This window comes from Arcicella sp. GW821-FHT09D11, from assembly GCF_059416265.1.
Genome location: NZ_JBWKOV010000014.1, coordinates 1 through 57671 on the forward strand (window position 1 = coordinate 1; position 57671 = coordinate 57671).

Genomic DNA, 57671 nt, shown 5'->3' on the forward strand with positions numbered 1-57671 from the left:
TTGGACAATGTGAAAATTCCCATCATAGGCGAAGAAGGAAAAGAAGCAAACGATACTTTTATCGAGCAGATTACGGCAAGTGCCAAGGCTGCCATTAACGAAGGAGTACGTTTAGGAGTAGTAGACTCCAGTAAAGTTGCTATTGGTGGGCATTCATATGGAGCTTTTATGACAGCTAATCTATTAACGCATACCAACTTATTCAAAGCAGGTTTTGCTTGTAGTGGTGCTTATAACAGAACGCTTACTCCCTTTGGTTTTCAGACAGAGGAACGCAATTATTGGCAAAGCCCAGCGATGTATAATACTATCTCGCCCTTCCAAAATGCCAATAAAATGAAGCACGCACTATTGCTTTTTCATGGTGATGCTGATAATAATCCAGGGACATTCACCCTACAAAGTGAACGATATTTTTTAGCCTTGAAAGGGCTAGGAGCGACCACAAGATATGTTAATCTACCCCATGAGTCACATGGTTATCGTGGTAAAGAGAACCTTCTTCAAGTGTATGCAGAAATCAATAACTGGTTTCAAAAATATGTAGTAAAAAACGAATTTTCAATTAATAAATAACCGTTTAAACAGGAAATATTATGAGACAAACAGTTGGAAACCTAATAGAGAAGATTCTTAACAGACCGAAAAATGCAGAACCGATTGAGTTCTTGACCGATGAGATGTCGCTACAAGTGCGTGGTGGAGACCGAGAATATACTCCGATGTACGATGATAAATCCAAGGATATTGATTGGGGAAGAGCAGCAATCTTACTCGATAATTTAAAATAAATTATTCACCAAGTTAAATAATATCATACCATGGCAAAGAAAAAATTCTTCATCAAAAAAGATGAAAAAGATGCTAAAAAGAAAGCATTAGAGCATTTTAATACCGAAGAGAATCAGATTATCTCTGAGGATGTTTTAGGTGGGTTTCGCCAATATGGAGGTAAAAATCCAGATCCTACTGAGCCACCACCACCAGCTCCACCAGCAGAATAGTAATTTTTATTAACGTATCAGTTAGCCATGAGAGAGAAATCAATTTGCAAAGTGTTGATTATGAGGGTTGCAAGTCGTTGCAACCTAAATTGTACCTATTGTTATATGTACAATGTGGGAGATGAGTCTTTCAAAAATCAACCTAAATTCATGAGTATTGATACTGTTGATAAAGTTATTGAGCAAGTCAGATTGCATTGTGAAACAAATGATTTAAAGTCATTTGAATTTATATTTCACGGTGGCGAGCCTATGCTTATTTCAAAGGAGTTTTATAGATACTTTGTGGAGCAAGCAAAAGACAGGCTTCCGAGTAAAACCAAACTTCTTTTTGCTATTCAAACCAATGGAATATTATTATCTGAAGAATGGTGTAAAGTATTTAGTGAGCTAAAAATTGAGTTAGGCATCAGCATTGATGGTTATCAAGAGAGCCACGACAAGTATAGATTAAATCACAACGGTGAGGGTTCATTTCGGTCAGTCATGCAAGGGTTTAAGATTGCCTCTGAATCGGCTTATCTTCAAAAGATTCCTGGGGTTTTGTCAGTCATTAATATTCAGTCAGATGCAGAAAAATTCTTTTATTTTTTGAAAGAATATAAGATTCAATTAATCGATTTTTTATTGCCTGACTGCTCTTATGAAAAACTTCCTTTGGGCTACGAGGATGGTATAAACGATAGGACACTGTATGCAGATTGGTTGATTATTCTTTTTGATTATTGGTTTACAGATAAAACCAATAATCCACAGATTATCTTTTTTGAACAACTCGTAAAAATCATCATTGGCATTGATGAGGGCTTTGAATACATTGGAAATAGAAAAGCAGAATTTTTAACGATTGAAACCGATGGTTCTATTGAAGTAACAGGCTCTTTTAAGGTTTGTGGTGATGGCTTTACCAAAAAGGGGTATAACATTCATACGAATACGTTAGATGAATCTTTGGAGGATGACCTTGCACAAAGATATATCAATGGTCATGACAACTTATGTTCAAAATGCCAAGCTTGTCCGATTGTGGAAGTTTGTGGGGGAGGGTTCGTCGCTCATCGCTATAGCAAACATAATGATTTTGATAACCCTTCAGTATACTGTTTGGATTTAATGAAATTGATTACTCATGTTCAGAACAAAGTACTTGATTACCTGCCTAGTGAATTAGTAGAGGAGAACGAGCTTACTTATCTGTCATTTGAAGAATTAAAGCATAATAACATTTAAAAAACTTGAACTTATGATAGCCAGCAGCAAATATAAATTTTATCGTCAGCTCGACTATATGGACTGCGGACCTACTTGCCTCAAGATGATATCAGCTTATTATGGTGTTGATTATCCGCTTGATTTCCTTAGAGCTAACTCTTTTATCACACGCCAAGGAGTGAGTCTCTTAGGAATTAGTGAGGCAGCCGAAAAAATTGGATTCAAAACCCTCGGAGCTAAACTTTCTTACGAGCAATTGTTTGATGAAGTACCCAAGCCTTGTATCCTTCACTGGAATCAAGAGCATTTTGTAGTACTTTATGATATGAAACGCCCTAATTTTAAGTTACCCTTTTCTAAAAATAATTCGGATAGGATTTTATTAGGAGACCCTGCCCATGGCTTAGTGTGGCTTGATAAGGAAAACTTTATGAAATCGTGGGTCAGTACCTCCGACAATAAAGGGGTGAGCTTATTATTAGAACCGACTAATCAATTCTACGAAACTGCTGAGGAAAAACAAAAGGAGTCAATGGGATTTAAGTTCTTGTTTCAATACATGACTCCCTACAAGAAATACTTGGTTCAAATTATCCTTGGAATGCTGTTCGGCAGTTTACTGTCAATGATTTTCCCATTCTTGACACAAAGCATGGTGGATTATGGTATTCAGCGACAAAATCATCAATTTATAAAACTGATATTAATTTCTCAACTACTTCTCTTTCTAGGGGGTATGGCTGTTGATATGATTCGAAATTGGATTTTGTTACACATCAATGCTCGCATGAGTGTGTCTATTATTTCCAATTTTTTACTGAAACTAATGCGATTACCCATTAGTTATTTTGAATCAAAAAATACGGGAGATATTTCTCAGCGGATTAATGACCACCATAGGATAGAATCTTTTCTGACGGGTTCAACCCTTCAGACATTATTCTCATTCATCAACCTAATCATTTTCTCGATAATATTAGGGATTTATAGTACCTCCATATTAGTTGTCTTTGCGGCAGGTAGTGTTGCTTCAATCATTTGGGTAGTGCTTTTTTTAGAAAAACGCAAAGATTTAGACTATAAACGCTTTCAGAGTTTAAGAGAAAACCAGAATAGCATCTATGAATTGATTACGGGTATGCAGGAAATTAAATTGAATAACTGCGAAAAAGCGCGTAGGTGGGAATGGGAAAGAATACAAGCTAAATTGTTCAAAATCAACATCAAAAGTTTGTCTCTTGAACAGTATCAAGAAGTAGGTTCAACATTTTTGACCCAGCTTAAGAATATCATTATCTCATATATGGTGGCGTCAGAAGTAATGAATAACCATATTACTTTAGGGGTAATGCTTAGTATTTCTTACATCATCGGGCAGTTGAATGCACCCCTTACGCAAATCATTAAATTTATGAGAAGCGTTCAGGATGCCCAAATAAGTTTGGACCGATTGGCAGAAATCCATAATCGCCCAGATGAAGAGGCCGACGAAGAGCAATTAATGGGTAAAGTGTTTTCAAGCGAACTAGATGATAGTTATGAAGACCAAACGTATTTTATAGAAGAAATTAGCGAAGGCAAAATCCTAAATGGAATGATTAACGCTCGAAAAGGAATAACCCTTGAAGATGTTTCATTCAGATATGGTAGTTCGCAAAGTCCATTGATTCTCAAGAATCTTAATTTACATATCCCAGCGGGGAAAGTAACTGCTATTGTTGGGGCAAGTGGTAGTGGAAAAACTACGCTGTTGAAGCTCTTATTGAAATTTTATCCCCCTAATGATGGCAAAATCTTAGTCAATGGCAACGATTTGAACGATTTATCGGCACGTGAATGGAGAAAAAAATGTGGGACTGTGATGCAAGATGGTTATATTTTTTCAGACACCATCACCCGAAACATTGCAGTGGATGGGGAAAAAATTGACGAAAAGAAATTGATAAATGCTGTCAGGGTGGCTAATATTCAAGACTATTTACGCAAACTTCCTTTAGGGTTTACCACCAAAATTGGCAGTACAGGTTCAGGGCTTAGTGGCGGACAAAAACAACGTATTTTCATCGCTAGGGCTGTCTATAAAAATCCCACTTATTTATTTTTTGATGAAGCCACAAGTGCCTTAGATGCCAATAATGAAAACATTATCATGGAAAACCTAGAAAAATTCTTTCATGGTAGAACCGTCGTCGTAATTGCTCATAGACTAAGTACCGTAAAAAATGCCGACCAGATAATTGTCATGGAAAATGGCGAAATCAGAGAAAAAGGTACTCATGTACAACTAGCCTCACAAAAGGGGTATTATTATGAGTTAGTCAAAAACCAATTAGACCTAGAAACAGCATAGCAATAATATTTATCATAAAACTATTCATTAACCATGCCAGAGCAAAGTAGCAGTTTCGAACTCAGGAGCGAAGAGATTCAAGAAATTATCGGTCTTGTTCCACATTGGATTGTTAGATGGGGTATTACTGTCTTATTCTCAATCCTGTTTGTATTCATCCTTACTTCATATTGGGTCAGTTATCCAGATGTTGCTCAGGCAAACGCCTTGATAACGACAACGATACAACCTAAAAAAGTATCATGGATGGCAACGCCACCTTTGGAATATAAATTGACGGTTGTTGATTCTCAGATTGTTAAAAAAGGGGATACATTGTTCATTGAAAATAATGTACAGACCAATGAAAAATTTTATGAAGTATCTACTGTAGCAGGACGAGTGATCATATTAAGGGCTACTGACAATAATCCTAATAAGTCAACCATCATAGTAACGCCAGCGATGTCTAGCTATCGTGTTCAACTATCGCTACCCATAAAAGGAGTAGGGCAGATTAAGGTAGGGCAACGGGTACAAATAAAACTAGACCCTTATCCTGTTAATGAATTTGGCTATTTAGAAGGAAAAATAACCGCCGTAGTTCCGTATGCAATTGATAACAATTATAGGGCATCAGTTGAACTAACGAACGGGATGAATACCACCAATGGCAAAAAAATACCACTTCAATATTACCTTATCGGAACGGCAGAAGTCATGCTGGATGAAAAAAGTTTATTAAGTCGTTTTACTGGAGGAAATTTTAATTGATAACAAGATGACATGCGCATTCTCAATTAATAAAGTATTTTTTGCATTTAACACCTATTATTGTTATATTTGATTATTATTCTATAAATAGTTATGCAAAATTTATTAACCTGTTTAATTGTTGATGACGAGCTCTTGGCACAAGAACTCATTGAAAAATTTGTAAATAGAATCCCCTATTTACAATGTGTAGGAAAGTGTTTTACAGCAATGGATGCACTTGTGATGATTAATGAAAAAAAGCCAGATATTATTTTTTTAGACATTAATATGCCAGAAATGACTGGACTAGAATTTTTAAAATCACTTACCAATACTCGCCCACAAATTATTATTACTACAGCTTACTCTTACCATGCAATAGAAGGTTATGAACACGATGTGGCTGATTTCTTATTAAAACCTTTTCCATTTGATAGATTCCTGAAGGCAATCAATAAGATTCAACAACGGATGATTGATAAGAAAAACAATGCCCCTGTTGCTACTGAGCCCAAAGAAACCATTGTCTCTTTGGAAGGAAAAGATATCAATAAAGAAGAGTCGGAAGAAGAAACATACCTTTTAGTAAAACAAGACAAAAAGCTCGTAAAAATTTATCCTCATGAAATTATTTTCATTGAAGGCATGAAGGATTATCTGAAGATACATACTAAAACAAAGTTTATCGTCATATACATGACGATGACGCGTATTGAACAACTATTACCAAAATCAAAATTTTTACGCATCAATCGTTCTTTTATCATTTCGTTAGCAGCCATGAAAAGTATTGAAGGCAACATGATTGAAATGTCGAACGATAGAAAATTAGATATTGGTAGTAGTTATCGAGAGAGTCTGAAAGAATACTTTAAAAGTAAAACCTTGATTTAGCAAAAGGTTTATGATAACTTGGTATTTATCAAGAAAACATTTGACGGTCGATTTTATTAATACAAGCCAGAAGATTATTTTTCTCAACTTGTATTGACGAAATCGACTTGTTTATTTTATATCCATTATACAAGATGAATAAAAGTTTTTTAGACAACGCAAAAATATATTTTTCACTCTATTCCCCCTCGGCACGTATTTGGACTCATGTGATATTTTGGGCTATCACTGCTCTTATTCTCTCTAGCTTTGGGTTTAATCTTGCTGGATGGGAATATCCAAAAGCGGCCTTAGTACATACTTTTTTCTTGGTTGTTAAATCAATGTTTGCTTATTATATAATTGCCTATTTATTGCTACCCCTTGTTATGAAAGGGAATAGTTGGTTTCTTTTTTTAATAGGAATAGGCATTATGTTTTTTCTAGATTCGGTAATTTCCTATTATATGTTTGAAACCGTTAGTAACAATTTTGACACTTCGCCTTATTATAAGCGATATGCAAAAACAATTAATGAAGGTGGATTAATGGGGTCAATCCTTTTCTCTAAATTATTTTTTATTCATATATACAATGAAACATTACCCATCTTGCCCCCACTAATTGTAAAATTCGTAAAAATAATTATTGCCTCTCGTAACAAAACGATTTCCCTACAGCGAGACAACCTTAATCTTGAATTAAACTTCCTAAAATCGCAGGTTAATCCACATTTCCTTTTTAATGTACTCAATAGTATATATTCCCTCATCGTTGAAAAGGACGAGACCGCCGCTAATATTATAGTGAGGTTATCGGGACTAATGCGTTACACACTTTATGAAACGGAAAGTGAAAAAGTATCTTTAAAGCGTGAGGTAGAATTTATTCAACAATATACCGAATTAGAGCGAATTCGTTTTCAAAGCAGAGTAAATATCACACTTACGATGGATAATGATTTTGGTAATTATCAAGTTCCACCACTGATTTTTATTTCTTTTGTAGAAAATGCATTCAAGCACGGCGTGAGTAATACAGGAAAGGCCTCTTGGGTGAAAATTGATTTTAGGATGAAAAAATCGACCGTCATACTTTGTGTTGAAAATAGCAAACCGACTCATATCATGCACGAAGAAGTACAAGGTGGAATAGGGCTATTTAATGTCAAAAAAAGACTGGAATTACTTTATCCAGACAAGTATAAACTATTAATTGAAAATAAAAAACAAACTTTTTTTGTCGAGCTACAACTAGAGTTGGTCTAGTTTATCTTCCTTTAATACCTACTTTATCTAAACAAGTCCATAGTTGCTCTAATTTTTTTCATTGCTGCTGCTGGTTTATGTTATTTAGTGTCATCATTAAATATATTTAACCTTTCAAACAGCAAAAACTATGAAAAATTCAAAACTAAATCTTGCAAAAAAAACTGTTTCTACCCTTAACAATAATCATTATTCAAATACCAATTTACATTTTAAGTCAGGAAGTACTACTATTACTATCGTGACAAGATGATAGAAAATTTACTCTTTTAAATTTTAATTACAGAATGGACAGCTACGGAATCCTATACGAAAATACTATTTTAGAAAACCAATTGGTAGACTATCTTGACAGGATAACTTTCCTAAAAAGAGAATGGTCTGGTTCTTTTGATAATGTAGAGAAATTCCTGCATGAAAAGCCTGTGGATTTATTATTTATTAGTGTTGAAAGTCCCCCTCAAGAGACGATTGTATTATTAGAAAAATTAGCTTTTTCTAATAATACAATCGTTATTTCATCTCCGAAGGCCTTGCCAAATTTTGAAAAGACGTTAACGCCATGCATTATAGAATATATCATTCGTCCGCTAACTTTTGAATTAGTTGTTAGTGCCATCATGAAATATTCTATGAAATATGACTGATAATTATCTCAACCTATAGTAATTAGAATCCTAAAATCATTCTCTTTTTCATTGTTGGAAGATTTTAGGATATTTACGAATGAAATAAACAGGCGTACAGCTCCAAGCATGACAATAGCTATTTACTAAATAGGCATTATATGGCGAAAGGAAATCGTCTTTAGGGTCATATACTTCCCAGAAAGTATCGGCACCTCTTTTTACCATATCTCCCCAATAGTCTGTTATTGCTGCTTTAGCTTCTTTGCCCATCCCAACTTGAATCATTGCTTCAATGACGTAGTGATATAAATATGGAGCGCCTGGTCTAACAACATTTTCCATTTTGGCTACTTGTTCTAAAGCTCTTTTGCCTTCTTCTTTTGAGGCAATACCGCTTAAAACCATCCATGCCTGTGAAGAATAGGACACTTGTTTGTCTGTACCACTCACAAAAACACCTCTATCTGCATCATATAAATTTTTATGAGAAGCTGCTGTCATTTTCTCAATCAATGCTGGTAACTCTTTTACCTCTTGTTCTTTGCCAAGCATTTTGGCTAAATCATAAGTATTTTTATAAGCCCAAATTACTACTCCTTGCAAGCTAGCTTGTTTATCTAACCCATTTCGCCAATCAAAAAATAACCACCATTCCTTCCCTGCTTTTTGATAATCCATCATGCCATCCTCACCGATGTATTTTTTAGGAATCTCAATTTGCTTCTTTACTGTCTTCCATAAATCTAATGCTGTTTGTTTATCGCCCGTAGCTTGTAAATATTCTTTTACAGCCACATTATAAATTAATGCATAATCAAACAATGGATTGATTTGTGGATGAAGAGTTGGTCGTTCGAAAACATTAGAAGGCACCACACCATTTTCATAACTTAGTCCTGCTAGAGTATATAAACAATGCTTGGTAAGATCATGATTTTTGAACGAGTAAATATTTGCCAATGACTCTAAATACAAATCTCCAATCCACAAACGGCGGTCTCTTTTTGGTCCATCCTCATACACAGTTTGCATACATTCTTTCAATGTATTTAGGCCTATCTGGTCTATTTGCTTAATGATTTCAGGTGTGCTACTAGCCAATGGAGCGGCTTTATGAGTAACAGAGGTAGTAGCTTTCACAAAAATATCCGAAACCTTAAAATCTGAATAGACAGAACTTCCTAACAACTCTATTTTTGCGTAACGAAATGCTAGTCTTCTTGGAATGGTAATTACTTTAGGAACTTCCGAGATAGTAATAATCTCATCTTGCAACCAAGCTCTGCTTAATCCCCCTTTGTACGGATCAAAAGGTTCTGCTACTTCTGCAGGCACTTCTCCAAAGGTAAATTTTAAACGAATAGGAGCATCAGCAGCTCTCCCAAAATCTTCAACCTTGAATGTGACAAAACCTGTGAGGTGTTCGCCAAAATCAAGGATAATACCTGTTTGCTTTTTAAACGATTTATTAAATAAAGAATCTGTTGTACCTGTTTTAACGATTTTCCACCCTTGAAAACTAGCAACATCTTTTTCAACTTTTACTACACTGATTGGGCGTTTGATTGTTTCGACTAATTTAGGCGTTGTTTTTTGGGCAGCATCCAACCAATGTTTGCGTTCATTTTTGTAATAATCTTGTGCTTTTAGCGATGAACTCCCTAATAAAAGGATGGTAACAGATAACCAAAACGGAGTAATTTTCATAGTTTTTATTGTTTATAAGAATCTTCAATAAAGGCAACCCTTTATTAGTAAAGATGTAAAATAAGCTAAAACTATCTTGGAATAAAACAAAAAATCTATATTTTATTCATATCCTAGCGTACATGATTGTTACTATAATAAAAACCTCTACTTTAGATTTTTATATAACGATAAATACTATACGTAAAGCACTTAAATATCTTGAAATTTAAAACAATGTTACTAATTTTTAGTAGTTAGCAATCTATAATTCAAGCGCTTTAATTTATCAAAATATAAATTTGTATAAACTATTTTGCTTTCTTCGGAAAGAAACGAATGTTTAATGAGCTGATGAATAAGTGGATAATCTTTTTGAAAAAAAGCAATGATTTGCTTCGCTCTCTTTTCATTTATTCCAATTTTAATACTAAAACTCACGAAATCATCATAGGTATAAAAGGCATTCGCTTTAAAAGACTCTGTTTCAAAATCATCCGAAAATAAACCGTCGGCTGTTGCCATATCATCATCATTCACGTGTAAACGGGTACAGAGCAAATCGTAAGCTGGAGCTAGAATCATATCTCCATTAAGGCTTTCTATTAATGAAAAATTCTTTAAGTGAGCATCCCCATTAGAAAACAGGTAATTAAATAACACTAAGCGGAAAAACTTTTCCATTTCAATTGAATAAGCCACTACATACTTTTTTATGAGCATGGCCATGTCTTCGTAACTACCCTCATATTTCATTGAGCTTCCCCCTTTAATACTTGATTTTCCTGCCAATGTGGCAAAATCTTCTACTATCAATTTTGTAGCATCTGAATGATAATCAAATCGTTTGGTCAGATACGCAGGTTGATTATCAGCAAAAAACATCATCGTATTTTCGGCTGTTTCTATTTTATAAACCTGTCTGGCTATTTGCATTGTTAGGTGTTCATTCGCAGGAATTTCATCAACCGCTTTAAAACGACTACTAGGAATGGGTTTTAAAATATACTCTCCATGCTCATTGACTTCAACCAATCGAAGTTTATTTTTGTCCAACAAGAGAGATACTTTTTCCTGAACTCCCGAAATAGAAATTCGTTGAATTTTAAAGGTACTTTCGGTAGGGTAATTTAAAGAAAATGGAAGATAATGACTTATTTTTTTACCATTAAAAAGGCGTCTTAACGCCAACGGAGAGAAGGATTTAAATCCTTCTTTGAGGGTAGAGGGGCAATATTTTAAATCTAAATTATTCATAAATAGGAATAACAGTTATAGCTCCTATCGTATCATATTGAGCGGTTGCCAATAATAATCCGAAAAAATCATTTTCATCAATCTTTAATAAACGACAAAGTGTTTCTTTGTTTGCCCCTTCGGGTAGCATATTATAAAAAACTGGAAAAAGAGCACGATGGTGATAAACTTGTTGGTTTTTGGGCATAGTCATACTTATAGGTCTGAAAGTCGAATGTTGGAAGTAATCATCCTCATATCGAAATACAAAACCGTTTTTATCTTCTGCTAAAATTCCCGCAGGAGTTCCTTTGAAATAAACCTTTGCCTTTCTCATAATTTTACATTCAGTTGTAATTCCATGCCTAATACTTCTGCCAATTTTAGCAATGTTTCTAAAGATGGGTTTCCTTCTCCACGTTCAATTGATACAATTGTTCGTAAAGCAACGCCCGAGATTTCTGCTAAGTCTTCTTGGCGTATCTTCAATACTTTACGCCTGTTTTTTATTTGTTCTCCTAAAGTTTGCTTATCCATTTATGCATCATAATGCGTTTATTAGTATAAATATACAATATGTTTTTTGATTATCTATAAAATATGCGTTTTAATGCATATTATCAAAGAAGATTAAGTATGTAATCTATTCAAGATAACATACTGTTGAAACTACTAACCATTTGCTACAATTAAAAATAGCCAAGGCTATGTATCGGTTACATAAATAAAGAAGATAAATTTGATGTTCGGTACTTGTAATTCATAAAATTATTATATCCATGAAATTTGTAAATTATATTTACAAATTTCATGGATATAATAAGAAATATTGAGTCATATTTCCAAAGTCAATGAAACGTATAAAGTAGAAGAAAATATTACGATTACATCATTAAACAGATTTTTACAGGATATTTTACCCCAACTTTAATAAACATCAATGTCACCTTTTTTGATGTATAATTTTTGTTATGTTAAGTAATATTTCTACCCCTTTATTATTTACCCGTCTTTTCATAGGGTGCATCTACAGGTTTAGACTCTGGTGAACCTTTTTGACGTAAATAAATACTCAAAAATACAATAGATAAAACCGCAAGAAATTCGCTCTGCCAATTTTGGAATGATTCAAACCAAAAACGACTTCCGACAAGATACTTTGAGAATGACATTACCTCTTCGTGGCTTAACAATTGCTGTTGTCTATACACTTCATAACTTCCATAAGCATGAAAGCAAAAAGAAATAGTAAATAATAAAACATACGCTATTGTAAGGGAATTTTGGTAGAACTTCAACCATATTCCTCCTTTCTTAACGGGCCAAGGGGCATTTGGATGAACTTTTGGCGCTTTATCTTCACTCTCTTCTCCTTCTAACGCTTTGGATTCTGCAGAACCTTTTTGTCGGAGGGAAATCGTAAATAATACGTAAACAATCATCTGGAAAAACTCGCTTTCCCAATTTTCAAAAGTGGCCGATAAAAAATGTCCTGTTTGAAGATAAGCTCCAAATGTTAAGCTATAGGCTCCATGTTCGTTTAATTCTTGATTATGTTCTTGCCATCCTGTAAGAGCCTGCCCTCCCCAAAAGAGCAAAAAACACCCCAGTAAGGCTAAAGATAGCCCATTATTCCTCCAAAAAGAGTTATTTTTCTTCATCACTAGTGTTTATTATTTTATTGATAAGGTTAAAAAAGTATACCACTTATTCTTCACTATATTTTTTACTGGTATAATTTTTTCATACATATACTAAACCATAGTTATTAATACATCCTTATATGAAATCGCAAGCAACAACTAAAGACAATAATCCCGGAATCAATAATAAAAAAACTTCTGAAATGGTATTTATCAGAAATAATTATCGAGGGTCGGGTAAATTGACAAATAAAGTAGCCTTTATTACAGGGGGCGATAGTGGTATTGGCAGAGCCATTGCTATCCATTTTGCTAGAGAGGGTGCTAATATTGCTATTCTTTATCATCCTTCAGAAAACAAAGATGCTAATATCACCAAAGAACTTATCGAAGATGAAGGAAGGGAATGTTTCCTGATAGGAGGAGATTTATTAGACCCATCTACTCCGAGACGGGCGACCCAAGCAGTCATCAAACGTTTTAATAAATTAGATATATTAGTTAACAATGCGGGTATACAACATCCTCAAGAGGATTTTACTAAAGTAAAATCAAAAGATTGGGAAGAAACGTTTAAAATAAATGTCTTCGGGTCTTTCCACATGGTTCAAGAGGCCCTAAAGCATCTCAAAGAAGGTGGTTGTATTATTATCACCGCTTCTGTAGTGGCTTATCAAGGTAATGGACATTTGATTGACTATGCTTCAAGCAAAGGTGCTTTGATAAGTTTTACCAGATCGTTGTCGGCAAGTTTAGCACATAAAAATATTCGGGTAAATGCTGTTGCACCAGGGCCTATCTGGACGCCGTTGGTTGCTTCTACATTTCCAGATCAAAAGAAAGAAGACTTTGGGAAAGATACGCCTATGCAACGGGGAGGACAGCCTTGGGAAGTAGCTACAGCGTTTGTTTTTCTAGCGTCTGAAGATAGCTCTTATATTACTGGTCAAGTGATTCATCCTAATGGTGGAGTCATCATCAATACGTAAGCACAAAAGCATACTCATTTAAAACTAATTTATATGCCTTCTATCCTAGTAACAGAAAGTAGCAAACATTTAGTAGCACACCGCCTAACGATTGCTTTTGCTGAAAGTGCCACGGCAGGAAGAGCAGCTGCTGAGTTCTCGATGGTAGAGGATTCGGGTAAATTACTGAAAGGTGGATTAGTTTACTATGATGCTTGTCTTAAAGAAACTATTTTGGGTGTACCAGCCGAAATGATTAAAGAATATACTCCCGAATCGGCTGAAGTAACCAAAGAGTTAGCTCACAGATTAAAATCCTTAATAGAGGCTGATGTTCTAGTAGCGATTACGGGGCTTACCAGTAGCGGCGGAAGTGAAACGCCCCAGAAACCCGTTGGTACGATGTTTATTCATCTGGTAACGAAAGACAAATCTATCGGCATTAAAGAAATATTTAAAGGTTCTCCTGAAGAAATTGTATTGCAAACTATAGACAGAGTTGCAAAACTTCTGTTGAGATACGTATAAACCAAGGGGTACTTTCATCTGATTTTCGTAAAAAGTAATTGAAAAAGGGTAAATTAATAGGTGTAGACTTAGCATAAAAAATAGGTAGAGGTTTTATTAGTTTTATAAACCAGCACTATTTAAGCTGGTACTTTATCTTTCTTTTCTCGTTGCCAAAAACGATGTAGTGCAATAGCATTTATAAAATCACCAGCTAATGCTTCTATCGAATTGTTGATAAATACTCCTTCTAATATCTCAGATACATCCTTATAATTTTCAGGAATTTTTCTTCCAAAATAAGTAGCCTTTAATACTGGTAAGGCCGCAGAATCAGTCGCAATTGCTTTACAATGCTTAAAGGTTTCATTTAGAAAATGAATTGCATCAGCATCAGCTTCTAGATAGGCCACACTATTGGAACCTCCGGGTACATACACGGCATCATATAGTACTGACGCAGCTGTAAGAAAACTCTTATCTACTTTTATTTCTTGATCATTTTCTGCAATAACGACGCCTAATTTTGGTGCAATTATTTCTACTACACCCCCTTGAGCTTGCAAAATGCTCTTCATTGTTTTAAGTGAATTTTCATTGACTCCATCTGCTACAAGGATGGCTATCTTACGGGTGAGGATAGAATCCTTTACGGTAGATGCCATACTTAGGGCTGCTGATTTTTCCAATGAGCTCTTTACGATAACAGGCTGATACGAAGCCACATCGGCATCGGCAGGATAGCTCTGATTTAAAGGCGTCTCTAAAGCAGAAGGAATCGAGATTCCTAAATTGTAGACTACTTTTGCAGCTAAACCTTTGTCTATATACCAAAGCATCTTGAGCATTCTTTTACGAATATATTCCGCTTTTACGTTTCCTAATTCGAAGCTCAAGGCATCTACAATATGATTTTTTTCATAATCAGACTGACTATTAAAAAAAAGCGTGGCTTGACTGAAATGGTCAAAAAAGCTTTGACTACGACCTCTAATCTTGTGAGCTTCAATGCGTTCATTATGGCTAGTAAAGCCTCCTTCACTCATTTTAGCTTGAAAAGGGCATCCGCTACTTATTGTGTTGGGGTCATAGCTTGTTTTGCCCTGATTAATTGTCTGCCTCATATGTCCATCTCGCTGATTATTATGCATCGGTGCAATTGGGCGATTAATAGGAATCTCATGAAAATTTGGACTTCCTAAGCGAGTAAGCTGGGTATCAGTATACGAAAACAAACGTCCTTGTAAAAGAGGATCATTCGAAAAGTCAATACCAGGCACAAGGTGCCCAGGGTGAAAAGCTACTTGTTCGGTTTCGGCAAAGAAGTTATCAGGGTTTCTATCCAACGTCATTTTACCAATTTTCATTACTGGCACCAATTCTTCAGGAATTATTTTGGTAGGATCTAACAAATCAAACTCGAATTTATGTTCGTCTTCTTCAGGAACAATTTGAACACCAAATTCCCATTCGGGGAAATTGCCACTTTCAATCGCTTCCCATAAATCACGACGGTGAAAATCAGGGTCTTTTCCTGAAATCTTTTGTGCTTCATCCCAACTTACCGAATGAACTCCCAATAAAGGTTTCCAGTGAAATTTCACAAAGGATGCCTTACCTTGGTCATTGATAAATTTAAAGGTATGCACACCAAACCCTTCAATCATGCGTAGGCTTCTAGGAAGGGCACGGTCGCTCATTACCCACATAATCATGTGCATACTTTCGGGTAATAATGAGATAAAGTCCCAGAAAGTATCATGTGCAGAAGCTGCCTGTGGAATTTCATTGTGTGGTTCAGGCTTAACAGCATGAATTAAATCAGGGAATTTGATAGCATCCTGAATAAAAAAAACAGGAACATTATTTCCTACCAAATCATAGTTTCCTTCTTCGGTATAGAATTTAACAGCAAATCCTCTGACATCACGTGCTAAATCGCTTGATCCGCGAGAACCCGCAACGGTTGAAAAACGCACAAATACGGGCGTTTTTTGAGCAGGGTCTTGTAGGAATTTAGCTTTGGTATAAGGAGCCATGGATTCATAAACCTGAAAATATCCATGTGCTGCTTCTCCCCTTGCGTGAACAACTCGTTCTGGAATTCTTTCATGATCAAAGTGAGTAATTTTCTCACGAAGTATAAAATCTTCCAACAAAGAAGGCCCACGTTCTCCAGCTTTCAGTGAGTTTTGGTTGTCATTAATTTTTAAACCCTGGTTGGTAGTCAGGAATTGATTATGACTATCTTCTTTATTGCTGTCAAGGTCAGCTTGTTTTTTATTAGTTGAGTTTTCCATTTTTTTATCTGATGAGATTTTTAGCGAATAAGACACCTATAAATACATGTATTATGAGCAGATTAATTAATGCTGGAGTGCTTACAACAGAACTCTCTTTGAGCATTGATAATATAATATACCAATGCTCAAAGAGAGTCTTGTTATTTTTTACTTCATTTGCAATTGGCTTATACCTCTTCTGCAGCCTCAATATTGATTGAACTTTCTGCAATGTTAGATAATGCGCTATCGGCTTCTTTTTCTTCTTCTAAGGTTTGGCTCAACAAATCAGCCGCCTCTTTTTCCCCTAGCGTATTAGCAAAAGCTACCAATGTGCCATAAGTGGCAATTTCGTAATGTTCTACTTTCTGACTTGCAGCAATAATACCTGCATCACGCACTACGCCTTCCTGCGTGCTTTCCATGATTTCCTCTGCTTCCTTAATCAACCCTTCTATGGCTTCGCATTTCTTGGTTTGTGCTTTTAATCCTAATACCTCAAATACTTTTTCCAAACGATCTACTTGGCCTTCAGTAACCGTGAGATGTTCTTGGATGGCGTCTACTAATTCCTGAGAAGTAGCTTTCTTAGCCATTTTTGGCAAAGCTTTTGTCAATGCTTTTTCAGCATAATAAATGTCTTTTAAGCTGTCTTCAAATAATTCGCTCAGGCCAGTAGCCACATCTGATTTTTTTTGTGTGTTTTTCATTTTTTCTCCAAATTAAGTTTGAATAGATTGCTTATAACACTAGATGCTAACGTTCAAGCATGTGTGTTTTTTTGATAAATAATAAAAAAAATATATACCACTTATTATTTACATTGTATAATGAGTAAGAAGCACCCCCAAACGGATTAGTTATGTATAGAATGTGGTATAACTACCTCATTTATTGTCAATTAATAATATTATTTTAAGCACTATAAATAGCGACAAAAGCCTTTAATTTCGATAAAGACTTAGTACATAGCTCTTTATCGAAAGCATCACTTATATTTTACAAGACTACTTTTACTTACATTTGTATATAACGACATAGCAATTAAGTATATCAAGTTTTTCTGGATAAAGTAACTTCATAAATGGTTATACGATAACCTAGCCTAATCACTGGTATATAAATATTATATGTAACCTTAAAACCTTGGTAAAAAATGACAAATGAGCAGAAGGCAATAAGAACAACTTATTTTAGTATAATAGGAAATATAGCCTTGGCTACGATAAAGGGACTTGCTGGACTTTTTGGAAACTCATATGCACTCATAGCAGATGCAATTGAATCTACCGCAGATATTTTTTCTTCTATCTTAGTCTTATTTGGACTTAAATATGCCAACAGACCTCCTGACAAAAATCATCCTTATGGACACGGTCGCATAGAACCATTAATTACTTTTTTAGTAGTTGGCTTTTTAATAACCTCTGCTGTAATTATCGCTTATGAAAGTATACAAAATATAGGTACTCCTCACGAACTGCCAAAAGCGTGGACGTTAATAATTTTAGGAATAATAATTATTTGGAAGGAAATATCTTATCAAATAGTCATTAAGAAGAGTAAAGAAACGAATAGCTCTTCATTAAAAGCAGATGCTTGGCACCACAGAAGCGATGCAATCACTTCGGTTTCTGCATTCATTGGCATTTCTATTGCCTTGTACTTTGGCAAAGGTTTTGAATCAGCCGATGATTGGGCCGCCCTATTTGCGTCAGTATTTATATTATACAATAGTTATTTAATCTTTAGACCAGCATTGGGTGAAGTCATGGACGAGAACGTTTATGATGATTTAATCGCTGAAATCAGAATAGTTGCCCTCACTGTAAATGGCGTGGTTGGTACTGAAAAATGCTTTATCCGTAAAGCAGGAATGAAATACCATGTTGACTTACACGCCACAGTAGATGGAAACTTAACCGTCAAGCAGGGACACGACATTGCTCATCATCTAAAAGACACATTACAACAAAAATTGCCTCAGCTTGGACAAATTTTGATACATATTGAGCCTAATAATATATAGAGAAAGCTACGCATATCTCAGAATATGTCAACGATATCAATGCAAACGCTAGTTATTTATTGTTTATCTACAGGAAGAGCTTGAGTATAACGTTCCAAATCTTTTACAGCAGGTCCTGTTAATACTTCACCTTTACAATTATACCTAGCGCCATGACAAGGACAGTCCCAGCTTTTTTCCTCGTTGTTCCACCCTACTGTGCATCCTAGATGAGTACAGGTTGGATTTACCATGTATAAATGTCCTTTTTCATCACGGTAAGCGGCAATGGTATTACCATCATAATTAATAATTTTTGCTTCATCATTCCCTATTTCGTCTAAGCCCTTTATTTTTTCTGCGGGCAAAATAGTCTTAAGTAAGTTCAATGTTACATCCGCACCTTCCTTTACTACATTACTAAAACTTGCTATCGGTTTTACTCTTGCTGGATTGAATAAATCTTCATGTCCACTAGATTTTCCAGTAATCATTCCAGTAAGGATTTTAGCCGCTATATGGCTATACATCATTCCATTACCACCATAGCCCGTAGCAGTATATACGTGTTTTTTATAGCCAGGTAATATTCCAATATAGGGTAGACCATCGGCAGGCTCAAAATATTGTGATGACCATTTATAGGAAATTCTTTCAATAGCAAAATTTTCACGCAAGTACTTCTCTAAATTCTCGAAACATTTTGCAGTATTTTCTTCATGACCCGTCTTATGATCTTCCCCCCCAGCTATCATATATTTTTGTCCATCTATCTCTTGCGTACGGAAATAATGATAAGGATTGTATAAATCATATACTAGACCACTAGGATAATTTTCGTCTGAAAGTTTTACAGCCATTGCGTAACTACGATACGGGGCTGACATAAAATGTAACACATTTGTACCTGGAGGAATATGAGTACAGTATATAAAATCTTTTGCTATAAAAGTTTTATCAAGAGACGTTTTGACAGTAACAGTTTTATCATTTTCTTCCAAATCTATGATACGACAGTCTTCTAAAATAGTGCCTCCTGCTTTTGAAAAAATATCTGCCAAGTGGAATAAATATGTCAATGGATGAAAACTTGCTTGTCCTGAGAATTTTGCTGCTGATAAGAATTTAATCGGAACAGGAATATTTTCACAAGACGACACCTCAACACCAACCTTTTTGCAAGATGCTATAATTTTTTGTAATTCTTCTTCCTGCTTTTCATCTTGTGCATATAAATAACCATCTTGTTCAATGTATTCACAATTAATGTTAAATTGGTTTACATTTTGTTTAATCAAAGCCAATGCGTTTGCTACTGCCTTTGCTACTTCTGTCGCTACCTCTTCATTAAAGTTTTTCGCTATTTGATAATAAGGTACATCTAAGAAAGTATTGATATGAGCCGTAGTACCTCCTGTCGTACCAAAACCAATGGTATGAGCTTCGGCAATCATTACATTTTTACCTGCAAGCTGAAGTAATAAACCTGTAACAATTCCAGTAATACCTGCACCAGCAATCACTACGTCATATTTATTATTGGCACTAAGGCTGTGATTATCTATTTGAACAGTTGAAGGCTTAACAGTTGCCTGCCAAATACTGGTTCGTTGTCCGTCTCTTTCCATATACAAAATGTTTAAAAAAGAGGTTTAAAAAACTATACCAGAAAGAATTGCCATTTAAAGTAGCTCATAAATTTCTTTTCTGTCCCATCGCTTCTAAATAGCGATACACTGTAGCCCTTCCAACACCAATAATACTAGCTATTTCATCTGCTGATTTCTTTTGTTGATATAGCATTACTGCCGTTTCTGCTTTTTTTAAAGCATCAGAACTTAATCCTTTTTTTCTTCCTCCAGTACGTCCTCTTGCTCTGGCTGAGGCTAAGCCTGCTCTGGTTCTTTCACGAATGATATCTCGCTCAAATTCTGCTAATGACGCAAAGATATTTAGAAATAGTCGACCTTGAGCACTCGAAGTATCAATAGTATCTTTTATTGATACAAAATGGACTTTCTTATTTTCCAGCGTTTCAATTAACTGAATTAATTCTTTTAATGACCTTCCTAAACGATCTAACTTCCAGACAATGAGCGTATCCCCTGTTCTCAAATTATCTAGTAGTCTTATTAGTTGTGGGCGCTCTTTTCCTGAAGATACCTTTTCTTGATAAATTCTTTCACAACCAAATTTTGTTAGGTCATCTGTTTGTAAATCTAAATGTTGGTCTTGGGTAGAAACCCTAGCATATCCTATCTTCATATTTTTGTATCATTAACTATTAAAATACTATATATTGATATTTTGTTTTACAAGATAACAATTTGATATAAAATAGTACAATGAACGTAGAAAAATAGCAATGTGTATTGTTGTCTCTTTAAACGGTCGTTTTATGAGATTAAAATTTAGTGTTTGAGACAACCATTATCTTGATGAAGCAAACGAATATTTGTTAATATATTGTAGTGGAAGCAAAGACCTTCTTAAAACTTAGAAAGCACATTCTGTAATTATATTGACTACGTTTTAAGTTTTCTATCACAATGATTTTTATAGATTACTATTGATGACAATAGCAAGTTTTATAATCATCTATTTTTACCTATATATTAAATTTTTTCAATAATGTTTGTAAAGTTTAATTTAGAAAACTAATTTTGTATATATAATCTATAATAACTATAGATTATATATAAAATCAACAATCTAAAAATATAAATAAAGCGATTTAAAAAAGATTATCTGTTTTAAATAAAAATGCCACTTCTGCTGGAACAGAAGTGGCTGGTTCAAAAAAGGTTCATTGTGGAATGATTCAGGAGCACGCAAAAGCAGTACTCCCAGTACCTTATTTTTTTAATTTAACCAATACAAAGTAAATGAAAAAAAAATTACTAGTAGTATTATGGCTAGGTATTTTATTGGTTCCTTTTGGTTTTTTTGCCCAAAATACCGATGCTACCATTAATTCTACACTCTCGGGAAGAGTGTTAGACGAAACTTCAAGGGAACCCCTCATTGGCGCTTCTATTAAAATTAAAGGAACTACTCATGGTGTATTAGCTGATGCAGAGGGTAGGTTTTACTTTAAGACTGGTCAAAAATTTCCTTATATTCTTGTTGTAAATTATGTAGGATATGATACCAAAGAGGTTATTGTAAAAACCGCCAACATCGAAATTCAACTTAAAGCTAATAACAAGGAGTTAAATGAAATCGTAGTTGTGGGTTATGGCACACAAGAACGTAAAAACTTGATTGGGTCAATCACTAAAGTAAACCCTTCAGATGTTAGTTCGATTCCTGTGGGAAGTATTGATGCTCAATTACAAGGAAAAGTATCAGGTGTACAAATTTCGTCTGCAACGGGTGTTCCTGGCGAGGCAGTTAATGTAAGAGTGCGTGGAGCAACTTCTATCAATGCCGACAACGACCCTTTGTATGTAGTAGACGGGGTGTTTATCAATAGTAATAGCCTTCAAACAATTGGTACAGGTGGCAAAGCTACTTCTCCTATTGCAGACTTGAACCCCACTGATATTCAAAGCATTGAAGTGTTGAAAGATGCTGAAGCAACAGCTTTGTATGGTTCAAGAGGTGCTAATGGCGTAATCTTGATTACCACCAAAAGAGGTAATTTTGAACAAGCACCAAAAGTAAATGTGAACGCAAGTTTTGGTCAAGCAAAAGCTACTAAACTTTGGGAATTGACAACTGGCCCAGAACACGCTCAATTAGTAAATGAATGGTGGATTAATACAGGAAAAGATACGCCATCGCTTAACAGAACGGTAGCAAACCGACCTTTCAGACCTGTATCAGAAGGTGGACGTGGCTTGCCCGAAGAACAACAAACTTATGATAGACTGAGCGAAGCTTTCCGTACAGCTACGCTTCAAAGTTATGATGTATCGCTATCAGGAGGTACAAAAACCACTAAGTATTATATTGGTGGTGGTTTCAATTCACAAGAAGCTATTCTTAAACCAATCACTTTTAATCGTGCAAGTTTTAAAGTAAATCTCGACCAAAAGATTAACGATAAAGTACAAATTGGTGTAAGCAACTCTTTCTCAAGAACCTACCGTAATCAGGCTCGTGCTGGTGATGGTCCACAAGGTGGTTTATTACAAGCAGCTTTGCATACGCCTACTTATTTATCACCCTATAATGAACAAGGTGTTTTAGTGGGTCGTGCAGGCTTTGATAACTTGACTTTATTACTGGAAAATTACGATGTAAACTCTACTAGTTTAAGGTATATTGGTAACATTTATGCAGAGGCTTATCTTCTTCCTAACCTAAAACTTCGTTCAAGTTGGGGTGTTGATTATAACAATTATAATGAATCAGAGTATTGGAATACCTTCCTTTTATTAGGCGCACAAGGTGGTTTGGCTACTTCTTCGATTTCTCAATTTACTTCATTATTGAATGAACAAACGCTTACTTATCGCCAAAAATTGGGAGACAAACACTCTTTTGGTATTGTGGTGGGTAATACCTTACAAAGTGACGTATTAAACAGAACGTATGCAGAAGGAAGAGGTTTTGCCAATAATTCTTTCAAAATTATTTCTTCAGCAGCTACCACAATTAGTTCTCAAAACTGGAGTAAAAGCAATTTAGCTTCCTTTTTTGCGAAAGCAGATTATAATTTTGATGGCAAATACTTATTCAATGTAAGCCTGAGAGCGGATGGTTCTTCACGCTTTGGAACAGACCGAAAATGGGGATATTTCCCAGCGGTAGGGGCTGCTTGGCGATTAAAACAGGAAGATTTTCTTAAAAACAATACTGTTATTTCAGACTTGAAATTAAAAGCAAGTTATGGTATTGTGGGTAACCAAAACGGTATCGGGAACTTTGCTTCGCAAGGTTTGTGGACAGGTGGTGCACCATACCAAGGAAATGCAGGAACAGCACCACAACAATTGGCTAATCCAGATTTAAGATGGGAAAAGACAAATCAATTTAATGTGGGTGTAGATGCTTCTTTATTAAATGGAAAAATTGCCTTTGAATTAAATTACTATACTAAATATACCAGAGATGGCTTGTTGCAATTGGCTTTACCAAGCACAACTGGCTTTGCCAATTATTGGAGCAACGCTGCCGAGATTAGCAATAAAGGTTTTGAGTTTAGTATCAATACTACTAATATCCAACAAGGTGGTTTTACTTGGACATCTAGTTTAAATATTGCTCAAAACATTAATAATATTGAAAAGTTGGAAAATCCACTTCGTTATGGAAGTAGAGAATTGATTCTTCAACAACAAGGTACGCCTCTTTACTCTTTCTGGGTATATAAACAATTGTATGTTGACCCTCAAACAGGAAACGTGGTGTATGAAGATGTAAATAAAGATGGACAAATCACTGTGGCTGACCGACAAATTGTAGGAAGTATTTGGCCGAAGTTCTTCGGTGGTTTTACTAACAATTTTACTTACAAAGGCTTTGAGGTATCAGCATTTTTAGCTTTTCAGTACGGTAACAAAATCTATAACCACAATAAATTCTTTGGCGAAGGCGGTGGATCTAGAGATGCAGCTCGAATTATTTTTGCCAGTAACGTAGCTCGTTGGCAAAAACCGGGTGACATCACCGATGTCCCTCGTCCAGATGGCGTTAATGTAAATAACTATCGTGATGGTGGAAGTCGCTGGTTAGAAGATGGTTCGTTTATACGTCTCCGTTCGTTAAATGTAGGCTATAACTTACCAAAATCTTTTGCTAAAAAACTCGGTGCAGAAGCATTTAAGGTATTTGTAAATGGTACCAATCTTTTCTTGATTACTAAATATACTGGACTCGACCCAGAGTCTAGTGCTAGTAGTGACCAAAATGCCCAAGGTATCGATTTAGGAACACCACCACAACCTCGTAGTTTTCAAGCTGGTTTTAATTTGACTTTCTAAATCAACTTAAGCATCAGAACAGACAACCAACTTTTAAATAATAGATGTATGAAAACATTCAAATTTATATATTCAATAGGTCTAATCGCTTTATTTACATCATGCTCAAGTTATTTGGATGTAAAGCCATTAGAATCTATCTCAGATGCACAAACTATTTATGATAAAACGTCATCTGAAACAGCTATCAGGGGTGTTTATTCAGCACTTGCTAGTGGCAATTATTATGGCACTACGTTCCAATCTATTGGCTATTTATCAGGTGATAATATTCAATGGACTGGCTCGCAATCGCAAGTACAGGAGTTTATCAACAAAAAGGTGAATGCTGAAAATTCGACTATTTCAGGGGCATGGACAGCTATATATACTACGATTAACCGAGCTAATAATGTTATAGCAAAAGTACCAGCAGTAACAGACCCACTTTTAACAGAAGCGCTGAAAAATCAGATTATCGGAGAAGCCTATTTTATTAGGGCTTTGGCTTACTTTGACTTGGCTCGTACATGGGGAGGCGTACCTATCGTAACGAAACCAACAGCTAGCCCAACTGAAAACAGAGGCATTGGCAGAAGTACACAGGCAGAAACGTATGCACAAGTATTGAAAGACCTTGAGGCCGCAGAATCATTATTGCCTGCTACGACAGACCGCTACAGAGCTACTCGCAAAACAGCTTGGGCATTGCGTGCTCGTTATCATTTATACCAAAAGGAGTGGGCAAAGGCAGAGGAATATGCAACTAAATTGCTGACAGATACGAACTATCGTTTACTGAAACCATTCAATACTTTTTTTGCTAACGATGCAAGAGGAACGCAAGAGTCGGTTTTTGAAATTTTCTATAGTGCCAACGAACCAAATACTCACCGCAATCAATGGCAACCTCAAACCAACGGGGGTACTCGCCAATGGGCACCCAATGATGCGCTTGTAGCATTGCTGAACGACCCTGCCGTGGGTGGTACTCGCAGTACGCTAGTTGCCAAAGACAACCAAAATCGTTGGTATGGCAATTTGTATTACAGAACGCCTGCTGCCGACCCTACTTATGTAATTCGTATTGCAGAATTATATTTAATTCGCTCGGAAGCGCGTGCTAACCTAGACAAAATTACGGATGCACTTGCAGATTTAAATGCTGTCCGTGACCGTGCAGGCCTTGTAGCAAGCACTGCTTCAAACAAAGACAATGTACTCTTAGCCATTGAAAATGAAAGAAGAGTAGAGTTTGCTTTAGAACCGCATCGTTGGTATGATATAGTAAGAACAGGTCGTGCCGCACAGGTATTTAACCTTAGCGATGCGAACAGATTCGTTTTACCGATTCCATCAGGAGAATTATTGATTGATAAATCATTGGTACAAAATAAAGGATATTAATTTTTAGTCCACAGGCTAGGCAACTAGCCTGTGGCTTAAACCCAATACTCAAATGGCTAAAACACTAGAAATTAACGCACAAAGCGAATGGACCAATACAGAGAAACTCGCTTTCAAGTTTTTTGGTATCTATTTCTTCTTGCAGGTACTTCCTTTAGATGGAAGGTTTTTCAAACATCTTTTTTCTATTAATTGGTTGAACTTAGGCTATGCTGATATTTTTTATTTATCAAAGTATGCTCCAAGTTTTGTAGGTAATGACAATTTTATCAACTGGCTCATCATTGCTATCATAGCGGGAATCGGAACATTTGTATGGGATAGTATTTACAAAAAAGACATTAACTATGACCAACTTTATTATTGGATACGCGTTTTAGTACGTTATCGTTTAGCCATAGGCGTTATTGCTTATGGGTTTCTCAAATTTTTTCCTATCCAATCGCCCATTCCTTCTATCAGTAACCTTAATACCGAATACGGTGATTTTACGGCATGGAAACTATTTTCACTAGGTTTGGGCGTTGTGCCAAGTTACCAATCTTTCTTGGGGCTAGTTGAGATTGTGGGAGGCTTATTACTACTCAATCGTAAAACGACGACGATTGCTACTTTAATAATTTTGCCATTTGCTGGCAATGTTGCCATTTCGAATATTGCTTATGAAGGTGGTGAATACGTGTATGCTTTTTACTTAATCTCTTTGGCGCTTTACCTTTTTGCCTTTGATGCTATTCGTTTATTTACCTTATTGTCACTAGAAAAACCTACGTTACCCAACACTTTTCAGCCTATTTTTAATAAAAAATGGAATCAGGCCAGAGTTGCTATCAAATTTGGCTATGTGTTGTTTTTCGTAATATTTTATGGCTTAAAAACCTATGGCGGTTACCAGAAAGGCAGTTATCATTTCCCTGCTCAAAAGGGATTAGACAATACTGCTGGGCTATATAATGTGAGTGAGTTTAAATGGAATAACCAAAATATTCCTTATTCAAAAACAGATACGATTCGTTGGCAAAATGTAGTATTTGAGCAATGGAATACCATCAGCATAAAATCTAACAAGACTGTATTATTAGAACATTTACCTAGCGAAGAAATTTTTAAAGAAGACTCATTACGGGTTTATGAATTGTCAGGTTCGCAAGGTCGTCATTACTATCAGTATAGTGTAGACCCTTCAAAATCAACGCTTTCTCTTAGTAATAAGAATGTCAATCATCAGAGCGATAAATACACTTTATCACTTAAAAGACTCAACGATTCGACGCTTGTTTTGTCGGGTGTAAATACCCAACATGATTCTGTTTATGCTGTTTTGAATAAAATCAACAAAAAGTATTTGACTTTCGAAGCGCAAAAATTAGGACGTAGAGGTGTGCTTAAACTTTAATTCTTACCATAAATTCCATACAATTATGTCACATTCAAACTTCGATTTAGATCGTGAGAATTTGGGTATTGAATTGCCCGAAAATGTCATAAACAGTCAAGAAAATACCCCTCCAAAAACAACGTGGACTGGCTGGCAAAAAGTGCTTTTTCGTATTGCATTTGTATTCTTTGTGGCGATGTCGCTACCTAATACTTTAGAATGGTATAAGGAAATAGCTACATTCAACTGGTTACATTTACACTACAGAGATTTATATGATATTGCACGATTTGGTTCGGGACTAAATTTCTTTGGTAACAAAATTTTTGGGTCTTCACTCAATGGCTATGCCGTTTGGATAATTACGCTAATTTTTGCTGTAGTTGGAGGATTGCTATGGACGGCTATCGTTTACTTTCTTAAGAAAGAACCCAAAGAATATAATCTTCTATACTATTGGTTGAAAGTAATAGTGCGTTACCGTGCAGGAATCGGGATTATTGGCTTTGGTTTTACTAAGCTAACGCCAACACAATTACCTTATCCATCTTGGGGAATCCTTAATACAAATTTTGGTGATTTAACCCTTCAAAAAATCTATTGGTTATCCATCGGTATTGTACCTTGGTACGAGGTTTTCACGGGGGTAGTTGAAGTAGCTGCTGGGGCATTGCTATTTTTCAGAGCAACCACTTTCTGGGGTTCTGTCTTACTCTTTGGAGCATTGGCTGATATTGTGTATGTAAACCTCGCCTATGATGGTGGTGTACATGTTTACAGCTCATATTTTGTATTACTTTCAGCATTTTTATTGGTTGACTATGTACCAAGAATTTATAAATTACTGATTTTAGAACGCCTGACGATTCCTGTAACTTACTACCCTGTATTTGACAAAGCGTGGCAACGAATCACAAGAGTTACGTTGAAGACTACTACCATTATCTTGTTTTTGCCTGTATTCTTGTATTTAGCCATCATTAATTTTCTGTACGACCCTTATAAACAACCAGCACTTAAAGGTATTCCTGAATTACGAGGTAATTATGAGGTTTCTGAGTTCAAAATCAATAATCAGATTATCCCTTACTCACCTACAGACACAGTAAGATGGCAACAAGCTACCTTTGAAAAATGGACAACGCTTACTTTTAAAGTGAATAAGCTTGTCGAATTAGATTTATCCAATGGTGGGGGTGCGCCAATGCGAGATATTAACCGAACGTTTGAGCTAACGGGTGTGGCTGGCGGACAGCGAGTTTTCTATTATGAAGCCGATACTGTTAACAAAGTATTGTATTTACAGGATAAAAATAGAGGCTCACGCAACCAAGAAAATAGAGAATTTTTAGTCAACAATCGTGATTTAGGAGGCGAGGCTGTTCGTAAAAAGAAAGAAGCAAAAGCGGAAGAAGTGGCAGATAACTGGATTCCTAAAGAAGCATTAGCCAATATTGGTCCAGAAGACCCAAAGATAGAAGCCATCGCACGCTCTTCTCGTCGTACAAAAGGCATCAAAGCAGAAAGCAAGCCAAGCAAACGTAATCGAATGATTTTGAAGTACACCGTTTTAGATGGCGGGAATAGAGTTTTACTTTCGGGTATCAACGAAAATAAAGACTCCATTCACGTTACTTTAAACCGCTATACTAAAAAATATGCTCTTTCAAGAAGTACCTTGGAAGCAGGCAAGTACAACTAAATTTATTTATTACCCATGTGTTTCCAACTTGCTAAAGATTTAGCAAGTTGGAAATCCCTTAACTTTCATTTAAAACTTCTCAAAAAAACACGTATGAAAATCAGACAATTACACATCATCACATGTCTATTTTTGAGCCTCAGCACATCGCTGTTTGCTCAAATAAAATCTATTTCAGGGACTATCAAAGACAAAGAAACTGGAGATGCTCTTCCTGGGGTTTCAGTTTTGATTAAAGGTTCAAGCAGTGGAACTGTTACAGATCAAAAAGGATATTATAAAATCAATGTGTCGGAAAAAGCGACGTTAGTTTTTTCATTTATTGGTTATGCTAATATCGAAAAAACTGTAGGCAATCAATCTATAATTTCTATAGACTTGATTCCGTCAAATAATGAATTAGCAGAAGTTAGAGTTGTTGGCTATGGTACACAAACCAAGGCTGAATTTACAGGTTCTGCTGTCAGGGTTTCAGGTGAAGCTATCAAAGAACAGCCCATTCAAAGTTTTGACCAAGCCTTGTCTGGACGTGCTGCTGGCGTAAATGTGGCACAACCTAACGGTGTCCTTAACAACCCTCCTGTTATTCGTATTCGTGGAGTAAACTCTATTTCCTTGAGTTCATATCCATTAGTTGTAGTAGATGGTATTCCTATTAATACGGGTAATGTTTCATCAAGCACGGCCGTACCTAACAATCCACTTGGAGATATCAATCCTGCTGATATTGAATCAATAGATGTATTAAAAGATGCCGCTTCAACCTCAATTTATGGCTCAAGAGCTGCGGCTGGCGTATTATTAATCACGACAAAGAGAGGTAAATCAGGAAAGCCTCGTATTAGCTTTGATAGCTGGACGGGTGTTTCTGATGTAGTACGTTTGCCTAAATTATTAAATGCAGAGCAGTTTATTACTATCAAAAATGAAGCAGTTTTAAATGCTAAAATTTTAGGGGGTAATGCTAATAATAACAGCGTGGCGTCAGCATTATTTTATCCAAATTATGATGCCAACAACAACCCTATTGATACCCGTTGGTATGACTATATCTATCAAACAGGTACTGCACAAAACCATAATGTGAATGTTTCTGGCGGAACACCAACAACTTCGTATTACTTTTCAGCTAACTATACAGACCAAAAAGGTTTTTTAGTGACGAATGAGTTTAAAAGAAAATCTGCTCGTTTTAATATTGACCAAGAACTCACAGGTTGGTTGAAATTGAAAGGTAGTCTTTCTTATAATACCAGTTTTAACCAATCGCCTTATTCTGGTTCTTTGGCCAACTCTAACTTTTTCTTAGTGGGTGCTGCTCGCTTGGCGGTGGCTTTACCTCCAAATGTACCAGCATTCAATGCCGATGGTTCTTATAACATCAACCCTAATAGTCCAAACACAATTGGTGTTGGTAATAATCAGTTTGTAAGTAACTGGGGGAATCCCGTAGCCCTACTTCGTGAAAACAAATATACCTCTGAAAACGACCGTGTTATTGCGAGTTTTGCTGCAGTGGCAAAGTTGTATAAAAACTTAGAATTTACGACTACTTATGCGATTGACCGCCTTAGAACAGATACTTATAGCTATGATAGTCCGATTCAAGGAAATGGATATTCTAGTAAAGGAAATGCAACAAATGTTTCAGCTGTAAGAGATAACTGGAACTGGACAAATACACTTACTTATAATACTGCTATTGCTGAGAAGCACAATGTTTCAGCTTTGGTGGGCTATGATTTACAAAAATTCAATTACAGTGCTTGGGGTGCTTCAAGAACACAAAGTGCTGACCCTTACTTTGAAAACTACCAAGGCAACTGGGGAGCAATCTCGGCCACAAACAACGAAATTAGTGAACGAGCCTTCCTTTCTTTTTTCTCTCGCTTGACTTATGATTTTGATAAAAAATATTTCCTTACTTTCAACTTCCGTCGTGATGGTAATTCAGCACTTGGTTCTGGAAGAAAATATGGAAACTTCGGTGGTGTTTCTGGAGGTTGGGCAATTTCTGAAGAAGAGTTTTATAAATCATCTCCTATTTCTTCTGTCTTGAACAATGTCAAACTAAGAGCAAGCTGGGGACGTGTAGGCAATGGTAATTTAAGCGATGCCTTCAGTTCATTAGAATTATACAGTGGCTCATTGTATGGAAACGCTGCTACTTGGGCAATTTCTCAAGCAGGCAACTCGAACTTAGGTTGGGAAACAAGTAATCAAACCAATATTGGAGCAGACTTAGGATTATTAAATAATAGGGTTCAAGTAGAACTGACTTATTTTAACAACGACGTAAATGGTTTGATTTTGAGTGCCCCACAGGCAGTATCAAAGGGAATTCCTGGTAATGCCATTTTAGGTAATGTGGGCTCGATGTATAACCGAGGTATTGAATTAGGAATTACAGCGACAGTTATCCGCAAAGGCAATTTCTCATGGAATACTTCTTTCAATTTCACAAAGCTAGAAAACAAAGTAACGGCACTAGCTGAAGGAAATACTGATATCATTGGTACTACGCACGTATCTTACGAAACGACGAATATCACCCGAGTAGGTTATTCAGTAGGTAGTTTATATGGCGCAAAAACGGCTGGTGTTAACCCTGCGAATGGTCAAAGAATTTTCATCAATAAAAAGGGAGAACAAGTACAATACAGCCAAGTGGTATTACCTGGACAAAGTCAGTGGACCTACCTAAATGGTGAAAAAGCAGCAGCTATTACTGGTGCTGATTATTACTTAATCGGAAATGCACTACCAACTTGGTATGGTGGCTTTTCAAACAATTTCAAATATGGCAATTTTGATTTAGGAATTAATCTTTCATTCTCAGGAGGCAACTATATCATGAATGGAACAAGAGCTACTTTGCTTGACCAACGTGCTTATAATAACTCTACTGAAATCTTAAATCGCTGGCAAAAACCGGGAGACATTACTGATGTACCAAGACTGGTTTATAATGACCAATTATCAAGTGGTTCTTCTTTCCCTGTGTCAACCAATGCTGAAAAAGCTGATTTCCTTCGTTTGCAAAACCTTTCTCTAGGCTATAGACTTCCATCTGCTTTGTTTACAAAAATAGGCATTAGCTCAGTGCGCGTATATGCCCAAGGAGCAAACCTATTCTTAATAACAAAATACACAGGTGCTGACCCAGAATCGTCTGTAAATGGTAACTCAAACACTACTCCAGGTGTAGAGAAAAATTCAGTTGGACAAGCAAGAACATTTACTTTGGGACTAAACGTAAGTTTTTAACGAAAGCGTTAGCCTAAAATGGCTATCCATAAATAGTATTAAACATGAAAACATTCACAAAACACACATATATTTCTCGTATTAGCGGCATCTTTTGTTTATCATTGGTATTAGGAACAACTGCTTGTAATGATCAAGAATACTTAAATCCAACGCCTGCTACTTCTATTTCTGGCACAAATGCCTTTGATACGCCCGAAAGAATTTTAGGTTTAGTCAATGGTATTTACAAAGCAGTAAAAAATGGGAATTATTACGGAGGGAATTATTATACCTATACGGAAGCTCGTGGAGAAGAATTCATCAACCGCACCAGCAACACATTTACAGCTTATGAAGCTTGGAATCAAACCCTTAATTCGGGTTCAAACTTTGTAGCGGGTTTTTGGGCAGCAGGTTATGGCGCTATCAACAATGCTAATATTGTTATTAAGGGCTTGACCGATAACCCTAATAAAGTAAGTGCGACACTTACCAAACAATATATTGCAGAAGCTAAGTTTTTAAGAGCATTAAGCTATTTTAGTCTAGTAACATTGTATGCTCGTCCCTATAATGAAAACAACGGAGCGTCGCCAGGATTGCCTTTGCGTTTACAGGCAGAAACAAATACGGCAAACAATGACTTAAAAAGAAGCACTGTCGCAGAGGTATATACGCAAATCATCAAAGATTTGAGTGAAGCTGAAGCTGACTTACCTACAAATTATGCTTCGGGTTTGCTGAATACCACGAGAGCGCATAAAAATACAGCCATTGCCTTAAAAACGAGGGTATATCTTAATGCTGGTAATTATACAAAGGTGATTGAAGAGGCTAAAAAGATTGTGTCAACATCAGCTCCTTTCTCGGCTGCTACAGGGGTAAACCATAAACTACAAAATATTATAGAAATTTTCACGACCAATTATACCAGTACAGAGTCTATCCTTTCTGTACCGATGACAGATTTAGATAATGTAACTGGGCAAACGTCTTTCCCTTATGTGTTTAATGCAAACTCAGAATATAACTTGAATCCAAGTGGTATTTGGGGTGAAACGGAATGGAAATCTACTGATTTGAGAAGAACGTTTGCTCGTACTGCTTCTGGGGTTCAATTCCTGACTAAATACAACAAACCTTCTCCTTTCTTAGACTATCTCCCAATCATTCGTTATTCTGAGGTATTACTAAACTACTCAGAAGCGGCTGCTCGTACAGGAGATTTAGTAAAATCGATTGAATTATTGAAAGCAGTACGTAATCGTTCGGATGCTACGTATATTTTTCCAGAAAGTAGTGTAGGTACACAAACAGCTTTGGTAAATACTATTTTAAAAGAAAGACGTATTGAGTTATTGGGTGAAGGTTTCCGCTCGAACGACTTGCTTCGCAATTTGTTGCCATTACCCGCTAAATCAAGCAGTTCATTAAGTGCTCCAGCTGTTGAGCCGTCACAAGCCAACTACATTTTCCCATTGCCAAATGTAGAAATTGTATCGAACAAATTATTACTAGAATAAGCTTATTACTGGCTCAAGTAGTCAAGTTTTACCTGACTACTTGAGCTTTATAACATCCTAAATCAATGAAGTACTTTCCATTATTATTATGCTTGATAAGCTTTGAAATGACCGCCCAGCGAGTTCGTCAGTCGGACACTGCTGGACATGCTCAGCATAATAGTACACAACATGAAGTGCATGATGGCGAAAGTCACGATAGCCATAGTCACCTCGAACATATTTTAGATTACCGCAAAGAAACGGCCTATGTTCCCAACCTACCCCCTGCTCAGCTTTTGCAAGGTATCGGGAAGGTAGATTTCAAGATTACGACGCAAGCTAATAAAACACAGGAATTCTTTAACCAAGGCATTGCCCTCTTGCATTGCTTTTGGGATTTTGAAGCCTACCGAGCTTTTAAAGAAGCTATTCGCTATGATTCAACGGCCATTATGCCTTACTATGGTTTGTACAGTGCGATTGGTGCCATTGAAGGAGATGAATTCAAATACGATCAAAAACTTGCTTTGCAAAAATTAAAACAGTTGAAAAACAAAGCAAGTGAAAGAGAACGCAGTTATGCAGAAGCAATTTTAGCAAGAGATTCGGAAGCGGATGGAGGCAAAGCCATCTACCAGAAAAAACTAGAATACATCATTGATAAATATCCTGATGATTTGGATACCAAACTGTTTTTGGCTTTGAGTAAAATGGGCGGATATGATTCAAAAATGGTGCCTCGCGAAGGACAGTTATATGCTGAATACCTCCTTAAAGATATTTTAAGAACTCATCCTGACAATGCGGCAGCTCATCATTATTGGATTCATTTAAAAGAAAATTGCTGTCCAGAACAAGCACTTGAAAGCACTGAAAAATTACCAACATTGGCCAATAATTCTGGACACATGGTACACATGCCAGGACACGTATATTATAAATTGGGCGACTATAAAAAGGCTTTTAGTGCCTTTGTAACAGCCGTAAAAGTAGATTCTGCCTATATGAAACGATTTAATATGCCAGAAGTAGATACTTGGAATTATATCCATAATATCAATTACTTACTTTCAAACTGTGCTGAAGATGGACGCTATTCAACGGCTTTATACTATGCTGAAAAGCTAAAAAATATGCCTGCCACGAAGGAAAGAAAACGTAAATATGAAGGTCGTTTCTTTTATCAAGGCGTAATTGCACCTGCTAAAATGGAGCTTTGTTTTGGTTTCTATAAAAAAGCAGCCGACCGACTTGCTACCATACAAGTAGATAAAGATAGTCTCTTTACTCAAAAAGCAATTGTCTATAAAGAAGGACTTTCCTTTTTTGCACTAGGAATGGATGCTGCTAAAAACAATAAAATCAGCGATGCCAAACATTATGTCGATGCGTTGGATGCATTGCTTTGGCGAAATAGCAATCAACACAGCACTAAAGATGCTATTTCTACCAAACGCTTAGCAGATTTGAATGTAGCGTCTTTAGAACTCCAAGGGGTCATAAAAAGTGCTGAAAACAAACACAAAGAGGCAATTGCCATCTTACAAAAAGCCCAAGAAAAGGAAGAGGATTTAGGCTATAGCGAACCCCCTACTTATGCCCGACCAGTATTAATCAGTTTGGCCGAAGCACATTTGAAAGCTGGTAATTTTCATGAAGCCATTGAAGCTTATCAAGAATTATTAAAACGTCATCCTAATAGTGCCAATGCCTATTGGGGATTATACAAAGTTTATACTAAGAAAGGCGATACCACCAAAGCCAATGAAAATGCTAAACGCCTAACAGAGGTAATAGAATTTGGAGACAAATCGCTATTTCCACTTTAAGAACAACAAATACTCATCATCAATACGTTTTTTTGAATCGCATTAATCAATCAACTAAAAATTATCAAACCTTAAATACCATGCAAAAACCAGTAACATCTCTCGTATTTCTGTTACTATCAATCCTGATAGTTGCTTTTAAAGCAGATACTCCTTATCAAGAGGATATTAAAAGTTGGCATCAAAAACGTATTGAAGACCTTAAAAAAGAAGACGGTTGGCTGAATCTTGCAGGCCTGATTTGGTTGCAGGAAGGCGTAAATACTATTGGTGGCGATGCCAAAAACTCCATTGTTTTTCCTGCTGATCATAGCGATGCAACACTTGGGAAAATTATTTTGAAGGACGGAAAAGTGTCGTTTGAATCAACAAAAAATGGCGCTGTTTATCTTGAAGACCAATTAGTCAATCAAGTAGAACTATTTCCTTATGCTGGTAAACCCACTGTTTTAAAGCATAGATCTTTAAGATGGTTCATTATTCAAAGAGGAGATAAATATGCTATTCGCTTAAGGGACTTAGAAAGTCCTTATCTGAAAGGATTTAAAAGCATTGAGACTTTTCCTATTACGGAGTCTTGGCGTATCAAGGCTAAGTTTATTCCTTCAGTCGGTAAAAAGCTTAAAATTACGGACATAACTGGGCGTACTTACGAGCAAGAATCTCCGGGAAAATTAGTTTTTTCAGTCGATGGAAAAGAATATAGCCTTGATGCCGTAGGGACAAAAGAGCGCTTACATTTTGTATTTGGAGATTTAACCAATAAGCATGATAGTTATGGTGGTGGTAGATTCTTGGATGTGCCTGGCCCAGATGCAGATGGCTATACGCATATCGATTTCAACAAATCTTATAATCCTCCATGTGCATTTACGCCTTATGCCACTTGTCCTTTACCTACCCAAGAAAACAAGTTGGCCGTAGCCATTACGGCAGGCGAAAAACGATATGGAAATCATTAATGCTATTTATAACCTTAAAGCGTATTGGATATTTAATCACCAATACGCTTTTTATTCCTAACCAGAAAAGCCAAAATTCATTGTTATGTCTCAGAAAACAGAGAATATCTACAAAAAGCCTTATGAATCCATCATTTTTCGTGGTTTCTTTCTTTTTGTAATCATTACTGCTATTCCATTTTATCCAAGCTTTTATTTAAAAGACTACAGCGAAAGTTTTCAGACAAAATCACATCCATTTCGAATCATAGATGTAGTTAGTCAGAATAATCCGTGGTTTTTCAATAATGCTGATGGTAAAAATTATGTAGGTTGGCTCATCACTTTGTTAGTAAGTATCATCTTTGGGACAATCTGGTACTTTTTTGATAAAAAACGCAAGAATTACGACCAATTATCTTATTGGTTTTTTGTAATTGTTCGCTATGGCTTAGCTTTAAGAATGTCATGGTTTGCTATTGCCAAAGTATTTCCTGTACAAATGCCTTTCCCGACAATTAGTCAATTGAATACCAATTTAGGCGAATTTACACCTGGAAAACTTTATTGGTTGACTACTGGTGTTTCGCCATTCTTTGAAGTATTTGCAGGCGTATTTGAGTTAACTGCAACCATATTAATTCTTTTTAGAAGAACTACTACCCTTGGAGCCTTAATGATGGTGGCAATTCTTCTCCCAATTTGGTTTGTGAATATTGGTTATGATGCAGGCGTTGAACTTACGAGCTTGCATATTTTAACATTGGCTATTCTATTATTGGTTAAAGATGTAAAGCCCTTCTGGGACTTACTCATTTTACATAAACCGTCTAATATTCCTGCTTTTATTTCACCTGATTTCTTAAAAAAATGGCAGAATAATATTCGACTAGTACTGAAGTGGGGCTTTATCCTAATCTTTTTGGTGTATCGTGGTTTTGAATACGGCAGAGTTTATGCGGCAGATAAGACCTTTAAATTGCCTTTAACTGACGGCGCTAAGGAGTTTGCAGGATTCTATGATGTTTCAGCATTTAAAATTAATAACAATATTATTCCTTATTCAAGCACTGATACTACTCGCTGGCAAAATGTAGTTTTTGAAAAATTCAATACTTTCAGTATCAAAGTGGGTAGTCAAACACAACTAAATACCGACAATAAAGCCAGAACGACAGAGTATTATGGCAACGTAGGTCGATTGTATTATGGCTATGAGATAGATTCGCTCAAACAAAGTCTTACATTATGGAATAGAGCAGATACTAGCAAAAAGATACTTTTAAAATATAAGCATATTGATAACAAACAATTTATTTTAAAAGGTATCAATGAAGGTGGAGATTCGCTTTTTGTAATCCTTCAAAAAATTGAAAAGCACTATCCTTTGGTTGATAAAAAAGTGCGACTTTTTTAAATTAAATCATATTACTTCTCATTTCAAAATCATTATAAATTTCAACAATGGCAATCCATTATTACAGATATAAACTACTGACTTTGATAGGTTTTGGTATTGCACTAAGTGCTTTTCAATCTTCTAATCATTCAACAGAAAGTAGCTCTTTAGTATATCAAAGCAAAAAAGATTCTAGTGAAACGCCACTGCATTTTGGTTGGGGGCGAACGCCCACTAAAGCTGAAATAGAACGACTAGATATTGACGTTCGACCAGACGGAAAAGGATTACCTGCTGGTGCTGGATTAGCTAGTAAAGGCAAAGTGATTTTTGAAACAAAATGTGTGGCTTGTCATGGTGTTGGAGGTATTGGGGGCATCAATGGTTCTTTGGTGACAAATAAAAATCCTGCTGATAAGAAAAAAGAAAAAACCATTGGAAATTACTGGCCATACGCTACGACAGTTTTTGACTATGTACGAAGAGCAATGCCTTTTAATGCCCCTGGTTCTTTGACAAACGAAGAGGTATATCATTTAACAGCTTACTTACTGAATGCTAATGAAATCATTGATGAAAAGTATGTAATCAATGCGCAAACATTACCTAAAGTGATTATGCCTGCACAAAAATTGTATGTACCAGATGATAGAAAAGGAGGAGCTGAAATAAAATAAACATGGAAAAAATTATTGAGATTACTCAAAATAGCCCCAAAACAATATCAAGAAGAACGCTTTTGGGTGGTGCTGCCACCATTGCAGTGGCTATCGTTCAATCTGCCAGTGGTAAAAACATTCAAAAGGCAATTGTTGAAGATCCAACCAAACAGGTAGGTAACTTAGCAGGAGAAATCGGAACGAGGTCACCTTTTGTAAAATCTATCAAAAAGCCTTCTGATATTTCATCAAGGTCGCCTCTTCAAGATTTTTATGGCATTATTACTCCTTCAGATTTACATTTTGAACGCCATCATGCAGGTGTTCCTGCCATTGACCCCAATGCACATGAATTATTGATACATGGCTTAGTTGAAAAACCATTAATTTTAAAAGTAGCTGATTTAAAGCGCTTTCCTGCTGTGTCAAGAATTGCTTTTATTGAATGTTCAGGTAATTTCAGAACTGGTAAAGAAGAAATGAGCCCACAAGAAATTTGTGGCTTAACAAGTCAGAGCGAATGGACAGGCGTAAAACTTTCTACCATTTTCAGAGAAGTCGGTGTAAAACCTAATGCAACATGGTTTTTAGCAGAAGGTGGCGATGCCGCCGTCATGACTAGAAGTATTCCCGTACAAAAAGGTTGGGACGATGCAATCATTGCTTATGCACAGAACGGTGAAGCCATTCGACCAGAACAGGGTTTTCCTATCAGGCTATTTCTTCCCGGTTGGGAAGGAAACACCAGTGTAAAATGGTTGAGAAGATTAGAATTATCTGACCAACCTTACATGACACGGGAAGAAACATCTAAGTATACTGAAGGGATTAAAGATGGAAAAATTAGAATGTTCAGTTTTGATATTGACGCCCGTTCTATTATTACCTTCCCTTCTTTTCCACAGCATGTTGAAAAAGGTTGGATTGAAATTCGAGGGTTGGCATGGTCAGGGAGAGGAAAAGTAGTAAAGGTAGAAGTAAGTACAGATGCAGGGAAAAACTGGCAAATAGCCCAACTAAATGAGCCTATTTTGGATAAAGCTCATGTACAGTTCAGGCACTTATGGCAATGGAAGGGCGAGGAAACTGAGTTATTAAGCAGAGTTACTGACGAAACAGGCTATACGCAACCCACTTTGAAGCAATTGGTAGAAGCACGAGGAAGCGATATGGGTGGTTACCACTTGAATCCCATAACAGCGTGGCAAATTAAAAAAGATGGAAGAGTTTTATTTAAACCAGAATCATTCCGCTAAAAATAATCTATCAAATCTTAAATCCTTTGAATCATCATGAAAAAAATAAATATTACGGCATTATTAGTATTGTTACTAATAACCAGTTTTCCCAATTTTGCACAATCTGCATCTTCAAAAGATGAGTCTTTTACCATCGAAGGTTATTATAAAGTAAAATGGGGTCATCAACAAGAGTTTTTGGAATTGTACAAGAAAAATCACTACCCATTACTTAAAAAAGCAATTGAAAAAGGTGATTTATTAAGTATAAAACTCGAAAAAACTTTGCAGCATGGCACAGAAGATGGTCGTTGGGATTATCGTGTAACATTAGTTTTTAAGAACGTACAAGCGGCATTTGATCCAAACCTTACGGAACCTTATAAAAAGGCTCTGTATCCAGACCAAACTACCTTTAAAAAGGAAGAATCAAGACGTTTTGAGATTTTGGATGCCCATTGGGACATTCAGGTCGGAAAAGAAAATTTAGATAAATAATGTCAAAAACAGATTTTGATGCTATTGTGATAGGCTCAGGCCCTAACGGATTAGCAGCAGCCATAAACTTACAGCAAAAAGGTCTTTCAGTATTAATACTAGAAGCAAAAAACACTATTGGTGGTGGTCTGCGTACTGCTGAACTTACCTTACCCGGTTTTCAACATGATATTTGTTCAGCCATTCATCCTTTGGCTGCGGCTTCGCCATTTTTTAATACTTTGCCTTTGCAAGAACATGGTTTAACGTATATTCATCCACGCCTTGTAGCAGCACATCCATTAGACGATGGTACGTCAGCAATCCTGACGAATTCTATTTTAGAAACAGCAGTATATTTAGGAGCCGACAGAAAAAATTATTTAAACCTCATTGAGCCTATTACGAAACATTGGGAAAGTCTGCTTGATGATTTATTAGCACCTTTACATTTTCCGAACCGCCCAATCAATTTTGCACAATTTGGACTAAAAGCATTTTTACCTGCAACATTACTGGCAAAGAGATTTGAATCGTTAGAAGCAAAAGCATTGTGGGCAGGAATGGCTGCACACGCTATTCAGCCACTAAACAACTTGACCACCTCAGCCATTGGTTTAGTCTTGATGGCCTCTGCACATGCCAAAGGATGGCCAATTCCCAAAGGAGGTTCGCAGTCTTTGGCAAATGCTTTAGCTTCCTATTTTGTTTCGATTGGAGGAAAAATTGAAACAGGTTTTCACGTAAAATCACTTGAGCAATTACCATCATCAAAAGCAATATTATTTGATATTACTCCTAGACAATTATTACAAATTGCAGGACATCGTTTTTCAACTATCTACAAATGGCAACTTGAAAGATACCGCTATGGCATGGGCGTTTTTAAGGTAGATTGGGCATTAGATGGCGTTGTACCTTTTACATCAAGCAAAGCTAGAGAAGCAGGGACGTTGCATCTTGGTAATACCCTTGCAGAGATTGCCTCTGCCGAACTAGCAACATCTGAAGGCAAACATCCTGAAAAACCATTTGTATTATTGGCTCAGCAAAGTGTTTTCGATGATTCGCGTGCTCCAACAGGAAAACATGCTGTATGGGGTTATTGTCATGTACCCAACGGTTCGAAGAAAGACATGACAGAAGCTATTGAAAAACAGGTTGAGCGATTTGCCCCAGGTTTTAGAGAAAGAATTTTGGCAAGGCATACTTTCAATACCGCACAGCTAGAGGAATATAACCCTAACTATATCGGTGGTGACATCAATGGAGGAATTATTGATATCACACAATTATTTACTCGACCAGCTCTCAGATATTCTCCGTATAGGACATCAGAAAAAGGGTTATATATCTGTTCATCCTCAACACCTCCAGGTGGTGGTGTGCATGGGATGTGTGGTTTTCATGCTTCTGAAAGGGCTTGGAAAGATATATTTGAGAAATAATCACCATCACTACGCAGATTCTTTTTCTTAAAAAAAGAATAGAAATTAATAAGGACAAATCAATCTCCAATTATATATATCATGTCAACTAAAGAATCAAAATTTTCACTTACCGAAGACTGGACAGTCGTTCTCTACGGCTTTCTAATTATTGGTTTAGTCCTGTTAGGGCTAAAAATTCCTACTCCAACCTTTGGTTGGAAAGATACTACTGAACTGTTTGACAAAGTACTTATACCAACAAACATAGTTAATATTCTGTTTGTCTTCGTATTGGTTTATGTCATTGCTATCTTATCGACACTAACCCTAGGAAAAAATGTTAGTGCCACTATAAAAGGCTTTCCTATCGTGTTTGTGTTAACTACATTAGCTTTGATATTGGCAGGGAACTCTTTTCTTAAAAATTGGAATTTAGAAGCTGTAATCTTTAGTTTATCTATTGGATTACTTATCAGTAATTTTTTTACTGTACCTGCTTGGCTTAAAGATTCTCTTTCTACTGAACTTTACGTAAAAATCGGCTTAGTTCTTTTGGGGACAAGTGTTATCTTTTCTGATATTCTAAAGGCAGGTTCTTTAGGTCTAATTCAAGCTTTGGTAGTTGTTATTTCTGTATGGTACTTTGCCTTCTGGATTTCCAAGAAAATGGGCATTGACGAAGAGCTAGCCATTATCATATCAAGTGCTGTTTCTATTTGTGGTGTTTCAGCGGCCATTGCCACTGCTGGCGCTATAAAAGGAGATGCCAAGAAACTTTCTTATGTTATTTCCATCGTGCTGATTACGGCCATACCAATGATTATCTTTTTGCCATTTATTGCCAAAGCTCTTCATTTATCTGAAGAAGTAACAGGTGCTTGGCTAGGAGGAACCATTGATACAACAGGCGCCGTTATCGCCTCGGGAACATTAGTGGGCGAAACTGCCCTAAAAATTAGTACCATTGTTAAGTTTTCTCAAAATGTATTATTAGGTTTAGCAGCTTTTGCCATTTCTATTTATTGGACTTATACCAATAATCAATCTGAAACAGTCCAAGAATCCAAACCTACAATAGGAATTATTTGGGAACGTTTTCCAAAATTCGTCATTGGCTTTATAGCTGCTTCGTTGCTATTTTCATTTTTTATTTCAACAGAAACATTTGATCAAGTAAAAGGTACATTCAAATCTTTGCAAGGCTTATGGTTTGCCTTAGCATTTACAAGCATTGGACTAGAAACAAAGTTCTCAGATTTGTTTAATGAAGAGGGCAAAAAGCCACTCTATGCTTTCTTAATAGCTCAATTATTTAATGTGTTTATTACATTATTAATTGCTTACTTTTTATTTAACAAATAGGGGTTTATTAAACATAAATTATCTCTATTTTGGTCATTTTTTAAAATAACTATTCTTATTGTGGAAATGGGTAGCGAAAAGCTTCGCTACCCATTTCCAGTTTTAGCGCTATTATCTCTGCTTTGGTTTATGTCTCCATCCTATTATTTAGAGATGTATATCACTTTAAAAATAAAACGCCTTAACTCCATGTTCCATTCCGTTGTAGCGTTATTTTTTTCTGAAATCTTTCAAAAAACCAATCTACAAAAACAGATTCTTTTGTTTTATTTTCTTTTTCTAAGAGCTTCACTCCTACTGAGCTATTCAAGGCTTCTTCATTCACGGAGCCGTCTTTATACAAGAATAAAGTAGAAAAAAGTTTTTCTGAATATAAATGCCTTAGTTCTTCCACAATACTATGAAAAACTTCATGTGGAGAAGAAATTGCTATTTGTTGAAGATAATCTAAAAACCATTGATTAAAATCACCTTTCCAATAGTTATCAATTTCTTTGCTACTCAATTTTAACTCTTCTTGGTGAACGATTTGTACCTTCAAAGGCGGCGGCGTAGCACCTTTTATTACATTAGGGTTTTGTAAAGCCCAAGTAACAAATCCTACAGGATTATGAACATTTTTACCCTCTAAAATAAGTTTATTAGTTTTTATAATTTCTTTACTGACCTCTTCAATCCCATAGATATTTACCCATTGTTCAATAAGAGCCGTAGTCATTCCCTCCCAGTTTTGCGTCAGTGTTAATAAATCATCTGTTTGTCCACTGCCTTTAAGTTCTTCAGCAATCTCTGGGAAGTATAACATTTTTCCAACATCTTGTTTATTTTTATTCGGCGTAATCCAAAAAGTTATGGCTGTAACAGCTCTTCCCGTTTTTACTTCATCAAATGTAAATTTGATGTCTGTATATTTTTCTAAATCTTCTTGTGCTTTTACAATAACCCTTTGCTTAAAATTTCCATAAAGAGGATACTTTTCTACTACATCCAACATTTCTTTTAATTCATGAATTTTGATCTGCCTCTTCCCTATCGTTTCATATTGTTTCAATAATTCATAGATTCTGATTGAAAAAGAACTTTGAAGTTTAAGTATGTTTCTTACATCATACATCAAAAACTGGCTTTGTAATTGAAGTAAAAAAGGCTTCATATCAGGATGAAAAGAAATATCTAAATATTTAGCTGATTTTTCTTCTACAAAGCTCTTAACGCCTGTTGCAATGTGGGTAAACAACTCCATTTTGCCATCTGGAGTATCCATCAATACTCTAATTTCCCTTCTACCCAAACGTTCTGCTCCTTGTTTCAGATATTTGTATGAATGTCCATCTTCTTGTAAATCAAAATCCTGAATTACTTCATGTAGGTAAATTCGATACACCTTAAAGTCTTCATCATCCCTATGTATTTTCATTAACATTTTGGTAAAGACTCTCATCTCCCAAATGTCAAAACGGTATTTACCTTCGACTAGTCGATTAGCCTTGCGTATTAACTTAACTACGTTCGTTTCTTTGTTTGTATTACTGCTATTTTTATCCTTATTATCCTTTTTCATATCATAGAGAAATCTCCCAAATACAGGTTTGGTAAATTTGTTATATTACGAGGCAATAATAACCTATTTTTAGGTAATTTTGTTATAGTAACTAGGTAATTTTGTTATAGTTCTCGGTAATTTTGTTATAGTATTAGGTAAATTTGTTATACTTAAGCGCATAATCAACTGTAATTCAATAGGTTACAACGTCCGAAAATACATTAAAAAGAAAATAAAAAGAATAAAAACAACAAAGAGGAAAAAAAAAGATGATTGTTGCTTCTTTTTTTCTTTTTTTGAACAATTAAAAGAAGAAAAATTTGTAATAATTTTTTATACGATAATATAAAATCAAATAGCAAGTATAACAATTTTACCAGAAATTGAATGTGATATTATCTGAATCTCATAAAGTCACTATGCGTTAAATGTTATTTTTGATGGTGTTTGTGTTATAGTTGAAAAGGTTTTTGAAAAGTGCAACACTTGCACTTTTAGTTTTATAAAGTAATATATAGCTTTTTAAAGTTGTTCAATAGTTTAATGATACTGCATATCTATAAAAATGTAAATAAAGTGTTTTATGGTAATTTTGTTATAGTTTATATACTATGAGTAATTCTGGCAACTTAAAAGTGCAAGTGTTGCACTTTTTGGATTTTTGTTATAGTTCAAGCTAATAAGAGAACAAAAAAGATGTTATAAAATGTATAATATAAAATTTCTTGGGATTTTTGTTATAGTATCTTTTTGTGAATATTTCTAAAAGTGCAACACTTGCACTTTTAGAAATATTGTTTAGAGGACTGATTTAAGTTGATAGATTTTTTTTATTAATAAATCACAATCAGCCTCTTTAGCTAGATTATTAGCGAGCATTATAATTTGACTTCGTAACGTTTCTTGTGGAATAGGGCTAGTAAAAGCCACACTACTAGATTTTTCTAATGTTAGATTAAGAGTACTTAAATCTAAAATAGACTCAACACCAATATCTTTGCGATTGGCTAACGTTTGAATTTGCTTTTTACTCAATACCGAAGAACCACTTAATACTTGTTCCTGTAGATGCTTACTAAGCTTGGATAAGCCCTCTGCAAATTTTCCGTCATTTTTTATTGTGCGCACACTAACGTTAAATTCATCAGCAAGCTTTTCAGCAACATTAATTGGCTTATTGTCGTCATGTGTTTGTAAAACTACTCCCCTATTAGCTTTCTGAGTATTGTATTTTAACCCTCTTAAATACGACTCTTCTTCAGGAGTAATATTTCGACGACCTAACTGCAAATCAATCATAAACTCTTTGACTTTCTCTATTGAATCAAATATTTTAAGATTGATTTTAAATTCTATTTTATTTTTTTGACAAATGGCATATCTATTATGACCATCTACCAAAACATAAACGGTTGTATCTAAATCATCTTGCTGAAGCTCAGTCGTTGTGGTTTCCCAAAGAATTAAAGCATCTTGACAACCGTGAGTTAATAAATTTTGCTCAAGTTGGGTAAACTGCTCTTGGCTAAGAGGACGAATTAAGTTTTTTAATTCATCAATAATTACAATAGCACCTTTAATGCGCTCGACATCATTGAAACCACCAATAGGAGCAGGCTTTGGGATGTTGTGAATAGTCGCTACTTCAACAGCCCTCTTTTTAAATATCTCTTTTTTAGATGCCATGGCCTTATTCGTTTGAAATTACTTCGTGGGCAAGTTCCATATAAGAATTTGCAGCTTTTGACTTTGGGTCATATTGGAAAATATCCTGATTCATATATTGGCTTTGTTTTAACACAGTTGTATTTTCAATAACACTCTTGAATACAGGGATAGTAGGATAGGTTGATTCAACACTTTCCATCATCACTTGATGAATAGTTTGATTAGAGTGAACCATCGTGAATAGAAAACCTCTTACTTTTAAAGAAACATTTGTGTATTCCCTGACAGCAGAAATCTTTTCTAGTAAGTTTTTAACCCCATTAAAAGCTGATGATTCAGGTTGAATAGGAATAATACATTCAGTAGATGCATTTAACGCTGAAATCGTCATTAAACTAAGCGAAGGAGGGCAGTCAAAAAGAATAAAATCAAATTGATCATTTAATGCTTGTATTTTTTTAGCTAATCGCATTTCAGAACCTACTTCAGTAATTAACTTTACCTCATAAGTAGCCATTTCAATATCAGAAGGTGCTAAAAACAAATTTGGCTCGATTTCGAGGATAGGTAAGGGGTCACGAGAAATCAATGAAGTGATTACTTGTTTTTCAGGAGAGTGAACACCGAAGCATTGAGATAAATTGCCTTGAGAATCCATATCTACTAATAAAACGCGGTACTTGAGTAAGGCAAGGGCTTTACCTAAATTTATAGTTGATGTTGTTTTGCCAACTCCACCTTTGTGATTGATAATTGCAATACTTCTAGCCTTTGAAAAAGTAGAGTCTGTATAACCATAATTTCGCATGGCTACTTCTAATTTTTCTAAATGTTTAGTTGAAAATGCCTGTATACCTTCTAAAGCTTTGTAGATGGTAGTGGCAGGGATTTGAGCTTCCTTTTCAAGTTGAGTTCTATTAATAGAGGGGCGAGAAAATAGAAATTTACGTACAGTTTCAGTCGTAATCATTCGATTTAATGTTTCAATAGTTAACTTTTTAAATATAAATCAAATATATAATAATATATATATAAATAAAAATAAAATATATACTATTATATATATTAAGCGTTGTTTCAGTCATTTTTAAGTATGATTTTGGAGAGTAAAGAGCTATTTTGCTAAGGTGCTCATGTAATAGCGATGATAAAAGTCAAAAAATATTTAATTATTATCATATAGAAATATTACAAATAAGTATAATTTTTGTATTTTTATGAATCTATATACCTTATTCTTAATAATATACTACCTATGTCACAATACACTACAACTATGGAGTTAAAGATTACTCCCACACTCATGATTGCTTCTTCAAATCTACTTATGGCAGAACTGATCAAAACAATAAATAACGAAATCCCTTTTGAGGTAATTTGCATTATAACAGAAGGCACTGAATTATTTGAGAAAATTTTTGAAGTTCATCCAGATTATTTACTAATAGATTCTGAATTAGAAAACTGTAATGGGTTAGGATTTTTTAAGAAATTGGAAAGAATTAAAATTAACGCTAAAGTAATTGTTTATTCATTTTCCAAAAATCCTGCTTACATCAAATGCTTCCTTTCTTCCAAGGCTAATGCCTATATTCAGAATGGATGTAGTTTATCTGAATTTAAAGGATGTTTGAAAAATATTTCTGAAGGCAAGAGGGTTATTTTTTCTAATATTAATCAACATGAAGAAATACTACATAGGTATGCAACACAAGCTTTACCTCACTTTAATTTCAACTTATTAACTGAACGAGAAAAAGTTATTTGGAAACTTCTTGCTCAAGAAATGACAGAAAGAGAAATAGCAGATAAACTTATTATTAGCATAAATACTGTAAAAACACATAAAAATAATATTTCTGAAAAAATAGGAATTAAAAATAAAAGAAGATTAACAAGAGTTGTGAATTCAATGTTGACGTATAATGAATAGCGTTATACTACTTTGATATTAGAAAATACTTCAAAAAATCATACTTTTGAAGTATTTTTTTTAATAAAATAACTAAATACTTTTGTAAAGGATTTTTAATTAGAGAATGAAATACAATTTGAAACATCAAAGTATTTTAAGTCTTTATTAGATATTTTGCTAACACCATTCAAAATTTACTACTGCCTAATAATAATATGAAACAATTCTACATTGGTTTTTTATGCCTTACAATTCTACTTATTTTTGGTTTTCAAGCAAAATCAAGGTATTTATCTAGTATAGGTTCAATTGATGGAGCTAGAGATAAAGTAGAAATAGATAATAAGTCAAAGGGGAAGAGTAATAAAAATAAAAAAAGAGAGCTCTCTTTTAAAAACGAAGATAAAAGAGGTTATCCAAATACATTCCTTACTTCATTACCCCTAAAAACAATTACACCTAAACCACTAAATACTCAATTAGGTCATCTAGTAGGACCAGATCCTTTTATGTTTACAATAGTTTCTTCTAAAGAAAGCGTAGCGATAGGAGAGGAGTTTGAACTCACTGTACAGGTAAGTTGGGTTGATTTTGGAATTAACAATGGAGTACGTTTTTTACCTGAATGGTATAAGTACACACTTAAAGTATTAATGCCTAATGGATTTGTACAAACAGGAGGCAATTATGAAGATTACTGTACAGCACCTGTAAATTCAGAAAACCAAACAGCCAATTTTACAATTAAAGGCTATTTTGAATTTGAATCCCAAGACGCTACGTTTAAAATATTGAGAGGTTTTGAAGGAGCTAATGAGAAAAGAGAGTTTATTTGGAAGGGCGAGAAGAGTATAAAAATAGAAAAAAATATTAATGCTTCTTCTAGTCGTTTGTCTTCTGAATGTAACAATTATGGGATTGATGAAAATTATAATTCCTCAAACACTAATTATTGGCTTTTCCCAGAAGGAACAATAAGTCCTGAGTTAACATCAATAAGTGTTGATGATTACTATTACACAATAAAATATAAAATAGTTAATAATACATGTGATTATAAACTTGTTACTGATCCTATTAACAGGACACTTCCACTTGTATACATTAATAAAGGCATAGGATGGAAACCTAAGGATAGTTTGTTGAAGGACTATTTTGGAACAGCAATAACAGATTCAGTTGGTCCAGGTACATCATCACATGAATATACGATGAAAGTACCAATAGCTTTTTTATGTAATCTTAATTCAGTAATACTTGGTTTAGTTTTTAAACCATTAAAAAAGAACCCTATATCTGGTGTATTTCAAAATAGTTCTTTCCCAAGCGGTATAGAATGTGGACTTGGTGGAAAAAGAATAAATTTGCCTGCAGCCAAATTTAAAATACAGGTTACTGCTACTCAAAAAACTTTATCTAATCCTGCTTCTCTTTCAGCGTCAGGCTGTGAAGAAGGTTCTGTGCAATGGTATAATAGTGCAAATACGTCTTTGGTTGTTGGCACAGGTTCTACTATAAATATTACCCCCTCTTCTTCAACAAAGTATAAGGCTAAGTGTATAGTTAATGGTTGTGAAAGCGATTGGTCGAATGAAGTAGAGATATGTAACGTACCTATTCCAATTCTTTCTGGAGAAAAAACAATAACATCGGGTACTACAACTACTATTCAAGCAGATGGTTGTCAAAATGGTGTCATTATGTGGGATAATGCTATTATTAGTACTGAGAAAATAATAAGTGTATCTCCAACAATTACTACAATATACAAAGCTCGCTGTTTGATGGGTAGTTGTAATAGTGATTGGTCTGAAGGAGTAAAAATAACTGTAGAATCGCCCTGCAATACTCCAGCTCCAATTGTTTCTGGAACAGCAACTATTGACAAAGGAAAAGGGACTAATTTAATAGCAAGTGGATGTACAGATGGTGTAATAAACTGGTATAATAGTGAAAATATGAATACTAGCCTTAGTTCAGGATTAACGTATACCGTATACCCACTTGCAACCACAAATTATAAAGCAAGTTGTTCTAAAAATGGGTGTGTAAATTGGTCAGAAAATATTACGATAACAGTTCGTCAATCTTGTGATGTAACCAAGCCCGTAATCGTTACTACTAGCCTTACGGTATCAGAAGCAAACCCAACTGTAACACTTACTGCTACAAATTGTGCTTATACGGTTATATGGTATAATAATGGAGTAGAACAAAAAACAGGCTTTACATATGATATAGGAGCGGGGTCATATTATGCAAAATGTGTTAATAACTGTGAAAATGGCATTAGAGCAGAAGCTAATTCTGACAATATAATAATTACTAATAGTCAATTGCCTTGTTCTACTTCAAATTATTGGCCAACTATTACCAATAATTCTACAGGACAGGTAAGTAATAAGACTTTTTGTACAAATGGTACAGTGAGTTTAACTGTAAGTGGATGCTATGACAATTCTAAAGCAAAATGGTATAATACAAATGGTGATTTTTTAGCGAATGGAAGTACATATAGTCATACAATTAATTCAAACCAGACGTTTGCTGTATCTTGTGAAAATCAGTGTAACACTTCCGAAAGACTAGGTTGGGAAACAATTAATTTCACGGTTATTCCTTACGATCAATGTTTTGAAATAAACCCACAGATAGTGAATAATACACCTGGAAATGTAACAACATTTTGTGGGAATGGGCAATTTTCAGTTTCTGCTAGTGGTTGCCCAGACGGCAATAGGGTAAAGTGGTGGGTTGGAAATGGTAGTAGAATACAGGGGTCTGATTATTCAGAAAATATAACTAGTACTACCGAAGCTAGATTTCAGTGTATTAGTCCAGTTACAGGAGATTTGATAGGACCACAACGAGCGATAACATTTACAGTTAATTCATACACTTCTTGCAATTACGCTCCAGCTATTATCAATAATACTCCTGGTAAAAAGACTGTTTTTTGTACAAAAGGTTGGGTTGATTTAGCTGTTACAGGCTGCCCCAATAATAATTTAGCACATTGGTATACTGACGGAACAGAACTCAATACAGGAATAAGTTCCTTTGTTAAAGGGACTATTACACATACAACCAAAGTCTGGATAAAGTGTATTAATCCTAACGATAATACTGAATTCGGATGGAATGAAGTTACCTTTAAAGTTGATAATTCAGGTTGTGACCCTAATAACCCAACTATTATCAATAATACAACCCATGGATATAATAAGTTTTGTCAAAAAGGTTGGGTTAGCCTTGAAGTTGATGGTTGTCCAGATAATAATAAAGCAAAATGGTATAAAAACAATACTCTTGTTAAGCAGTCTGCTATTTATAATGAAGTAATTAATCAATCTGCTACTTATAAAGTTACTTGCGAAAACCCTACTTATGAAAGCTCTTACAGTGAAATAGCATTTGAAGTATTCACTAATGGAGATTGTTACATTCCTTCGGCAGTTAATTTAACTCCGAATGGACAAACTGATTTTTGTGGTTCAGGCACCTTAAAACTAATGATGACAGGTTGTAATACTAATTATCAACCAGCATATCAAGAGTTTTTAGATGGAAAACCAGGCAAAGATATTGATGGGTCATGGGAATCAATTGACGGGATTAATACATATGTCCTCAATTATAACGCCACCGAAAGTGGATATATAAAGATTTTTTGTAGAACAGGTGAAAACCCAAATGATTATATATGGACAAATCAGCAAATCGTTAAATTTAAGGTAAATCCAATACCTATTATTTCAGCTACTAACACACCTGCTTGTGTAGGAACACAGTTTTTACTACGAACTGATGTTCCTAACATTCCAATAAATAATGGTACAACAAAATTTGAATGGACCAACACTAATAATACTGTGATTGGTAGTCAACAAAATATTGCTGTATTAGCAACTAACTCATTACCAACAACATATAATGTGAAATTTACTAATAATAAAGGCTGTTCAACAACAGCAAGCACTGTTGTAACAAACTATGCATTACCAGTAGTTTCTGTGACTAATAGTTCTATTATTCAGTGTGCAGGAACATTACTTAATCTTAGTGCAAGTGCTAATGTTGGAAGTGGGAAAGCTACAATTCAAGTAAAACTGGCTGAAAATCTTACCTCTATTGATAGAAGTGTTCAGTTAAACATTACTGGTTCTATGAATCCAACCCCAGCTTCCATAACTATTACACAAAAAGGGAAAACAAATGCTACTTGTATTAAATGTCAAAATAATGTATTAACAGATGGTCAAATAATAGGTTACAGTAGTATAAATCAACCAAATCAGAAAGCAATTATTAAGATTGAAAATGGATGTGCTAAAGCTTGGTGGTATGAATTAAATGAAATGGTGCATCCCGATTGGATACCTTTATTAAAAAACAAGACACTCCCCGATTCAATATTAAATACCTGTATCAATTTTAGTGGTTTTAATAATTGTACTAATGATAAAGCTTGTGACCAAGGTAGTACCTCTGGTATTAGCAATTTTACTTCAGCAGGGGGCATTACTACCTTTGAAATAACACTTCCATCTGTTAATGGTACTTGGACAATAACCAGACCATCAGACATGGATAAAAATTGGATTTCTTTTGTTAATACCTCAGAAAGCTCGACAACACTAATGGGAGGGGGAGTACTTAATTATAATTGGACAAAGGGAACGACTTTTAAATCTAGTATTCAAAACCCCAATATTGCTAATATTCAATCAAGTGATGCAGGAACTTATAAGGTTGAAGTAACGGATGTTAGGAACTGTATTGGTTCAGCAACTATAGATGTCGTAGTGAATCCTCTTCCTGATGCTACTGTTTCTGCTGCAACGGCTACTACATTTTGTCAAGGGGGTAGTGTGGTATTAAGTGCCATTGCAGGAATGGTAAATTATCAGTGGAAAAAAGACGGTGTTAATATTGCTGGAGCAAATAGTCAATCATATACAGCCACTAATTCAGGAAGTTATACTGTACAAGTTACTAACAATAATAATTGTTCTAATACTAGCACTGTAACTAATGGGAAAACTGTTGTTGTAAATCAAACACCCACTCTTGTTATTACAGGTTCATCAAAAGTATGTGCTGGACAAACAATTACTTTAGTTGCAACGGGCGCTAATTCGTATTCATGGACCGGCCCTAATGACTTTATCTCAACAAGTGTAACACCTAGTATTCCAATGGCGACGGTTGCCGCTACTGGTACTTATACTGTAGTTGGGACAAGTATTGCTAATTGTACGAAATCGAGTACTTTTTCTGTCACTGTAATTGGAACACCTGTAATCTCAGTAACCAGTAATAGCCCAATAGAAGGATTGACGACAGGGGACACACTAAATATTTCTTATACTTCTAACCCAGTGATAACTCCTATTTCACATAAATGGACATTTAACACAGATTCTGTTGCATTAGGAACAAACACAACGTTGAAGGTAGCCAACGTTTTAGAAGCTCATGGAGGAACTTATACAATAGTAGTAGAGCATGATGCCCAAAAGAAATGTAAAGCTTATGGTTCGCTTTTAGTAAAAATCAAACCTTTTGTTTGTAAAATCACAGCAGTTGCAGAACCAACGTGTTATATAGAAACTAACAAACGTTGGGCAAAATTAAAAGTAACCGTCAAAGACAGAACAAAAAGCTGGAAAGGAGCAATAACAGTACAGAGAATAAAAGACATTGATGGAAACATTTTGGCATCTTCAGAACCTGTTTTAATAAATTATCAATGGCAAGGAGTCGCTACTACAACAGAAGAACTTCCGTTAAAAGATAAAATACTTGATGGTATTTATGCTATTACATTAAACGAAAAGAGAAGTGATACAGAGATAGGTTCTACTGTAACTTGTAACCCTGAAGTAATTTACGTAACGGTTGGATGTCAACGAAAATGTCAGAAAGATTTACAACCATGTATTACAGGAGATTGCTGTGGAATTCCTACTGCAATTAATTTGAATAATGAAATAAAATTAGAGCAACTGATTGTAGGTGATACCATTAAAGCCAATGATTTTAAAATAATTATCTCGAAAGTAAATCAAGTAAGTGCTGGTAGTTATTCTTGGAATATTGAAGGTATTTCTAAAGTGCCTGTCTTTGATAATGTATTTTTAGGACTAAAGTCTGATGTTCCTGTGGTCTTTAACGAATGTAAAGAATTGGTGAGTGGTACAATCACTACGCTTTATAATCCTGTAAATTGGGATAAACCTATCCAAGCGAAAGCGATTGCCAAAGCTATCTATGAATCAGCTAAAGAGGTGATAGATGACATTGCCAATGCTATCGGAATAAAGGTAGATATGGCTCAGGAAGATCTTGCTAATATAGCTCAACAATTAAGAGAACAGGCGAGTAAAGATTTACCTAGTGAATTAGAAAAAAAGGCCATTGAGGCTGCCAGAAAACTAGAAGAGGCCAGAGATGACTATGCAAAAGCCAAAGCCGCAGGTAACTCCACAGCAATGGCAGAAGCTTCTGCTAAATTTGATGAAGCCAGAGCCGAGATAGTTGCCCTAAAAGCTGATACTGACAAATATTTAACGCTTTATCAGAGAATAGTACAATTAACTTTAGAGAAGATGTGGACACAATATCAATCTGTTCCTGATCCTGTGGCCACTACAATTATTGAAAATGAGGAAGCACAAGCTACTGAAGACACACAACCTCTTGCACAAATAACTTTTTTAACTGAAACTCAAAAAGCGAATATTGCTAATAGTTTTAAAACAGATGCAGAACTTAATCTTAAATTAACATTTAAATATTTTATTAAGATACACAAAGAAAACCCAGCTGCAATTAAAGATTTAGAGCAAAAAATAAAAGTATATGAAAAAACGATAGATAACAGCACTAATCTAAATCCAAGTTTTACTATTGCTGATCCTGTATTAAAGCTGAGCGATTATATCTATCAAGCTATGTGTAAAACTTGCACGACTTCTCCAGATGCAAACGAACAAGCAATGATAAAAACGACAGAAAGAGCATTGACAAAACGTATCAAAGAAATTTTTAAAACACTAGTTTACACCCAGAATTGATGAAAACTTATTCTAAAACCTTTATATCTACTTTTGCTTTTTTAGTATATTTATTGAGTTTTTCATTAGCATATTCTAATAAATCTCATCAAAAAGCAGTAGTCAATATTGATAGTGTTGGCAACTCAACACATCAAGAAATCATAGATGAATTTGTACGTGTAGCGAACAATGAGTTGACTCAAATAATTGCCAAGAATGCAATTAATGATTTGAATGGAGAATCACAAAAAAATAATTATATCTTTGGTTTTGAGCCTAATAAAGTGTTGATAAATAACAAATATTTAACTCAATACAATCAATTATTAGCTGACTCAACCTCTTTAAACAATCATCTTGTAACCCTCAATACAGCACTTAAAACACAAGGAAAACCACTGATTTATATTGGTATTGATGCTTTACTTGGCGATATTTTATCTAAAATTAAAGTTTCAGGTATTCAAACTACAGCCAAATTAGAACAAATAACGATTCAAAAACAAGATTTTGCCAGTTTTGAAACTATCAATAATATTTATAAAAGTATTTATGATAAAGTAGGAAATAACCTGCCTGATTTAGATAGCAATCACCCAAATGGGATGATAATTATTGGTTATGGAGTCTTTAAAAAATATACTATTAATGGCGAAGTTGACCCCGATAAACTTAGTACAGATGACATTAAAAAAGTATCAAGTGTACAAGAATGGCAGTTCTGTAATTATAGAGAAAAATAAGTACGCTTGGAGTTGGTTCTAATGCTTTTAGAGCCTTAGTTTTTCAAGATTTCTCTCAATTCCCCAAAAGTACTAAACCAGATGATGTACAAGAGCATCTACAAAACTTTGCAACGCAAGTTTATAACTCACTCACTGGCGATAAAGTGTTTATTCCCAAAGGGCGTTTGCATAAAGATTTTTATGCCCCTGACGGTGAGTATCGCTTAAAGTTTGATACGGATGTAACTGAAGAACAGGTTTTAAAAGTGAATGCACTCATTGAAGAAATGATGGATGACCCACTTTACGCAAATTATATCAAACCAGCCATTACAGCTAAAACCCAAGGGGAAAATAAGATTAAGCAGGCAGATTTGATTAGTATGGAAAAGGCTCTTAAAGATTTAAAAGAAGCTTGTCAAAATACTTATAGTTCAGTAACACCAATATTTATAAAGCAAATAATAGATTTTTTTAGGGCTTGTAGTAATGAAGATCCAAATTGTCAAGCAACGAAAGGTAGTTTTATTCCTCAATGTTTTTGGAATAATGGCTATGCTCCTTATGAAGTTGCATTTGCTTCTGGAATCATAGATGGTGCCATTGACTTTGTCTGGGCGGCAACAAAACTTGCTGGAGCAAGTGTTTATACACTTTACAAATTAAATGAAATTGCGTCATGCTGGGTAGAACCTACCTACTGGCTTGGAGTAGAATCATTACAAAACAAGAATTGTAAGGAGGTAAGGGAACAAACAAAACCTTATTTTAACCTTACTTGGGATATAATTAAGTTAGCAACTCCTCCATATCCTGGCAATCTTTCACCTGAATTATTAGGTGTCTTTGGAGCTATTTCAACTGGGACGGGTAAGGCTTGGGGTATTATGAAAAGTGATGCATCAACTTGGTGGAATGAAATTACAGAAACCGATAAATGTGGTGCATATAGACAAGGAAGACTTGTATTTGATGTTGCAAGTTGCTTTATAGGTATAGGTGAAATATCAGCAGCTTTAAAAGTAGGGTCTAAACTAGCTGTAACAGGTGGTGGCTTAGTTAAGTATATGACTTCTTTTGCTGCCGCTAGTGGAAAACTAATGGCAAAGACAGTTATTACCAATGCTGGTAAAACAGCTCAATTTGCCTTAAAAAAGCTACAAAACACTGCTGTAACTACTGGGCTTGTATTGCAACTTGCTGGATTCAATGTAGTTGAATTAGGGGGTAAAAAAGCACTAAATCAAATCCCTAATTTGTTAACAGAAGTTAACTTTATACAAACTAAATTAGTTGCAAGAGGACCTTCAGCTATTCCTTATAATACTATTGAAACAGCAGTAGCTACAGCTGAGAATGCAGGAGGGAAAGTTGTTACTGAGTTGAAAGATATTACTTTGGATATTACTGAAAATGGAATAGACAATATTGTTAAATCTTTTCCAAAGGGAGATTTGAAGATTTTACAAATCGATAATCTTGCTTCAAAAGGAGAACATTTTATTATTAAACAAAATAACCAAATTGTAGCAACTATTAAAAAAGAAATTGGGATTAGTGCCGTCACTTTAGTAGGATTAATAGTCGAATATATAAAAAAACCGAACGATACCTCTACTGAACCTGATGAATGTAAAATATGTACAGCAAGAGTACCAAAGCCTTCTACTAGTTTATGCACAAAACTTCAAAAGCTTGCTAGCTTAGCATTTACACCAACAACAGGTAATACAGCCGTTAATAAATTATGTGCGAATATTGTCAATGCTACTGTTTTGGAAGCTGTTGTAGATAAACTTTTAGCTTTACCTACATCTGATGCCTCTGCAACTTACTTTTTAGAGGATATAGCGAACACTACCTGTGGAATTGA

Annotated in this window: 42 protein-coding genes (1 of these 42 running past the window's edge); 30 read left to right on the top strand and 12 right to left on the bottom strand. The window is 35.2% G+C overall.

The genetic code is table 11. The features are described 5' to 3' along the window. From AC07N0_RS22020 to AC07N0_RS22060, 9 genes are all read left to right on the top strand, one after another. The coding region (locus tag AC07N0_RS22020) for an alpha/beta hydrolase family protein (RefSeq protein ID WP_494591016.1) at window positions 1–576 on the top strand (576 nt) is incomplete at its 5' end. A gap of 20 nt (window positions 577–596) precedes the next feature. Continuing rightward, window positions 597–791, top strand: coding sequence for a hypothetical protein (locus tag AC07N0_RS22025; protein ID WP_323248688.1), 195 nt, complete (start codon window positions 597–599; stop codon window positions 789–791). Window positions 792–821: 30 nt separating this feature from the next. Continuing rightward, window positions 822–1004, top strand: a complete 183-nt coding sequence (locus AC07N0_RS22030) for a hypothetical protein (protein WP_323248690.1) — start codon at window positions 822–824, stop codon at window positions 1002–1004. A 60-nt stretch (window positions 1005–1064) separates the two neighbouring features. Beyond that, a complete protein-coding gene (locus tag AC07N0_RS22035) occupies window positions 1065–2234 on the top strand; it encodes a radical SAM protein (protein ID WP_494591064.1) in 1170 nt (389 codons plus the stop codon). A gap of 13 nt (window positions 2235–2247) precedes the next feature. Continuing rightward, a complete protein-coding gene (locus tag AC07N0_RS22040; RefSeq protein ID WP_494591017.1) occupies window positions 2248–4566 on the top strand; it encodes a peptidase domain-containing ABC transporter in 2319 nt (772 codons plus the stop codon). A gap of 33 nt (window positions 4567–4599) precedes the next feature. Further along, window positions 4600–5319: a hypothetical protein gene (locus AC07N0_RS22045; protein WP_492804454.1), complete on the top strand. Its 720-nt coding sequence runs from the start codon at window positions 4600–4602 to the stop codon at window positions 5317–5319. 93 nt (window positions 5320–5412) lie between these two features. Beyond that, a complete protein-coding gene (locus AC07N0_RS22050) occupies window positions 5413–6195 on the top strand; it encodes a LytR/AlgR family response regulator transcription factor (protein WP_494591018.1) in 783 nt (260 codons plus the stop codon). A gap of 134 nt (window positions 6196–6329) precedes the next feature. After that, a complete protein-coding gene (locus AC07N0_RS22055) occupies window positions 6330–7442 on the top strand; it encodes a sensor histidine kinase (RefSeq protein WP_494591019.1) in 1113 nt (370 codons plus the stop codon). A gap of 287 nt (window positions 7443–7729) precedes the next feature. After that, window positions 7730–8089 (top strand): hypothetical protein, encoded by a 360-nt coding sequence (locus AC07N0_RS22060; RefSeq protein ID WP_494591020.1) that lies wholly within the window; start codon window positions 7730–7732, stop codon window positions 8087–8089. Between the two features lie 48 nt (window positions 8090–8137). Here the strand turns inward: AC07N0_RS22060 and AC07N0_RS22065 are convergent, their stop codons facing one another. The 5 genes from AC07N0_RS22065 to AC07N0_RS22085 all read right to left on the bottom strand — a co-directional run bounded on the left by AC07N0_RS22065 (window position 8138) and on the right by AC07N0_RS22085 (window position 12654). Further along, on the bottom strand, window positions 8138–9778 hold the full coding sequence (locus AC07N0_RS22065) for an alpha-L-rhamnosidase-related protein (RefSeq protein ID WP_494591021.1): 1641 nt from the start codon (window positions 9776–9778) through the stop codon (window positions 8138–8140). Window positions 9779–10000: 222 nt separating this feature from the next. After that, window positions 10001–11014, bottom strand: a complete 1014-nt coding sequence (locus AC07N0_RS22070; protein ID WP_494591022.1) for a type II toxin-antitoxin system HipA family toxin — start codon at window positions 11012–11014, stop codon at window positions 10001–10003. Beyond that, on the bottom strand, window positions 11007–11330 hold the full coding sequence (locus AC07N0_RS22075) for a HipA N-terminal domain-containing protein (protein ID WP_492804443.1): 324 nt from the start codon (window positions 11328–11330) through the stop codon (window positions 11007–11009). Before AC07N0_RS22075 ends, AC07N0_RS22070 begins: the two co-directional genes overlap by 8 nt. Further along, window positions 11327–11530, bottom strand: a complete 204-nt coding sequence (locus AC07N0_RS22080) for a helix-turn-helix domain-containing protein (RefSeq protein WP_492804441.1) — start codon at window positions 11528–11530, stop codon at window positions 11327–11329. Before AC07N0_RS22080 ends, AC07N0_RS22075 begins: the two co-directional genes overlap by 4 nt. Before the next feature lie 461 nt (window positions 11531–11991). After that, window positions 11992–12654 carry a DUF6766 family protein gene (locus AC07N0_RS22085; protein WP_494591023.1) on the bottom strand — a complete coding sequence of 221 codons (663 nt, stop codon included), beginning with the start codon at window positions 12652–12654 and terminating at the stop codon, window positions 11992–11994. A 122-nt stretch (window positions 12655–12776) separates the two neighbouring features. On the opposite strand from AC07N0_RS22085, the gene AC07N0_RS22090 reads away from it, so the two are divergent. Then, on the top strand, window positions 12777–13625 hold the full coding sequence (locus tag AC07N0_RS22090; RefSeq protein WP_492804439.1) for an SDR family oxidoreductase: 849 nt from the start codon (window positions 12777–12779) through the stop codon (window positions 13623–13625). A gap of 33 nt (window positions 13626–13658) precedes the next feature. Further along, a complete protein-coding gene (locus AC07N0_RS22095; protein WP_494591024.1) occupies window positions 13659–14132 on the top strand; it encodes a CinA family protein in 474 nt (157 codons plus the stop codon). Window positions 14133–14251: 119 nt separating this feature from the next. Here the strand turns inward: AC07N0_RS22095 and AC07N0_RS22100 are convergent, their stop codons facing one another. After that, window positions 14252–16411 carry a catalase gene (locus AC07N0_RS22100; protein WP_494591025.1) on the bottom strand — a complete coding sequence of 720 codons (2160 nt, stop codon included), beginning with the start codon at window positions 16409–16411 and terminating at the stop codon, window positions 14252–14254. A 170-nt stretch (window positions 16412–16581) separates the two neighbouring features. After that, window positions 16582–17103, bottom strand: coding sequence for a YciE/YciF ferroxidase family protein (locus tag AC07N0_RS22105; protein WP_492804435.1), 522 nt, complete (start codon window positions 17101–17103; stop codon window positions 16582–16584). 446 nt (window positions 17104–17549) lie between these two features. On the opposite strand from AC07N0_RS22105, the gene AC07N0_RS22110 reads away from it, so the two are divergent. Then, the gene (locus AC07N0_RS22110; protein WP_494591026.1) at window positions 17550–18422 is read left to right on the top strand and encodes a cation diffusion facilitator family transporter; all 873 of its coding nucleotides are present in this window, start codon (window positions 17550–17552) and stop codon (window positions 18420–18422) included. 56 nt (window positions 18423–18478) lie between these two features. On the opposite strand, the gene AC07N0_RS22115 is transcribed toward AC07N0_RS22110, so the two are convergent. Together AC07N0_RS22115 and AC07N0_RS22120 are read right to left on the bottom strand one after the other, a co-directional pair. Next, window positions 18479–20029 carry an FAD-dependent oxidoreductase gene (locus AC07N0_RS22115; RefSeq protein ID WP_494591027.1) on the bottom strand — a complete coding sequence of 517 codons (1551 nt, stop codon included), beginning with the start codon at window positions 20027–20029 and terminating at the stop codon, window positions 18479–18481. Window positions 20030–20093: 64 nt separating this feature from the next. After that, window positions 20094–20666 (bottom strand): recombinase family protein, encoded by a 573-nt coding sequence (locus AC07N0_RS22120; RefSeq protein WP_494591028.1) that lies wholly within the window; start codon window positions 20664–20666, stop codon window positions 20094–20096. Between the two features lie 620 nt (window positions 20667–21286). Here AC07N0_RS22120 and AC07N0_RS22125 point away from each other — a divergent pair. The 14 genes from AC07N0_RS22125 to AC07N0_RS22190 all read left to right on the top strand — a co-directional run bounded on the left by AC07N0_RS22125 (window position 21287) and on the right by AC07N0_RS22190 (window position 42886). Next, entirely contained in the window at window positions 21287–24331 is a 3045-nt protein-coding gene (locus tag AC07N0_RS22125) for a SusC/RagA family TonB-linked outer membrane protein (protein WP_494591029.1), read from the top strand. A gap of 48 nt (window positions 24332–24379) precedes the next feature. Next, window positions 24380–25717, top strand: coding sequence for a RagB/SusD family nutrient uptake outer membrane protein (locus AC07N0_RS22130; RefSeq protein ID WP_494591030.1), 1338 nt, complete (start codon window positions 24380–24382; stop codon window positions 25715–25717). Window positions 25718–25769: 52 nt separating this feature from the next. Beyond that, entirely contained in the window at window positions 25770–27113 is a 1344-nt protein-coding gene (locus AC07N0_RS22135; protein ID WP_494591031.1) for a DoxX family protein, read from the top strand. 25 nt (window positions 27114–27138) lie between these two features. Then, complete coding sequence (locus AC07N0_RS22140; RefSeq protein ID WP_494591032.1) at window positions 27139–28797, top strand: hypothetical protein; 1659 nt, start codon at window positions 27139–27141, stop codon at window positions 28795–28797. Between the two features lie 93 nt (window positions 28798–28890). Continuing rightward, on the top strand, window positions 28891–32064 hold the full coding sequence (locus AC07N0_RS22145) for a SusC/RagA family TonB-linked outer membrane protein (RefSeq protein WP_494591033.1): 3174 nt from the start codon (window positions 28891–28893) through the stop codon (window positions 32062–32064). 44 nt (window positions 32065–32108) lie between these two features. Further along, window positions 32109–33569 (top strand): RagB/SusD family nutrient uptake outer membrane protein, encoded by a 1461-nt coding sequence (locus AC07N0_RS22150; protein ID WP_494591034.1) that lies wholly within the window; start codon window positions 32109–32111, stop codon window positions 33567–33569. Between the two features lie 65 nt (window positions 33570–33634). Beyond that, window positions 33635–35380 (top strand): tetratricopeptide repeat protein, encoded by a 1746-nt coding sequence (locus tag AC07N0_RS22155; protein WP_494591035.1) that lies wholly within the window; start codon window positions 33635–33637, stop codon window positions 35378–35380. An 80-nt stretch (window positions 35381–35460) separates the two neighbouring features. Continuing rightward, window positions 35461–36342 carry a DUF1684 domain-containing protein gene (locus tag AC07N0_RS22160; RefSeq protein ID WP_494591036.1) on the top strand — a complete coding sequence of 294 codons (882 nt, stop codon included), beginning with the start codon at window positions 35461–35463 and terminating at the stop codon, window positions 36340–36342. 85 nt (window positions 36343–36427) lie between these two features. Beyond that, window positions 36428–37738: a hypothetical protein gene (locus AC07N0_RS22165; RefSeq protein WP_494591037.1), complete on the top strand. Its 1311-nt coding sequence runs from the start codon at window positions 36428–36430 to the stop codon at window positions 37736–37738. A gap of 47 nt (window positions 37739–37785) precedes the next feature. After that, window positions 37786–38397, top strand: coding sequence for a c-type cytochrome (locus tag AC07N0_RS22170; RefSeq protein WP_494591038.1), 612 nt, complete (start codon window positions 37786–37788; stop codon window positions 38395–38397). Window positions 38398–38399: 2 nt separating this feature from the next. Continuing rightward, window positions 38400–39635: a sulfite dehydrogenase gene (gene soxC / locus AC07N0_RS22175; RefSeq protein WP_494591039.1), complete on the top strand. Its 1236-nt coding sequence runs from the start codon at window positions 38400–38402 to the stop codon at window positions 39633–39635. 36 nt (window positions 39636–39671) lie between these two features. Then, window positions 39672–40115, top strand: coding sequence for a hypothetical protein (locus AC07N0_RS22180; protein ID WP_492804426.1), 444 nt, complete (start codon window positions 39672–39674; stop codon window positions 40113–40115). Next, window positions 40115–41542, top strand: coding sequence for a phytoene desaturase family protein (locus AC07N0_RS22185; protein WP_494591040.1), 1428 nt, complete (start codon window positions 40115–40117; stop codon window positions 41540–41542). Before AC07N0_RS22180 ends, AC07N0_RS22185 begins: the two co-directional genes overlap by 1 nt. Before the next feature lie 81 nt (window positions 41543–41623). Then, window positions 41624–42886 carry a YeiH family protein gene (locus AC07N0_RS22190; protein WP_494591042.1) on the top strand — a complete coding sequence of 421 codons (1263 nt, stop codon included), beginning with the start codon at window positions 41624–41626 and terminating at the stop codon, window positions 42884–42886. A 181-nt stretch (window positions 42887–43067) separates the two neighbouring features. Here AC07N0_RS22190 and AC07N0_RS22195 read toward each other — a convergent pair whose 3' ends face one another. The 3 genes from AC07N0_RS22195 to AC07N0_RS22205 all read right to left on the bottom strand — a co-directional run bounded on the left by AC07N0_RS22195 (window position 43068) and on the right by AC07N0_RS22205 (window position 47067). Continuing rightward, entirely contained in the window at window positions 43068–44447 is a 1380-nt protein-coding gene (locus AC07N0_RS22195) for a replication initiation protein (protein WP_494591043.1), read from the bottom strand. Window positions 44448–45227: 780 nt separating this feature from the next. Beyond that, entirely contained in the window at window positions 45228–46115 is an 888-nt protein-coding gene (locus AC07N0_RS22200; RefSeq protein ID WP_494591044.1) for a hypothetical protein, read from the bottom strand. Window positions 46116–46119: 4 nt separating this feature from the next. Next, on the bottom strand, window positions 46120–47067 hold the full coding sequence (locus AC07N0_RS22205) for a ParA family protein (protein ID WP_492804492.1): 948 nt from the start codon (window positions 47065–47067) through the stop codon (window positions 46120–46122). 306 nt (window positions 47068–47373) lie between these two features. On the opposite strand from AC07N0_RS22205, the gene AC07N0_RS22210 reads away from it, so the two are divergent. The 4 genes from AC07N0_RS22210 to AC07N0_RS22225 all read left to right on the top strand — a co-directional run. Next, window positions 47374–48030, top strand: coding sequence for a LuxR C-terminal-related transcriptional regulator (locus AC07N0_RS22210; protein WP_494591045.1), 657 nt, complete (start codon window positions 47374–47376; stop codon window positions 48028–48030). Window positions 48031–48227: 197 nt separating this feature from the next. Continuing rightward, complete coding sequence (locus AC07N0_RS22215; RefSeq protein ID WP_494591046.1) at window positions 48228–55091, top strand: hypothetical protein; 6864 nt, start codon at window positions 48228–48230, stop codon at window positions 55089–55091. Beyond that, entirely contained in the window at window positions 55091–55816 is a 726-nt protein-coding gene (locus AC07N0_RS22220) for a hypothetical protein (protein WP_494591047.1), read from the top strand. The genes AC07N0_RS22215 and AC07N0_RS22220 overlap by 1 nt, the downstream gene beginning before the upstream one ends. A gap of 146 nt (window positions 55817–55962) precedes the next feature. Then, on the top strand, window positions 55963–57671 hold the 5' portion of the coding sequence (locus AC07N0_RS22225) for a hypothetical protein (RefSeq protein ID WP_494591048.1). It continues 1024 nt past the right edge of the window; the window shows 1709 of its 2733 coding nt (coding positions 1–1709); its start codon is at window positions 55963–55965; its stop codon lies off the right edge, out of view.

Coding starts and splice junctions, on each gene's coding strand:
- AC07N0_RS22025 (WP_323248688.1), top strand. CDS start 597: ATGAGACAAACAGTTGGAAACCTAATAGAGAAGATTCTTAACAGACCG.
- AC07N0_RS22030 (WP_323248690.1), top strand. CDS start 822: ATGGCAAAGAAAAAATTCTTCATCAAAAAAGATGAAAAAGATGCTAAA.
- AC07N0_RS22035 (WP_494591064.1), top strand. CDS start 1,065: ATGAGGGTTGCAAGTCGTTGCAACCTAAATTGTACCTATTGTTATATG.
- AC07N0_RS22040 (WP_494591017.1), top strand. CDS start 2,248: ATGATAGCCAGCAGCAAATATAAATTTTATCGTCAGCTCGACTATATG.
- AC07N0_RS22045 (WP_492804454.1), top strand. CDS start 4,600: ATGCCAGAGCAAAGTAGCAGTTTCGAACTCAGGAGCGAAGAGATTCAA.
- AC07N0_RS22050 (WP_494591018.1), top strand. CDS start 5,413: ATGCAAAATTTATTAACCTGTTTAATTGTTGATGACGAGCTCTTGGCA.
- AC07N0_RS22055 (WP_494591019.1), top strand. CDS start 6,330: ATGAATAAAAGTTTTTTAGACAACGCAAAAATATATTTTTCACTCTAT.
- AC07N0_RS22060 (WP_494591020.1), top strand. CDS start 7,730: ATGGACAGCTACGGAATCCTATACGAAAATACTATTTTAGAAAACCAA.
- AC07N0_RS22065 (WP_494591021.1), bottom strand. CDS start 9,778: ATGAAAATTACTCCGTTTTGGTTATCTGTTACCATCCTTTTATTAGGG.
- AC07N0_RS22070 (WP_494591022.1), bottom strand. CDS start 11,014: ATGAATAATTTAGATTTAAAATATTGCCCCTCTACCCTCAAAGAAGGA.
- AC07N0_RS22075 (WP_492804443.1), bottom strand. CDS start 11,330: ATGAGAAAGGCAAAGGTTTATTTCAAAGGAACTCCTGCGGGAATTTTA.
- AC07N0_RS22080 (WP_492804441.1), bottom strand. CDS start 11,530: ATGGATAAGCAAACTTTAGGAGAACAAATAAAAAACAGGCGTAAAGTA.
- AC07N0_RS22085 (WP_494591023.1), bottom strand. CDS start 12,654: ATGAAGAAAAATAACTCTTTTTGGAGGAATAATGGGCTATCTTTAGCC.
- AC07N0_RS22090 (WP_492804439.1), top strand. CDS start 12,777: ATGAAATCGCAAGCAACAACTAAAGACAATAATCCCGGAATCAATAAT.
- AC07N0_RS22095 (WP_494591024.1), top strand. CDS start 13,659: ATGCCTTCTATCCTAGTAACAGAAAGTAGCAAACATTTAGTAGCACAC.
- AC07N0_RS22100 (WP_494591025.1), bottom strand. CDS start 16,411: ATGGAAAACTCAACTAATAAAAAACAAGCTGACCTTGACAGCAATAAA.
- AC07N0_RS22105 (WP_492804435.1), bottom strand. CDS start 17,103: ATGAAAAACACACAAAAAAAATCAGATGTGGCTACTGGCCTGAGCGAA.
- AC07N0_RS22110 (WP_494591026.1), top strand. CDS start 17,550: ATGACAAATGAGCAGAAGGCAATAAGAACAACTTATTTTAGTATAATA.
- AC07N0_RS22115 (WP_494591027.1), bottom strand. CDS start 20,029: ATGGAAAGAGACGGACAACGAACCAGTATTTGGCAGGCAACTGTTAAG.
- AC07N0_RS22120 (WP_494591028.1), bottom strand. CDS start 20,666: ATGAAGATAGGATATGCTAGGGTTTCTACCCAAGACCAACATTTAGAT.
- AC07N0_RS22125 (WP_494591029.1), top strand. CDS start 21,287: ATGAAAAAAAAATTACTAGTAGTATTATGGCTAGGTATTTTATTGGTT.
- AC07N0_RS22130 (WP_494591030.1), top strand. CDS start 24,380: ATGAAAACATTCAAATTTATATATTCAATAGGTCTAATCGCTTTATTT.
- AC07N0_RS22135 (WP_494591031.1), top strand. CDS start 25,770: ATGGCTAAAACACTAGAAATTAACGCACAAAGCGAATGGACCAATACA.
- AC07N0_RS22140 (WP_494591032.1), top strand. CDS start 27,139: ATGTCACATTCAAACTTCGATTTAGATCGTGAGAATTTGGGTATTGAA.
- AC07N0_RS22145 (WP_494591033.1), top strand. CDS start 28,891: ATGAAAATCAGACAATTACACATCATCACATGTCTATTTTTGAGCCTC.
- AC07N0_RS22150 (WP_494591034.1), top strand. CDS start 32,109: ATGAAAACATTCACAAAACACACATATATTTCTCGTATTAGCGGCATC.
- AC07N0_RS22155 (WP_494591035.1), top strand. CDS start 33,635: ATGAAGTACTTTCCATTATTATTATGCTTGATAAGCTTTGAAATGACC.
- AC07N0_RS22160 (WP_494591036.1), top strand. CDS start 35,461: ATGCAAAAACCAGTAACATCTCTCGTATTTCTGTTACTATCAATCCTG.
- AC07N0_RS22165 (WP_494591037.1), top strand. CDS start 36,428: ATGTCTCAGAAAACAGAGAATATCTACAAAAAGCCTTATGAATCCATC.
- AC07N0_RS22170 (WP_494591038.1), top strand. CDS start 37,786: ATGGCAATCCATTATTACAGATATAAACTACTGACTTTGATAGGTTTT.
- soxC (WP_494591039.1), top strand. CDS start 38,400: ATGGAAAAAATTATTGAGATTACTCAAAATAGCCCCAAAACAATATCA.
- AC07N0_RS22180 (WP_492804426.1), top strand. CDS start 39,672: ATGAAAAAAATAAATATTACGGCATTATTAGTATTGTTACTAATAACC.
- AC07N0_RS22185 (WP_494591040.1), top strand. CDS start 40,115: ATGTCAAAAACAGATTTTGATGCTATTGTGATAGGCTCAGGCCCTAAC.
- AC07N0_RS22190 (WP_494591042.1), top strand. CDS start 41,624: ATGTCAACTAAAGAATCAAAATTTTCACTTACCGAAGACTGGACAGTC.
- AC07N0_RS22195 (WP_494591043.1), bottom strand. CDS start 44,447: ATGAAAAAGGATAATAAGGATAAAAATAGCAGTAATACAAACAAAGAA.
- AC07N0_RS22200 (WP_494591044.1), bottom strand. CDS start 46,115: ATGGCATCTAAAAAAGAGATATTTAAAAAGAGGGCTGTTGAAGTAGCG.
- AC07N0_RS22205 (WP_492804492.1), bottom strand. CDS start 47,067: ATGATTACGACTGAAACTGTACGTAAATTTCTATTTTCTCGCCCCTCT.
- AC07N0_RS22210 (WP_494591045.1), top strand. CDS start 47,374: ATGGAGTTAAAGATTACTCCCACACTCATGATTGCTTCTTCAAATCTA.
- AC07N0_RS22215 (WP_494591046.1), top strand. CDS start 48,228: ATGAAACAATTCTACATTGGTTTTTTATGCCTTACAATTCTACTTATT.
- AC07N0_RS22220 (WP_494591047.1), top strand. CDS start 55,091: ATGAAAACTTATTCTAAAACCTTTATATCTACTTTTGCTTTTTTAGTA.